Consider the following 57,550-nt stretch of genomic DNA (forward strand, 5'->3'; position numbering starts at 1 on the left):
GTCGCTCGACCTGTTCCTGTGCGGGGACAACCTGCGCAAGGGGGCCGCGCTGAACACCGCCCAGATCGCGGAGGTCCTGGCCGAGGAGTTCACCCGGGGCTGACGTCCAGGGGCGGCTCACCCGGAGCGGCGGTGGCCGGGGCGACCCTCTCGCGGGGGCGCCCCGGCCACCGCCGTTTCGGCATCCCGCCCCCTCGACCCGGGCCGGACTGTGTCCGTGATCTCACCGGTTACCGGGACGCTCCGGGCAACCCGGACAACGGGGTCCGCGTCTACACACACGACACCGCCGCCGGTCGAATCTCCGGCTCGACCACGGTTCACACGGCGCCGCGCGGTGCGGATGCGCGACAACAGAACACGGAGCCAGAAGGTGACAACGAATTCCGGGCTCGCCCTGCGGGTCGGGGGGCTGCTGGGTGTCCTCACACTCGCGGCGGGGTGCAGCCTCGGCGCGGTCGACGGCGGCCGGGAGGACCAGGAGGGCGCGGCGTCGGACGACATCTCCGCCGCGCTGGGCCAGTCGATCTCCTGGAAGCCCTGCCACGACGACGATGAGGTCGACGAACTCCACGACGCGGACCTTGAGGTCGGCTTCGATGAGGACGAGGCCGAGGAGGCCCGCGACTGGCGCGCCGCGCTCGAATGCGGGTCGCTCACGGTACCGGTCGACTACGCCGACCCCGAGGGCAGGTCGCTGAAGATGCGGGTCATCCGCAAGCCGGCCGAGGGCACCGCGGACGACCGCGTCGGTTCGCTCATCGTCAACCCCGGCGGCCCCGGCGTTTCCGGCGTCGAGCACATGGACTCCCCCGCCTTCGGCGACGGCATCCGCTCCCGCTTCGACATCGTCTCCTTCGACCCACGCGGCGTCGGCAAGAGCCGCGCCATCATGTGCGGCGACCCCGAGGCGCTGTACGGCGCGCAGGACGCGATCCACGGCACGGACCCGGCGGAGCTGTCCGAAGCGGAGCTCGGCGAGCTGGAGAAGGCCGCGAAGGCCTACGCCGACGCGTGCGCCGAGGATGTCGGGGAGGACTTCCTGGGCAGCGTCGGCACGGTCGACGTCGTCAACGACGTGGAGGTGCTGCGCGACGCGCTCGGCGACGACGCCCTCACCTACGTGGGGTTCTCCTACGGCACCTACATCGGCGCGCTGTACGCCGAGACCTATCCGGACAACGTGCGCGCCCTGGTGCTCGACGGCGCCGTGGAGACCACCCGGTCCAACGCCGACATCGCGGTCGACCAGGCCAAGGGCTTCCAAACGGCGTGGGAGTCCTTCGTGGAGGACTGCATCGCCACCGGCGACTACTGCCCCTTCTCCTCCACCGATGCGGCCGAGAACGAGCTGGAGCGCATCCTCGGCAAGATCGAGGACGGCGGGTACGAGGTCGCGGGCATGCAGGCCACGCGGTCGGCCATGCTCAACCTGATCAGCCAGATGCTCTACAGCGAGGACAACTGGGAGGGCCTGCGCTACACCCTGGACGCCGCCGACTACGGCGACACACAGGTCGCCCAGGACAACCTGGACGCCATCGCCGAGGACATGTTCGGCGGCGAGGAGTTCACCGCGGGGGACGACGAGGACGGAACGGTGGACACCGAGGCCGCGCTGGTGGCGATCAACTGCGTCGACCGCACCGACCCCACCGACATCGAGGCCTACCGGAAGGCCGCCGAGAAGGCGGCGGAGGCGTCCCCGCTGTTCGGCGCCGACGTGGTCTGGGCACAGCTGCCGTGCGCCTACTGGGCGGCCGACGCGCCGGCGCCTACGGAGTTCTCCGCCGAGGACGCCCCGCCGATCGTCGTCGTGGGCACCCGCAACGACCCCGCCACCCCCTACGCCTGGGCCGAGGAGCTCTCCGAGCAGCTGGCGTCGGCGACGCTGGTGACGTATGAGGGCGACGGCCACACGGTGTACGGCTACAACAAGAGCGCGTGCATCGACGACCCGTTGGACGCCTACCTCATCGACACGTCGGTGCCGGAGGAGGGCCTCAGCTGCCCCTCCGCGCGGTGACCATGGCGCTCGGCGGGACGAAACGGACCGGATCGCCGCCGAGCGCCCTGGTCATCCGGCTCACCGGGTCCTTCTGGGGGTTCGGGAGAGGCTGAGGCGGTACAGCAGGCGGCAGTGGTCGACCGAGCCCACCAGGTCGGAGGTCTCCACCGGGCGCTGGCCGTTGTAATGGGTGCGCTCCACCACCAGGACCGGGAGGCCGGCGGCGAGCTGGAGCATGGAGGCCTCCGGTTCGCGCAGCGGGCGCACCCCCACCTCCTCCACCACCCGGTCGATGATCACCCCGGCGGCACCGAGCCGGTCGAGCACGCTCGTGCCCGGCTCGGCGTCGGCCGGGGTGCGCAGCGTGCCGTGGGTGAGCAGCATCGGCTCCCATGCCGTGTGCAGCGCGACCGGCACGCCGTCGGTCAGACCGAGGCAGCGCGTGCGGTACACGGCGTCGCCGTCGCGGATGGCGAGCCGGCGCGAGACCAGGTCGCACGCCTTCTCGGTGACGGTGTCGAGGTCGCGGCGGCACAGCGGCTCCACGCCCGACCCCGAGGCGCGGTCGGTGCGGGAGAAGCGGTGGATCTGCGGCACCGACCGCACGTAGTATCCGGAGCCGGGCCGGGCCTCCACCAGTCCCTCGCTGACGAGGAGGCGCAGGGCGTGCCGGGACACCTGCTCGCTCACCTCGTACTCCCGGGCCAGGCGGGACCGCGAGGGGAGCCGGGTCCCCGGGGTCAGCTCTCCGTTGAGGATGGGCGTGCGAAGCCGGTCGGCCAGCCACAGATAGCGCGGTTGCCCTGCCATGACTATGCGGTCCTCGGGGACGGTCCTTCCCTGCGGGGGGCGGTGAATCTCTGCGCGAAATCCAGTTCGGCCGACATATGGCGGATCAGCTCCTCCACGACGAACGAGCCGTGCCCGGCGTCGAACCGGTACACCTCGTGCGATTTGCCGAGCTCGGTGAGGCGGGCGATGTAGTTGTCGATCTGCCGGATGGGGCAGCGGGGGTCGTTCTCCCCCGCGAGGATGAGCACGGGAGCGGTCACGTTCTCCACGTAGGTGATGGGCGAGGAGCGGCGGTACAGGTCGGGGACGTCGTCGGGGGAGCCGCCGAACATCGAGCGGTCGAAGGCGCGCAGCGACTCCATCTGGTCCGCGTAGGAGGCGGCGTAGTCGGCCAGCGGCATCGCGGCGATGCCCAGGCTCCAGTCCTCGGGGTACACCCCCAGGCCGAGGAGGGTGAGGTAGCCCCCCCAGGAGCCGCCCTCCAGGATCATCCGCCCCGCGTCGGCCAGCCCGGAGGCGACCGCCCAGTCGCGGACGGCCTTGATGTCCTCCAGCTCGGTCAGGCCGACGCGGCCCTCGATGGCGTCGCGCCAGGCGGCGCCGTAGCCGCTGGAGCCCCGGTAGTTGACCCGGACGACGGCGAAGCCGTGGTCGACCCACGCGGAGACCGCCGCGGAGAACGCGTCGACATCCTGAGCTTGGGGACCGCCGTGGACCATGAACACGGTGGGCAGCGGTTCGGCGGCGCCCGCGGGGACGGACACGAGCGCGTGGATGTCGCCGCCGGGCCCGGGGACGTCGACGTCGCGGACCGGGACGGAGGGCGGCGCGACGGGGCCGGGCGGGGCCAGGAGGGTGGCGCCGGTGGTGTCGCGGACCACGGGCGGGTGTTCGGAGCTGGACCAGGAGTACTCGACCGTCCCGTCGGGGCGGGCCGCGGCGGCGGCCACCAGGCCGTCGGGGATGTCCAGCGGGGTGGTGGCGCCGGTGGCCGGGTCATGCCGGTGGACGCGGCTGCGCGCCCGGTGGTCCTGGGAGATCAGCAGGGAGCGGCCGTCGGGCGTCCACCCCGCGGAGAGCTCGCCGGGCAGATCGATGCGGATCTCCTGCTCGGTGCCGGTGAGGGGGTCCCAGATGAGGGGCTCGACCCGGCCGTGGCGTTCGTGCAGCACCAGCACCCGGTGGCCGCCGGGGGCGAAGCCGACGGGCGTGAGGTCGCGGCCGGGGCCGTCCCACAGGTCGGCGACGGTCGCGGCGGTGCCGTCGGGTAGGAGGCGCAGCACCCGCACGGCCATGTGGCGGCTGTCGCCGTGTTCGCTGTGCCCGATGACGAAGAGCGACTCGTCGTGCGACAGGTCGGCGATCCAGCCTTCCTGGCGGTGGGCGTAGACGGTGCGCGGCTGGGTGCCGGGGCGGCTGAGGTGGACGCTGAAGCCGTCGTCGGTGGAGCGCCCCACGAGGGCCAGCCCGGAGACACCGAGTGCGAGCCCGCCGATGTAGGAGGGGGGAAGGCCGGGGACGGCCGCGGTGTCGGGGCCGCCCTGGAACGGCTGCCGCCGCCAGGTGCCGAACTCGTCGCCGTCGGTGTCGCCGAACCACCACACCCACGTCCCGGTCGGGTCGAGGGTGCCCGATGTCGTGCCGTGGTGGCGCTTGGTCACTTGGCGCTGCTCGCCGGTGGCGCGGTCCCAGGTGTAGATCTCCCAGGTGCCGCTGGCGTTGCCGCGGAACATCGAATGATCAGGGGCTTCCCTGGCCCAGGATGGGAGACTGATCCTGCTCGCACGGAACCGATCTTGCCAACGCTCGCCCATGATCCCAAGTAAAGCAGCGGAGTTCGCCGGAATGGGGGCGAATGGAGGAGCGAAGTTGGCCACTCCCGGACGGAGGAGAGCGAGGGTCGACGCCGACGGGAAGAAGCTGTCACCATCCGGTGAGCCACGGAGTACCCGGCGGCGATTGCGACCGGGGCGCGGAGCCGCTGAGACACACGAGTGTGGGAGCGTGACGGTGGAAACGGTGGACAGGGCGCGGACGATGGGTACGGCGGGACAGGTGACGCTGGCCGAACACGCGCGCAGCGTGATCCGCAAGGAGGCCGAGCGCCGCGAGATCGGCTTGGAGCTCGACGAGGAGGCCCCGGACGACATCCCCGAGCGCGCCCGGTTGTGGGCGTGCAAGGTGACGGGAAAGGGCTGGTGCCTCTTCACCGCGGTCGACGCCGACGACACGGTCACCCTGCCCTCCCAGCGCGAGTTCCTGCCCGCGAGCGGCGTACTCGCGGGCAACTGGCGCGTCACCCCGGGCACCGGCGCCGTCCACCTCTCCACGAGCGGACGCAAGCCCGCGGTGGACGACCCCGGGTCGCCCTTCGGCAGGTGAGTTCCGCCGCCGCATGTGCGGCGGCGGAGACCCGCGGTTCAGGCGCGATCCCCCGCGTCCATCAGCGTGGCCAGGATGCTGAAGGACCGGTCGTGGTATCCGGCGTCCAGGCCGCGCTGGAGGATCGACATGACCGCCGCCGGAAGCGTGTCGTCGACGCCCGCGTCGCGGGCGGTGTGCAGCACGTGGTCGGCGCTGGCGGCGTCCATGGACAGGCGCTCCAGCTCACCGGGGAACTCCCCGGCGGTGATCTCCTCGCCCAGCCCTCGGTAGAAGTCGGCCATGTCGTTGGACTCCACCAGGTAGGGCACGATCGTGCCCACCGCGATCCCCTCGGCCCGCGCCAGGGCCACCGAGTGGACGAACGAGGTCATGCTCGTCCAGAACAGGTTCATCACCACCTGGTAGTAGACCTGCGCGAGGCCCGGGTCGGTCCCCCGGAAGTCGGCCGCGGTGAGGGTCTCCAGCACCGGGCGGACCGCCTCGAAGGCCTCCTTGTCGCCGCTGTAGAACGTGGACATGGAGGGGTCGCCGATTCCGGGCGGCGGGGTCATGACGCCACCGGTGACATAGGCCGCGCCGCGCTCCCTCGCCCAGGACGCGCCGGCACGGGCCCTGGCAGGGGTGTCGGAACTGAGGTTGACCAGGGTCCTGCCGCGCAGCTCGGCGTCGAGGTCGCCCAGGAGCCGGTACATGACGTCGTAGTCGGTGAGGCTGAGCAGGACCAGCTCGTTGGCGGCCACCGCATCGGCGGGGGTGTCCGCGAGCACCGCACCCTGCTCCACCAGTGGTGCGGCCTTCTCCCTGGTCCGGTTCCAGACCGTGAGCGGGTGGCCGGCCTTCAGCAGGGCCCGTCCCATGGCCTGGCCCATCGGACCCAGCCCGATCAGCGTCACCGGTGCCGTGCTCGTGTTGGTGTTCGTGTTCGTCGTGCTCACGTGAGCCTCCTCGCGAGGTGTCCGTTCGTGTTCCCGTCGCGTCCGCGGGCACCGCCGGGGCCGGTTCCCCCACAGGCTCCGGCTCCGGCGGCGGCCGGGACGGGAACGACTCTCGCCGCGACCGCTACGGATCGGCTTGCGATCTCCTACGCGTCCGCCCGCCCGCCCGTCTGCGCCGCCGCCCGGCCCGGATACCTTTGTCGGTATGCGGTTCGGGGTACTGGGCCCACTCACGGTGTGGACGGCGGACGGGCAGCGGTCCGCACTGCCCGGTACCAAGGTCCGCGCCCTACTGGCCGGGCTGCTGCTGCGCCGGGGCCGGGTGGTCGGCGCGGACCGGCTGGTCGACGACCTGTGGGGGGACACCCCACCCGCCGACCCGGCGGGGGTTCTGCAGGCGCGCGTCTCCGAGTTGCGCAAGGCGCTCGAAGAGGCCGGGGAGGGCGGGCGCGCGCTGGTGGAGTACCGGGCACCCGGCTACGTCCTCGACATCCCGGCCGACCACGTCGACGCCGGGCGCTTCGAGGCGCTCACCGAGCAGGCGGCGGCGTCGGCGAACCCCCATGACCGCCGCGGCCTCCTCGCCACCGCCCTCGACCTGTGGCGCGGACCGGCCCTCCCCGAGTTCGCCGACGCCGACTTCGCGCGGGCGGCCGTCGCGCGCTGGGAGGAGCGTCGGCTCACGTCGCTCGAAGACCTGGCCGAAACACGCCTCGACCTCGGTGAACATGGAGCGCTGACGGCTGAGCTCGGTGCCCTCGTCCAGCGCCACCCCTTCCGTGAGCGGCTGCGCCGCGCCCACATGCGCGCGCTGTACCGGTCCGGCCGCCAGCGCGAGGCTCTGGAGAGCTACGCGGAGCTGCGTACCCGCCTCGCCGACGAACTGGGCCTCGATCCCGGCCCTGAGGCGGCCGCCCTGCACGCGGCCATCCTCCGCCAGGACCCCGACCTTGCCCCGCCGCACCGGACGTCACCCGCGGCCTCGCCATCCACACGGACCGCCGCCGGCGCCGGAACCCGCACCGCGCCCCCCGCCACGAACCTGCCCGCGCCCCCCGGGCCCCTGATCGGGCGAAGCGGCGACGTCGCCGGGGTCCGTGCCCTGCTGGAGGCCGGCAGGCTGGTGACGCTGACGGGGCCGGGCGGGGTCGGTAAGACCCGGCTGGCGGTCGAGGCGGCCTCCGACGCCGCGGCGGCAGGCGGCTTCCCGGACGGTGTGTGGCTGGTCGAACTGGCGGTGCTCGATCGCGGTGATGACCCGGTCGAAGCCGTCGCCGCGCTGCTCGGACTGCGCGACGACGCCGAACCCGGCCTTCCGGCCGCGGCAGGTGGCGGTGCTCCACTCGCCGAGCGGCTCGCCGACGCGTTGCGCGGCAAGCGCGCGCTGCTGGTCCTCGACAACTGCGAGCACGTCATCGACGGCGCGGCCCGGATGGCGGCGCGCCTGCTGGCCGCCGCCCCGCACCTGCGCCTGCTGGCGACGAGTAGGGAGCCGATGGGGATTTCCGGCGAGCGGCTGCGGCTCGTGGCCCCGCTGGCGCTGCCGCCGGCGACCGCCCCGCCCGATCCCGGAGCGCTGCGCCGAACCGGAGCGGTCCGCCTGTTCGAGGAGCGGGCCTCGGCCGCCGCGCCCGGTTTCGAGCTGTCGGACGGCAACGCGGCCGCGGTCGCCGCGGTCTGCCGCCGTCTGGACGGCATCCCGCTCGCCCTGGAACTGGCCGCGACGCGCGTGCGCGTGTTGGGCGTCCACGAGTTGGCGCGGCGCCTCGACGACCGGTTCCGTCTGCTGTCCGGCGGGCGCCGCGACGCCCCGGCGCGGCAGCGGACCCTGCGTTCGGTCATCGACTGGAGTTGGGAGTCGCTTGAGGAGGACGAGCGCGCCGTGCTGCGCCGCCTAGCGGTGCACCGGGACGGATGCACACTGGAAGCCGCCGAGGAGGTCTGCTCGGGTGACGGGGTCGCGCGGGCGGGCGTGCTCGACCTCCTCTCCTCCCTGGTCGACCGTTCCCTCGTGGCCGTGTCCGGCGAGGGGGACGGCCATCGCTACCGCCTGCTGGAATCCATAGCCGCCTACGCCCTGGAACGGCTGGCGGACGCGGGCGAGGTGGACGCCGTGCGCGGTCGGCACGCACGCTACTGCGCCGATCTCGCCGAACGGCTGGAGTCGGGGCTGCGCGGATCCGAGCAGTGCCGTGCCATGGCACGATTCGACGCCGAAGCCGCCGACCTGCGCGCGGCGCTCACCCACAGTGCCGGCGCGGCCGATGCGCGCACCGCACTGCGGATCGCCAACGCGATGGCGTGGTACGGCTACCTGCGCGGCCGCCTGGGCGAGGCCGCCTCCGCGCTGGCGGAGGCGCTGTCCGCCCGTCCGACGCCCGAGGACGCCGAGGCGCGGGCCGAGGCGAAGGCGTGGTCGGCCGGGCTGCGGATCGCCACCGACGCCGAGGGGGTCGGCGAGGCGCTGTGGGACTCCGCGGTCGAAGGGCTGAACGCGGTCGCGGACCCCAGGCGGCGAATGTTCCTCGAATGGTTCCTCGAATGCGCGGGATGGGGACGGGGCGATGCGGAGACGTCGATGGACCGCCTGACCGGCTTACTGGAGCGGGCGGGCGCCGAGGGCGACCGGTGGACGGCCGCGGCGGCGCTGGCCCTGCGGGCGCAGTGGGCCCAGATCCTGGGCGATCTCGGGGCGCAGCACCGGGATGGGGCGCAGAGCGCGGCACTGTTCCGCGAGTTCGGCGACCAGTGGGGTGTCCTGCAGGCGTCCGACGTCCTCAGCCAGCACGCGGAGATCGTCGGCGACTACCCGGAGGCGGAGCGGCGGCACCGCGAGGGCCTGCGGATCGCGGAGACCCTGGGGCTGTCGGGTGCGGCCTCGCTGAAGCTGACCGGCCTGGGGCGGATCGCCCTTCTCACCGGCGACCATGGCAGCGCCCGCACCCTGCACGAACGTGCCGCGCACCTGGCCCGGGAGTACTCCTTCCAGATGGGAATCCAGTTCGCGGAGGCCGGGCTGGCGCTCCTCGCCCGCCGTGAGGGCCGGTTCGACGAAGCCGAGGAGTCCCTCACGTCCTCCCTGGCGTGGAACCGCCGTGCCGACGGCCGCATCGGTGTGGCCTTCATCCTGGCCGAACTGGGCTTCGTCGCGGAACAGCGCGGCGATGCGGCAACGGCCCTGGCCCGTCAGCGCGAGGGCTACGACGCGGCCCGGCGCAGCACCGACCCGCGCGCGACCGCGCTCGCCCTCGAAGGCCTGGCGGGTGCCCACTCCCTGGGCGGCGACCCGCACCACGCCGCCCGCCTCCTGGGCGCGGCCGCGGCGGCCCGCGCGTCGGTCGGCGCTCCGCTTCCCCAGGGTGAACGCGCTGACGTCGACCGCATCACCGCCCGGGTCCGAACGGACCTCGGCGAGGAGGAGTTCGATGCGGAGGCGGCCGCGGGGGCGAGGCGGCACCCCGACGACCTGGTCGGGGATCGGCCCGTCAGAGGAGCCGTTCCGGATCGTGGTGGCGGCCGGTTCCCGTGCAGATCCGGCACTCCTCGATGACGTCTTCCCACCCGATGCTGCCCGACTCCTCCCGGGTGGGCCGCTCTGCGCTCCACACCCCGGTTCCCCGGCAGTAGGCGCACGGTTCGAACGGGCCGGTGCAGAACATGCACTCGGTCAGTGCGCACCGGCGGTCGATAGGGGCGGGAGGAGAATCCATGGACCTTTCCCTACCAGAGAGCTTCCAGCGCGGGGAAGGCCCGGCCCCGGGTGCTCCCCTTCCGGACGGGGGATTCCTGGGTTTCGGTACGTCGGCGGTGGCCATCGCGGAGGCGGTGCGCCGCGGGCTCACCGGTCGCGGCGGATGACGGCGACACCGTCGGTCTCCAGCAGGCGCTGGACGAGGACCGGGTCGAAGTCGGCGAGGCCCGCGTCGTTGAGGATCCGCATGTAGGCCGGGTGGGGCAGGATGTCGTGCGGATGGGCCTGGCCGACCTCGGCGACGTCATGGGGGTCGGGGGTGAAGCCGTCGGGGACCGTGCAGGGCTGCAGGGCACGGTAGACGTGCAGGCGGAAGCGGTAGGGGCGGCCGTCGGTGCGGCCGTGGACGTCGTAGATGCCGGTGGGGGCCAGCGGGCCGGGGCGGACGCCGGCGCTGGTCTCGGCCTCGCGGCGGGCGGCCTGTTCGGCGCTCTCGTCCGCGGCGAGGGGGCCGGCGGGAAGCGCCCAGTGCCCCGTGTGCACACCGCTGTTCAGGAGCACGAAGGTCAGGGTCCACTCCGGTCCGGGAACGATGGCCGCGGCGGCCATGATCGGTTCGGACCCGACCGGTTGGTTCGAGGCGGTCGTCATGGGGGGCTCTCTAACTGGTCGGCACACGGGACGGTACCGCCCTGGGGCGAAACCGGCACGTCCCGCGGCCGCTGGGTGATCGGAGGGTCACCACCGGTCGCGGTGGTTCGAGAGCCAGCCTGACGTATCCGTCGGCCTGTCAGCCACCGGGGCGCCGGGACGGGAAGGGAACCGTGATCTTGCGGGCGCCTGCCGACTCCCGCCGGTGGGCGTGGATCTGCGGGCCCATGTTTCACGTGGAACGGCGGCCGTGTCCCCGAGCCGCCGACGCGAAGGGCCCGGGTCGCGCGGCATGGACGCGAAAAAGCTCGTCCCCCGGCGGAACCGGGGGACGAGCGTCGTGGCTGTGGGACCGGACGGATCTACAGGATGATCCGCATCGGGTTCTCCAGCACCTCGGCGAGGTCCTTGAGGAACGCCGCGCCGACCGCGCCGTCGACCGCGCGGTGGTCGACCGACAGCTCCAGCGCGATGGTGTTGCGGGCGACGATCTCGCCGTCGCGCACCACGGCCTCCTGCTTCATCGCGCCCACCGCGAGGATCGCGGCCTCCGGCGGGTTGATGACGGCCGAGAAGCTGTCGATGCCGAACATGCCCAGGTTGCTGACGCTGAACGTGCCGCCGCTCATCTCCTGCGGCTTCAGCTTGCCGTCGCGCGCCTTGCCGGCCAGCTCACGGGTCGTGGTGCTGATCTCCGACAGCGTCGTCTTGTCGGTGTCGTGCAGGACCGGAACGACCAGCCCGGCGTCGACCGCGACCGCGACACCCACGTTGACGCGGTGGTGCTGGAGCAGCTTGTCGTCCACCCAGGAGGTGTTCACCGCCGGGTGCGAGCGCAGCGTGGTGGCCGCGGCCTTGACGATCAGGTCGTTGAAGCTGACCTTCACCCCGGTGTCGGCGAGCTGCGCGTTGATCTGCCCGCGGAACTCCTTGAGCGCCTCGGCGTCGATCGTGCGGCGCAGGTAGAAGTGCGGGACCTCCTGCTTGCTCTGGGTCAGGCGGCGCGCGATGACCTTGCGCACGTTGCTGACCTTGAGCTCTTCGGAGTCACGCCCGTCGTCGAACGCCTGCTGCGGCGCGCCCGCCGCAGCCGCGGCGGCCGGAGCCGGGGCGGCAGCGGCCGCCGGAGCCTGCTCGCCCTGCTGCTTGGCGGCGGCCTCGATGTCGGCGCGCACGATGCGGCCCTTGGGACCCGACCCGGAGATCCTGGTGATGTCCAGGCCGTACTCCTTGGCCAGTCGGCGGGCCAGGGGCGAGGTCCGCGGACGCGCGTCGGCGCCGTTGGCGGACGCGGCGGGCACCGTGGCGGCGGGCTCCGCCGGGCCCTCCCCGGCCGCCGTAGCCTCTGCCTCCGCGGCCTGCTCCTTCTTCTCCGCCGGAGCGGCGGCCGGGGCACCGGAGTCCTGCGGAGCCGCGTCGGGGCTGTCGCCGATGACGCCGATCACGGCGCCGATCGGCACGGTCTCGCCCTCGCTCACCGCCTGTCGGACGAGGTACCCGTCCTCGTAGGCCTCGTACTCCATGACGGCCTTGTCGGTCTCGATCTCGACCAGCACGTCGCCGGACGCGACCTTGTCGCCGACGTTCTTGACCCAGGAGCTGATGACGCCTTCCTCCATGGTGTCGGAGAGGCGCGGCATGTAGATGTCACTCATCGTGTGCTAATCCCCTTTACCCGACCCGCCGGCCCACGGCGTTCAGGGTCTCCTTGACGGCGGTGGTGATCGACTCGACCGACGGGAGAGCAGCGGTCTCCAGCGGCTTGGCGTAGGGCATCGGGACCTCGGCCATGGCGACGCGCCGGACCGGGGCGTCGAGGTAGTCGAACGCGCCCTCCTGGATGGAGGCGGCGATCTCGGCACCGATGCCGTAGGTGAGCCAGTCGTCCTCGGCGATGACGGCGGACCCGGTCTTGCGGACCGACTCCACGATCGTCTCACGGTCGAGGGGCCGCAGGCTGCGCAGGTCGACGACCTCGCAGCTGATGCCCTCCTCTGCGAGCCGTTCGGCGACCTGGCCGGTCACCATGGCCATCCGGGAGTAGCCGATGAGGGTGATGTCGGTGCCCTCGCGGGTCACCGCGGCGCGGCCGATCTCGGCGACGGTGTCATCGTCGTCCGGAACCTCGCCCTTGGTGTTGTACAGGCCGAGGTTCTCCAGGAAGAGGACCGGGTCGTCGTCGCGGATGGCGGCGCGCAGCATGGAGGCCGCCTCGGCCGGGGTGCTGGGGGCGAGCACCTTCAGGCCGGGGATGAAGGAGTAGAACAGCTCGATGTTCTGCGAGTGCGTGGCACCGAGCTGCTGGCCGCCGCCACCGGGGGTGCGGATGACCATGGGCACGCTCGTCTGACCGCCGAACATGCCGTAGATCTTGGCGGCGTGGTTGACGATCTGGTCGATCGCGATGAGGGAGAAGTTGATCGTCATGAGCTCGACGACCGGGCGCAGGCCCAGCATCGCGGCGCCGATGGCGGCGCCGACGAAGCCCTCCTCGGCGATGGGGGTGTCGCGGACCCGGCGCTCGCCGAACTCCTTGAGCAGACCCTCGGTGATCTTGTAGGAGCCCTCGAAGACCCCGATCTCCTCACCCAGGAGGAGCACGTTCTCGTCGCGGTGCATCTCGGCGCGCAGCGTGTCGCGGAGAGCCTGGCGGTAGGTGATCACGGACATGTACCCGCTCCTTATAACTACTCGGCGAAGACCGGGTCGGCGGGCATACGGCGCGACTCGTTCGCCACGGGGGTGGCGTAGGTGTAGTCGAACAGCGTGGACACCTCGGGGTGCGGGCTGTTCTCCGCGAAGTCCGCGGCGTCGGTGACCTCGGCGCGGACCGACTCCGCGATCTCCTTCTTGATCTCCTCGGTGAGGACCCCGGCCTCTTCGAGCTGCGATTCGAAGGCCAGCACCGGGTCGTTGGCCTTGGCCTCCTCGGCCTGCTCCTTGGTGCGGTACTTGGCCGGGTCGACCACGGAGTGGCCCTTCATCCGGTAGCTCGTCGCCTCCAGCAGGAAGGGGCGCTGCTCGGCGCGGGCGCGCTCGACCATGTCGGTGGCGGCGTCGCGGACGGCGAGCACGTCGCGGCCGTCGACCCGGACACCCTCGATGCGGAAGGCGGAGCCTCGCTTGTACAGCTCGGGCTCGGCGGAGGACTTCTCGACGGTGGTGCCCATGCCGGTGAAGTTGTTGATCACCACGAACACGATGGGCAGGTTCCACAGCGCGGCGATGTTCAGCGACTCGTGCCAGGCGCCGATGTTGGTGGTGCCGTCGCCCATCTGGCACATGACGACCTCGTCCCCGCCCCGGTAGGAGACGGCGAGTGCGGCGCCGGTGGCCAGGGGGAGCTGACCGCCGACGATGCCGTACCCGCCGAGCATGCGGGTCTCGGTGTCGTACATGTGCATGGAGCCGCCCCAGCCCTTGGATACGCCGGTGGCGCGCCCGTAGAGCTCGGCCATGACCCGGCGCGGGCTCATGCCCTTGCCGATCGCGTAGCCGTGGTCGCGGTAGTTGGTGAAGAGGTAGTCGCGCTCCTGCAGGGCGGTCATGAGGCCGACGACGGTGGCCTCCTCGCCCAGGTTGAGGTGACAGTAGCCGCCGATGCGGGCCTGCGTGTAGGCCTGGCCGGTGCGCTCCTCGAACCGGCGGATGAGGAGCATCTGCCGGTAGTAGTCGAGCAGCACCTTCGGCTGCTCGTCGGCGATGGTGGAGGCGGCGTCGGTGCTAGCCTTCCGGCTCCGCCGGCGGCCACCTGTCGTCCTGGCGGTGCCGCCGCCCTTCGGCTTGGCCGTGTCAGCCATGGTGTGCCTTTCTACGTGCGGGGACGGCCTCCGGTCGGCCGGTGGGCCCCGGAGACCCGCGCCGTGGCCCACAGTTGGTCGTGGCCAGGGCGGACGCGCCGACGCCGGGCTCATCGGCGGGGGCGCGCGAGTGGCTGTTCGAGCCAGTCGGGCTGGACTCGTCTACTCAGCTCGCTTCCCGGTCGGGGCCCCGCTCATACATCGGCTTCGGGGATGGTCCGGCCGGTCGGCTCGCGTGAGCACGCAAGACTGGTGTTATGTGTGACGTGTGTCGCGCATACTCTACGGATTGATCGATGATCGATCAATACGACTTTAGGGCAGATGGCGGACGCAGGTCGCAAAGGGGCCGGGATCGGTCACTGAGATCTTCGTGACGGTGTCGGTGCGGCTCGCGGCGGGTAGGGCCGACCCGCCCGGTGCCCCGGTTCGGCGGGCTCCTCAGCGCGCGACGTTGTGCGTCTTGAGCGCGGCCTCGACGTAGTTGAGCACATGGTCGCTGAGCATCCGCCCCACGTTGGGGTCGCGGCGGCGGAACGCCTCGGTGATCTGGGCATGGTCGGCGGCCTTCGCGTGCAGCTCCATATTGAGCCACCGGACCGAAAGCGCGGTCCACACCTCGACGCCCAGTGACTCCCAGGTGTGCGACAGCACGCTGTTGTCCGCGGCCCGGACGATGACCCGGTGGAACTCCACACTGTGTCTGACCTGCTCGTCCACGTCGCCGCTGGCGGTCGCGCGGTTCAGGGCCTCGACTTCGCGCTCCAGCGGCCGGGGGTCCTCGGCCAGGCGGGGGGCCGCCAGTTCGGCCGCCACGAGTTCGAGACCGGCCCGGACGGGATAGATCTCAGCCATGTCGGCGACACCGAAGTCGCGTACGCGCGCCCCCTTGTTCGGCACGGACTCGATCAGCCGCAGCGTCTCCAGCTCGCGCAGTGCCTCGCGCACCGGTGCCTGGCTCACGTTGAGCTCGGCGGCGATGCGCCGTTCGACGATGCGTTCCCCCGGCTGCCAGCGCCCGGACAGCAGCCCGTCGACGAGGAAGCGACGGATCTGCTCCCGCAGCGGGTTGCGAGCCAAGCGGGACTCCACGTCCGACCGCTCGGGGAGGTCGACCATCAACGGCCTTTCTGCTTCTGCGCCGGTGCGCGCGGCGCGCTGGTGTGCGGAGGCTCGTTACGAAGAGTGCCACATCGCGGCGCCGAACCTGCCTGTGGCCGACGTCACCTAACGGATAACTCACATTCGGGCGGCATCCCGGTGAACGTCCGCTGTTCAGGCCCTGAGCAGTGGGTGAATCGCCCAATGGGGCGGAGGAGAAGGCATGGGCCGGTCGTGTCGGCTGTTCCGGCAGGGCGCTATGCTCACCTGTCGGAAATGTTCAGCTAAACAGCTGGGTAACGTTAGCCGGTTTCCCCGGCGGACACCCTCGGCGGTTCGCGAGCCTTCGATCGGCAGAGCCGTCCCCAGCGTCAGACGCACAACCTCGACCGACCTCGACAACCTCGACACGGACACCCCCGGCCGTGCGGGCGCCGTGCACCCAGTGCCCCCGCCCCCGCGACTACCGACCCCTGTCCCAGCGGCGAGCCCGTTCCCCTACGCACACCCGTGCCGCAGGCCAGCCCACAATTACGTGAGACAGCACTGAGCACACATGATGCATACATCGCGGATCCGGACGAAGCCGCCGCACAGGGCGGGCCATTCGGTCCCCTCCAAAGATAGAGCCAAACGGGCCCTGCGCGCGGCGCCCCGAATCTCCCTGAGGACGTCGGGGAAGTCCCCGGCACCCCAGGTGACCTGGCCAAGCGTGAGTGAGATCGCGTGGGGTCTGGCCTCGGACAAGACCGCGATCATTCTGGCAGTGGCGTTGATCACCATGACGGTGCTCTCGGCGGGGCCTCTGCACCCCATCGACAACTTCGTCAACACGGCCCCCCGCCCCTACTGGGACGAGCTGCGGCTCTTCCTCATCCTGTGGCCCGACACGGTGGCCTCGCGTGCCGTGGCGCTGCCCGTGCTCACCGCGACCGCACTCCAGCTGGCCTACTGGCACCGCTCCTGGCGTCCGATCGTGCTGGGCGTGGGCGGGGTTTTCGGGATGATCTGCCTGGTCGCCTCCATGAAACTGCTCCTGGCGCGCAACCACCCGCGGACGTACGACCCCTCGTTCTTCGGTGACCAGGGCGGCGTCTCCTTCCCCTCAGGGCACGGTGCCAACGCCATCCTCATCTACGGGCTGGTGCTGTTCCTGATCATCCGCTACCGCGCGGTGCGCCCGCACATCGCGCGTCGCCTGGGCTACTGCATCGTCGGCATCGCGATCCTGCAGTCGGCCGTCTCGGCCTACCTGCACTTCCACTGGTTCACCGACCTGGTCACCGGCATGATCGCCGGCGGCTTCGCACTGGCGCTGACCATCCGCCTGGACCGGATGATCCCCGAGGGGCGCACCGCCACCTGGTGGCCCTGGTACGGCCGCACCCTGTGGACCGGCGAGGAGCGCCCACCCCGCGATCGGGAGGAGTACGCGGCCGGACGGGACTGAGCCGGACGGGACTGAGCCGGGCGGGGCGGGCCGCCATGAGCGCGGCCATGCCGGGCCGCCCGCCGCGTCTCCGGCTACAGTGCGTCCCAGGGGGGACGCCCGCGCAGCGCGGTTGCACGCCGAGCAGGCGGGCCGACCCCGCCCGTCGACCATGCGGACAGCGAAGGACCGCCGGTGAACCACCCAGACCAGCAGCAGGAGCAGGCGCGCCCCGCGGAAGGGGCGGCACAGCGCCCGCCCGCCGACGAGCGTCCGCTGCCGCCGGGGCCGCCGACCACGCGCGTGGACCGCTGGCTGTGGGCGGTGCGGCTGCTCAAGACGCGTGCGGAGGCCGCGCAGGCGTGCCGGGGCGGCCACGTCCGGGTCAACGACAAGCCGGCCAAGCCCGCCGCGGGCGTGCGCGTCGGTGACACCATCCGGCTGCGCGCGCACGGCATGACCCGGATCGTCGAGGTCACCCACATCCTGGAGAAGCGCGTCGGTGCGCCGGTCGCGGTGCGCTGCTACACCGACCACACCCCGCCACCACCCCCGGAGGCCTCGGTGCCGGTCGCCCGCCGCGACCGCGGAGCCGGCCGGCCGACCAAGCGCGACCGCCGCATGCTCACCCGCCTGCGCGGCGAGGAGAAGTAGTCGGCTCCCGCCGTACGCGCCAATTCATGGGATGAAAAATAGTCCCCCCAGGGTTACCGATTCCCTACGCGGGGTGATTTTTCGGGGCGTTTCAGGGTCTTCGATGCATGAATGCGCAGAACAGCTCTGGTTAGCGGCTGCCATTCGCGGTGAATGTAATATAAGCCGCGAATCCTAAATTCGGCATTTGCGGCGGGGGCTCGTGGACAGGGGCGTCGCCGTGCTGCGGTGAACGGGGATGTGCGGGGCGGCGTCCCCGACCGGCGATGAAAGGTCTGCGAATGATCCGTGTGATCCTCGCCGAGGACATGCACATGGTGCGCGGTGCCCTCGTCTCGCTTCTCGGACTGGAGGACGACATCGAGGTGGTCGCGGACATCGTCTCCGGCGACGAGATCCTGCCGACCGTGCTCCGCCACCGGCCGGATGTCGCCATCATCGACATCGACCTGCCTGGCAAGGACGGTCTGACCGCCGCCGCCGAAGTGCACGCCGAGGCCCCCGAGACCCGCACCCTCATCCTGACCAGTCTGGGGCGGCCGGGCACCCTGCGCCGGGCGTTGGCCGCGAAGGCCGGGGGGTTCATCCTCAAGGACGCCCCGCCCAACGAGCTCGCCGAGGCCGTCCGCGGGGTCGCCGCCGGCCGCCGCGTCGTCGACGGCCAGCTGGCCCTCGCCGCCTTCGACAGCGAGGACTGCCCGCTCACCGCCCGCGAGATCGAGGTGCTGCGGCTGGCCGCCGGCGGGGCCGACGTCGTCGACATCGCCGGGCGGCTCTTCCTCACCGCGGGGACCGTCCGCAACTACCTGACGGCCGCGACCACCAAGCTCAACGCGCGCAACCGCGTCGACGCCGTCCGGATCGCCACCGAGGCCGGCTGGCTCTGACGCCCGTGGTGGTGTTCAGCCACCCGCGCCGAACTCGCCGACGCTGACCTCGGCCAGCCCGTCGATCCCCAGCGCGCGGGCTGCGACCTCGATGTCTCCGGTGACGGGGGTCGAGGCGACCAGCCCCAGCGACGCCGCGGCCTGCCGCAGCCGCTCCTGCATCGCCCCGGTCACCAGCAGTACCGCCGCGTATCCGGACCCGTCGAGGGTGCGCGCCAGCTCGGAAACCTCGGCGGTGATCGTGATCAGCACCGACACGCTCCGGTCCGCCCCCGCCGCGATCCGCGCGCCGTCCAGCAGTTCCCGGAGGTCGGCCTCCTTCGCGCCGAGGGGGACCAGCGTGTGCTTCTCGGGTGCGTACCGGTAGACCCCGCACGGCACGTCCGGGCTGTCGGCGACGGTGACGTAGAGACGGATGCCCGGAACGGGGCCGGAGCCTGCGGGGCCCACCCGGTGGGGCGCGCAGGTCGCCCGCGACAGCAGTTCACCCAGTTCACCGGCGCTGACGGGTCGGTGGCCGCGCGCGGCCACCGACCGGTCCCGAGCCGTGCCCGGCTCGCGGGGCAGTGGCAGCGGCGGCCCGGCGCCGCGGGGAGCCGCCGTCGCCCCCGCGCGCAGCGTGCCCAATGCAGCCCCGTTGCGGCCGAACCGGCTGCGGGTGTGGAACAGCAGGTCGTGGTGGGTCCAGGCGGCCAGCCGGGGGTCGAGGTCCTCCTGTGCCCTCCCCAACCCGGACACCGGGTCATGCTCGACGCCCACCGCCATTCCGGCCCCCGCCAGGTAGGCGGTGATCTCGGCGACCAGGCAGGGCGGGAGGTCGTTCAGGGCTGCGGCCATGTCGGTGACGGTGGTGGTGCCGCCCAGCTCGCCGAGCACCCGCACGGCCGGGGCCCGGTGCAGCACGACCAAGTGGAGCGAGAGCGGCGACTCCACGACCAGGCGCCCGTCGTGCGCGCGGACGGCGGCGAAGCGGGACAGCCGCACCGGCCGGTCTCGCCGCGCCGCGGACGGCGCGTAGGCGAACTCCGCCCGGCGCGCCACCGGCTCGGCCGACAGCACCGGCCCGGACTCGGAGTCGACGCCGAGGGAGTGCACCACACACCCGCCGAGCCGGTCCAGGACGCGCCTCAGCTCGGCGCGGTCGGCCGTCTCCGCCCCGCACAGCACGTTGTCGGCGTCGACCGGGCCCAGGGTCATCCGGCGCAGCAGCTCCCGCACCGCCGCCCCGGGATGTCCCAGCCCGACCTCCCCCCACCGCGTTACCGCCGTGACGGATCCCCCCGCACCGTCCTCGATCAGGGTGTCCTCCAGCAGCGCGCGCAGCCGGCGCACGCGGATGGGGCGGTCGGGATGGGGGGTGTCGGCCCTGGGGCACATCATCATCGCCACGCGTTCTCGTCCACGGGTCGTCACAGGTAGCGGGGGTCGTCGCGGGAGACAGGAGTCATCACAGGAAGAGCGGGTAGGGGTTGAGATCCGCGTAGGGGGTGGGGGACGGTACACGGCCCAGGGCGACCGGGACGTCGAAGAGTCTCCCCGGTGCGAACCGCGCCCAGAAGCCGCGCAGGCCGGGGACCACGACCTTCACCACCGGAAGGCCGACGTCGGGCCGCGTCTGGTCCAGCACCAGCATCTCCAGGTCGCGTTCGGCCAACAGGTCGCGCAGCGCGGCGACGTCGTCGGCCAGGTCGGGCCGGTCGGCGTAACGGTAGTCGCCCGGCCCCAGCGGCCGGTGGGTGGGGTCCGGCAGTAGATAGGGCTGGCCGGCGACGTCGGCCTCGTTCCACCAGCGTGCGGCGTCGGGGTCGTCCCAGCGGTGGGTGCCGTCGAGGACGGCCGGCATGAGCTGGTTCAACTCCGCGACGGCCCGGTGTACGGCCACCCGTGGGTCGAAGTGCGCCCCGAAGCCGAGCATGACGTCCTCGCGCGGGTGGCCGGTGCGGCGCGAGACCGCCACCATTACAGGGACCCCGAGGTCGGAGGTGATGTCCAGGACCCACATCTCGCGGCCGATCCCGGCGTGGACGCCGTACATCCGGTCGAGCCAGGGGTCGCCGAACGCCGCCGTGTCCACGCCCGGCCGGCGGGTGCGGTTGTACCACCAGATCGCCGCCGCGTCCCGCTCGATCAGTTCCAGGGTGCCCTGGACGATCGCGTCCTCCAGGCTGCTCCCGGCGGCGTTGCCGTTGGAGTCCGCGAGCACCGGGACCCGGTCGGGCTCGCCGGGGGCGTTGAAGTACAGCATCGCGGTCGGCATCAGCCGGTGCCGCTTCTCGGTCAGTGACCACACCGGTGTCCAGTCCATGACGGCGTCGTCGTCGAACGGGTCGCAGACCTGCTGGAACGCCGAGTGCTCGGCGTTCCACCGCTTCCGGTCGGCGTACTGGCGGGGGTCGAACAGCTGGCAGGTGTCGGGGTGCACCGCGGTGTCGGACAGTTCCGTGTAGCTGCCGTGGACGCGCTCCTCGTCACCCTGGAAGAAGCCGCTGTGCCGCTCCAGCGCCTCGCACAGCGCGCTCACCCGGGCGTACAGCGGGGTGGTGCCCTTGCCGCCGTTCTCTGCGCGCAGCATGGCGCGCAGGCCGACCAGATCGGTGCGCCCGGCGGCGAGGTTGGGCCCGCTGCGGAAGGAGTTGAACTCCGCCGGTCCCCGCGGGTCCTGCCGGATCGCCTTGACGATACCGGTGACCGGGCTGATGAGGTGCCCGAAGTCGTCGAGGACCTGCTGGGGTGTGCGGGCGCGGTGCCCGCCGCCGGTGTCGGGGGTCTTGCGGCGCGGCGCGACCACGACCGGGCGCCGCGCCTGCTCCCGTATCAGGGTCGGGTCGCCGCACGAGGGGCATTGAGGGCGGGCGCGCAGCTCATGGCTCCGGCTGTCCAGGGTGAGGCTGTCGAGCGTCCACACCGCCCGCTGCTCCGCACCGCGGTACCCCGCCAGCCACTTGGCGGCCTCCAAGCCGACCGTGCCCATGGCGGTGGCCGTGAGGGCGGGGACGGTGACGGCGGGACGTGGCGCCGGGCCGGAGCGGCCCAGCGCGGTCTGGGCGTGCAGCTCGCCCTGGCGCTGGCCCCACAACCGGTGGGCCAGGCAGTGCCAGCAGGCGCCCGCGGCCTGCGGGTCGAACACCGGCCCGACCCACACCTGGGTGCCCTGCGGCTTGGCCAGCAGCCAGGGGCGCTGCGCTGCGCGGTGCGCGGCGTCGATCTCGGCCAGCCCGGAGGCGAGGTAGTCGGGGCACAGCACGATGGACATGGCCGCGGCCGGGGCCAGGTCGGGGTAGTCGCCGGGGGCGTGCACGGTGTGGGCGGCCACCGTCAGCCCGGCCTGGCGCAGCGCGGCCAGAGCGGCGTCCCCTTCGATGTCGCCGATGGTCAGCAGGTGCAGGCCGGGCGCGGCCCCGCTGTCGAGGGACGTGGCCGGATCGAGCCCCGCGGCCTCCCAATAGGCGGCCGCGGGGGTGGGGGTCGCGGGTGCGCCGGGGGCGCGCACGGTGAGCAGGCCGACCGCGGCCAGGCGGGAGACCATGGCGGCGACCCGCTCGGGGGCCAGCCCGGCGGGGGCCTCCTCGACCAGGCCGGCCAGGTCGCGGGTGCCGTCCAGCAGCGGCGCCAGCGCCTCCATGTAGGGGCCCTGGAGCGCGGTGACCCCGCGCTCGGAGAAGACGTAGACGGCGTCGTCCTCGACGACGTCGACGCGCAGCCCCGCCTTGAATCCGATGAGTCCGCGGTCGGTGCCGGTGGAGGTCGCGTCCACTAGGCCACCGCCCCTGCGCTCGCGAAGGCGCTGTGGGACGGGCGGTGCGGTCCTGTTCGGGCGCGGCGGGGCGCGGGGAGCGCGGTCGGAGTCGAGAGCCGACGCCAGCACATGGTCGTGGGAGAGACGGTCGCGTTCTCCGGGTTGGTCCAGCCGTCGAACTCGTCGATGGTCAGATCGGTCTCGAAGTCAGCCCGGACGGCGCCAGCCTCCGGCACGGCGTGGGGCGGCCGCACTGCGTCCTCAGTCAAGGTGATCATGGAAATCTCCTTTTCCCGACTGCTCGGCGTCGAAGTCGCCGCCATTCTTCTGCAGCGGGGGTGATCATTTGCAGTGCAGCCCTCACACATCGCCGTATGTGTTCCTCATATGCGGACCCCGTGAATTCCACTGGTCGCTCATGACCTGCCCACTTCCCCGCGTGCTGCGCTGTTTGGGAGAGTTGGTCGACCGTGGACAAGGCCCGGCTGGGCCGTTCCCTTACGACCCGGATCGGAATTCGAAATCGTCCCATGACCAGATTCTGGAGTAGCCATGTACTTTCGCATGCTCGGGCCCTTGGAGGTGTCGCTCGATGGGAGAGGACCCGTTCCGCTGGGCAGAACGCAGCGGCGTATCGTGCTCGCGAAGCTGCTCGCCGAGGTGAACCGCACGGTCCCCGTCGGCCTGCTGGTCGAGGCGGTCTGGGGCGGCTGCCCGCCGCGCTCGGCCGAGCAGCAGATCCAGACGGCGGTGTGGCGGCTGCGCCGCGCGTTCGCCGCGGCCGGGTGCGGGGCCGGGGACGGGGGTGACACTGCCGCGGCCCGCATCGAGACCACCGCCTCCGGCTACGCTCTGCACGCCGTCGAGGAGCAGGTGGACGCGAGCGTCTTCCGTCGGCTCACCCGCGAGGCGCGGGCGCACGCGGCCGATGACCCGCGGCAGGCGATCGCCCGATACCGGGAGGCACTGGCGCTGTTCCGCGGCCCGGCACTGGGCGACGTCCCCGCCGCGTTCGCCGAGTCGGTGGCCGCTCGGTGGGAGGAGCGGCGGGTGGCGGCCCTGGAGGAGTGCGTCGAATTGGAGTTGCGCTGCGGGCGCGGCCACGGCCTCATCGACGAACTCGGCGACCTCGTGCGGCGCTACCCTCTGCGCGAGCGCCTGCGCGGGCACCTGATGTCGGCGCTGTACGGGGCCGACCGTCGCGCCGAGGCGCTGGCCGCCTACCAGGAGGGCCGCCGGGCCGTGGTCGCGGAGCTGGGGCTGGAACCCAGTCCGCACCTGAGCGAGCTGCACCGCCGGATCCTGCGGGGGGAGCCGGCGGCGGGTGGTGCCGCACCGTCGACGGGCAGAGCGCCGGGTGAGGAGCCCGCGATACCCCCCGCCTGGCTGCCGTCGGACATCCCCGACTTCGTGGGCCGCTCCGAGCAGGTGGAACGGATCTCCCGGACGCTCGCCGGGGAGGCGGGGCCGTCGGGCCGACTGCGCGTGGAGTCTCTGACCGGGCCGCCGGGTGCCGGGGTGTCCACCCTGGTGGTGCACGCCGCCCACCTGGTGCGCGCCGACTTTCCCGACGGGCAGCTCTACGCCGACTTCGCCGCGCCCGGCACCGAGACCGCCGACGATGTACTGCGCTGCTTCCTACGCGGGTTGGGCGTGTCCGAACCGGCGGTTCCCACGGCGCCGCGCCAACGGGTCGGGCTGTACCGCACCCTGCTGTCGGACCGCCGAGTGCTGGTGGTGCTGGACAACGTGGTCTCGGCCGGGCAGGTCCGGCCGCTGCTGCCGGGCGGGCCGAGTTCGGCGGTGCTCGTCGCCGCTCGGGCGCCGCTGACCGAGATCCCCGGCTGCCGCACAGTGGAAGTGGACGCGCTGTCCACCGACGAGGCCGTGGAGCTGCTGACGAGTATCGCCGGGCTGGAGCGCGTCCTGCGCGCCCCGGCCGCCGTCCACGGCATCGTGCAGGCGGCGGGGCACCTGCCCATGACGGTCCGGGCGGCTGGCGCGCATCTCGCTGCGCGCGCCGACACCGACCTGTCGGCGTTCCTGCGCCGGCTGTCGGACCCGGGGCGCCGACTGGACGCGCTCACCCTCGGCACGCTGGACCTGCGGGAAGGGCTGGCCCGCCGCCTCGTGGGTCTGCCGCAGGAGGCGGTGGACCTCTGGTACGCGCTCGGCCTGCTCGGCACCGGGGAGGTCAGCCTGCAGGCGGCGGCGCTCACCGGGGGTGTCACCCCCGCACGTGCCGAGGGGCTGCTCGGCCTCCTGGTCGACCGGCGGGTGCTGGACCCGGCTCCGGCCCCGCCGGGTGCGCCTCCCCGATACCGGTTGCGTGAGCTGTTCGGCCTCTACGCGCGGGAGCGTGGGCTGCTCACCCTCCCCGAACCGGTCCGCCGCCGGGCCCTGCCGGGCGCGGGCGACCGCCGGGCAATGCGGGTGACGACTGCGGGGTAGCCACCCCCCTCCCGTGGGGCGGGTCAGGCGGCGGCGGAGTGTTCGGGGGGTGCGATGTGCTCCTCCTGGCGGAGGGGGAGCCGGACGCCGAGCCGGAACCGACCCTCGCCGTCGGCTCCAGCGGTCAGCAGGCCGCCCAGGGCCTGCACCCGCTCCGACAGGTTGTGCAACCCGCTGCCGCTGCGCGGCCCACTCTGCCGAAGGGTGCCGTCGATCCCGTCGTTGACGATCTCGACGGCCACCTCGCCGTCTTCCTCGACGACGGTGATCTCGCAGTTCTCGGCCTTGCTGTGGCGCAGCAGGTTGGTGACGCCCTCGCGCAGCACCGTCGCCGCAACGGTGGAGACCCGGGCGGGGAGATCACCGTAGTCGGTGCGCATCCGCAGCTCCACCTCGGCGGCGACGAGCACCGAGCGGACCGACCGGCACTCCTGGTCCAGCGAGAGCTCCCGGTAGCCGTGCGCGACCGTACGGACGTCGGCGAGCGCCTGCCGGCTGGTGCGCAGTGTCTCCTCGAGCTCGTCGCGCGCCCGCTGCGGCTGGCGCAGCACCAGCTTGTGTGCGAGCTCGGTGCGCAGGGTGATCGAGGACAGGCTGTAGCCGAGGAGGTCGTGCAGGTCGCGGGCGAAGCGCAGGCGCTCGCGGGTGACCGCGGTCTCGGCGAGTTGCCGCTGCGCGTCGTGCAGCTGGCGGACCAGCTCCTGCAGGCGTGACAGGCCGTACACGATCAATCCGGTGATCAGCGTCGACACCGTGGTGTAGGCGATATCGACGTAGTCGCCGCTGAAGTGCGCCTGGGCTACGGCCATGCTGGCGACGATCGCCGCGTAGGCGGCCCAGGCGGCCTTCTGGGGCAGGACCAGCAGTGCGCTTCCGGCCAGGAAGCCGGGCATGCCCACCCACGCCTGGCCGAAGACGAGCAGCGGCGGGTAGACCAGGCACACCTGGAGGCCCAGTACCAGGTAGACGCCGCGTCGGCGCTCGGGTGCCCGGGGCCGGGACGGGAAGTACCAGAGCTGGATCAGCAGCAGGGCGCCCATGAGCATGCAGGACACCGCGATCAGCAGCGGGTTGAGCGTGCGCATGAGGACGTGGATCTGGGCGATCAGGAAGAATCCGCCGAAGACCACGACGATGATGGTCCGGGCGAATCTCGGAGCCATGCCGACCGTCGCGCACAGGCCGTCGTCCTCGTGTCCGGCAGCCGCAGCTCCCACTGGCGCCTCCTGCGCTCGCGATGTCACCCCCCGCCGACACCCGGTCAGCGGTGGTGTGCTGTCGCGGAGCGCGGCGCCCCTCCACAAATTACCCTAAAACCCCCGATGAGTGAAGGTGGAAGCGCCCCGTGGAAACGATCATGGAATGGGGTGCGGCACCCCTCCGCGCGTTCGACTGGTATTCACACCATGCCATTTTCATGAAGTGGAAGTGATTTCGTCACCGGGATTGGGTGTCGGGCGCACTACCGGGTGCCGACCGGGCTCTGTGACGATTCTGCCGTGCACGGAAATTCCTACGACGCAGGGCAGGCCGCCCCGGCCGCCGCACCGCACCCCGACGAGGAGTGATCCGCTCATGCGCGATCAGGCACACCGCACCCCCACACTCGCCGCCCCACTGCTACCGGGCATCGACCCCGCGGAGTTCCGCCGCGTCCTGGGCAGGTTCGCCACCGGGGTGGTCGCCGTGACGGCGATCGACGCCGCCGGGCGCCCGGCCGGGATGGCCGTCAACTCCTTCACCTCCGTCTCCCTCGCACCGCCGCTCGTCGCGTTCTGTGTGGCCCACACCAGCACCAGCTGGCCGTCGATCAGGAACGCCGGCCGGTGCTGCCTGAACATCCTCGGCGGGGGGCAGCGCCCGGTCTCCGCTCAGTTCGCCGCCCGCGGCACCGACAAGTTCGCCGGGCTCTCCTGGTCGCCGGCGCCCTCCGGGTCGCCCCTACTCGCCGACGCCCTGGCCTGGCTCGACTGCGCCATCGACGACGAACACACCGCCGGGGACCACGACATCGTCGTCGCTCGCGTGGATGCGGCCGGGCTCGGCGCCGACCGCGACCCCCTCGTCTTCTTCGGCAGCCGCTACGGCACGTTCGACGCCGGGTGAGGCGTGGGAGCGCCGTGTGCGGCGGGCGAAGTCGGCTCCACGCCCGCCGCACACGGCGCTCAGACGCTCATTTCACCCCGCTGATCACGCCGTGCGGGGTCCAACCCTCTCCCGGGCTGCGCATCACCCGGGAGAAGCCGGCCTCGGCCAGCCACCGCTCGTAGGTGCCCCAGTCGTAGAGGGTGCTCTGCGCCGCCGGAATGGTGGCGAAGTAGAGGTTGTCCAGCGCCGCGTACAGCGGCCCGTCCTTGGTGGCGTCCGCCATGGCGTTGAACACCAGCACCCGGCCGCCGTCCGCCAGCGCTCGGTGCGCCTTGCCCAGCAGCCGCAGGTTCTGCTCGGCCGACCAGATCACCAGCTGGTTGGCGAAGAGCACGCAGTCGTGCCCGCGGGGGTAGTCGTCGTCGAAGATGTCGCCGGCGGCGACGGTGATGCGGTCGGCGAGCCCCGCCTCGGCGATCTTCCGCTCGGCGATGGCCACGGCGCCGGGCAGGTCCAGGACGGTGAACTCGACTCCCGGATTGGCCCGTGCCAGGGCGATCGCGTTCACCCCGTCGCCGCCGCCGACGTCGAGCACCCGGCGCACGCCGGTCAGGTCGGCCTTGTCCACCAGGATCGGGTTGGACAGCCGGGACCAGGAACGCATGCACCGGTAGAAGAGTCGCTCCAGGTCGGGCCGGGCGGCCAGCCGGTGGTAGAGGTCCTCGCCCTCGCCCTCGAACCGGCGCAGACCCACGTTGGTGTCGGCGCGCAGTGCCTCGGTGAAGTCGGCCTGTGCGGCGTACACGATGTGCGCTTCGAACGCCGTCATATCGGTGATGATCTCCCACGTGCCGTCGGCGAAGTGGGCGTCGATCAGCTCGGCGTTGCGGTAGCGGCCCCCGTCCAGCTCGGTCAGGCGCAGCGCCGTGGTCGCCAGCAGCAGGATCCGCGTCGGGCGCGGGCGCAGGCCGAGCCCGGCCGCGACCTCGTCCTCGCTCAGTCCCGGCCGCTCGTTGAGCAGGGTGAACAGGCCCAGTTCGCACCCGGCGCTCAGCGCCTGGAAGGCGGCGGCCCCGAACAGTGTGCCGACCAGGTCCTGCCGGCTCAGCGGGGTGCGGGGTGGGGTAGCGGCCGCGGTGGCGGTCTCGGTGATCGTCACGTCGGTTCTCCTCCGTTCGGCGGGCGCGGCCCCGGCGGTCCGGGCGCGCGGTCGTTTCGGCCGCCGGCGCGCGTCCGGCGGGGCGGAGCCGCCGGACCACGCGAAGCGGACCGGGGCACCGCCGACATTCGCCGACGATTCCATGCCGTGCTCTACAACGGCTCTGCAAAAGCGCGGACATGTGGAAATCCCGGCCTGTTCATGAATTTCTCATATTGTCCGGGGGTGGTCGCGCGCCCTACGCTCGATTCGGAATTGAAACCCCCAACCGATCGAGATGGGTGGAATGAGCGCTCGAATTTCTGTGATCTACTATTCGTCGACGGGAAACGTCCACGCCACGGCCGAGGCCATCGCCGAAGGCGCCGCGGACGCCGGTGCGAAGGTCCGGCTCCGACGCGTCGCCGAGCACGCCCCGGACAAGGCCGTCGAGAGTAACCCCGAGTGGCGGGACCACCTGGCCGCCACGGCGCACATCGAGACCGCGACGCTGGACGACCTCACCTGGGCGGACGGATACGCGTTCGGCACACCCACCCGCTTCGGCAACGTCAGCTCACAGCTCAAGCAGTTCATCGACAGCGCCGGCGGGGTGTGGGAGGCCGGGGAACTGGCCAACAAGCCGGTCACCGGGTTCACCAGCAGCTATGAGCTGCACGGCGGCCAGGAGTCCACACTGCTGTCGCTGTACAACGTGATGCACCACTGGGGTGCGCTGATCGTCCCCACCGGCTACGTCGACTACGACATCATGCACGAGGCCGGAGGCAACCCGTACGGCCTGGCCAACCCCTCCAGCCAGGGAGCGCCCTCCAAGGCGCTGCTGAAGGCCGCCCGCTTCCAGGGCGGTCGGCTGGCCAGAATCGCCGAACTGGTCGCACCGCTGCGCGCCGGGTGACCGCGCGGCCCCGTCCGCACACAGCAGGGTGGGTGGTCCGGATCCGGACCACCCACCCTCGCGTGTGTCGCCCTCAGGCCGCGGTCACCCGCTCGGCCTCCGGGGCACCTTCGTCTCGCGCCTTCCGGTCGTCCGGGTCCGCCGGACCGCCGCGGCCGGAGACGGCCGCGGCCGTGAGCACGACCGCCAGACCCAGGAGCGCCGCACCGGCGCCGAGCCACGCGGGCGCGGTGTAGCCCAGCCCGGCGCTGATGGTCAGGCCGCCGAGGGCGGCGCCCAGCGCCATGCCCAGGTTCGTGGCCGAGCCGCCGACCGCGGCGGACAGCGGGGACCGGCCTCGCGCCTGGCCGATGAGTTCGGAGAGCACCGCGGGGACGGCGGCGAAGCCCGCGGCGCCCACAGCGGCCAGAGCAACGGCGGCCGGGAGCGGGTAGGGCGCGAGCAGGGCCAGGGCCGCCAGCGCCACCACCAGCATCCCCATGGCCACCAGCAGGGTGCGCAGCCGGTCCCGGTCGGCGAAGCGGCCGCCGAGCAGGTTTCCGGCGACCATGCCCAGCCCGAAGAGGACGAGGACCGGGGTGATCGCCGTGCTCGGGAGCCCGCTGACCTCGGTCAGCAGCGGCGCGATGTAACTGAAGGCGGCGAACACGGCGCCCATGGCGAGCATGCCGACGGCGACCGCGAACCACACCCGGCCACGGGTGAACAGCGCCAGCTCGCCCCGCACACTCGTGGCTTCGGGGGCCGGCTGCCGGGGCACCGCCGCGGCGATCCCGGCCAGGGCCACCACGGCGGCGGCCGCGATCAGCCAGAACGTGGTGCGCCACCCCAGGTGCTGGCCGACGAGCGTGCCCAGCGGGGAGCCGATGACGTTGGCGACGGTGATGCCGGTGAACACCACGGCGATCGCCTGGGCGCGCCGCTGCGGCGGCACCAGGTTCGCCGCGACCACCGCTCCCACCCCCAGGAACGCCGCCTGGCCCAGGGCGGCGAGTACACGGCCCGCCATCAGCATGCCGTAGACCGGTGCGAGGGCGCAGATGAGGTTGCCGAGCGCGAAGAGCGCGACGGCGCCGGTGAGCAGCGCCTTGCGCGGCACCCGGGACCCGGCCAGGACCACGGCCGGACCGCCGACGACGATCGCCAGCGCGTAGCCGGAGATCAGCGCGCCGGCGGCGGGGATCGAGACGCCGAGCCCGGCGGCGACCTCGGGTAGCAGGCCGGTGATGACGAACTCGGCGGTACCCATGACGAACGCGGCCAGGGCGAGCACGAGCAGCCGTAGGGACATCGTCGTTCCTCCAGGTTGTCGGGGAGGGGATGCAGGGCCCCGGCGGGGCGGGGACGGGTGCCGCTCCGCCGGGGAGGTCAGGAGATGTCGAAGAGCAGGGACGGGTCGGGACCCACGTGGTAGCCGTCGCCGACACCGGTGATCAGGTCCATCTCCGTTGCGTCGAGCTCGAAGCCGAAGACGTCGAGGTTGCCGCGGATCCGCTCGGGCGTGACCGACTTGGGCAGGGGGACGACGCCCATCTGCAGGTGCCAGCGGAGCACCACCTGTGCCGGGGTACGGCCGTGCGCCTCGGCGACGGCGGCGACCGCGCGGTGGGACAGGAAGCCCTGGCCGCGGCCGAGCGGGCTCCACGCCTGGGTGGCGATGCCCCGAGAGGCGTGGTACGCGCGCAGCCCCCCCTGGTGCAGCCCCGGGTGCAGCTCGATCTGGTTGACGGCGGGGGCGGTGCCGGACTCGGCGATGAGCCGGTCGATGTGCTCGGGCGCGAAGTTGGACACCCCGATCGAGCGCACCCGCCCCTCCGCGCGCAGCCGGCACAGCGCCCGCCACGTCTCCGGGTAGAGGTCCAGGCGCGGCCGCGGCCAGTGGATGAGGTACTGGTCGACGTGGTCGAGGCCCAGCCGCGCGGCGCTGGCGTCGAAGGCGCGCAGCGTCGCGTCGTACCCCTGGTCGTCGTTCCACACCTTGGTGACGACGAAGACGTCCTCGCGCGGCACCCCGCTGTCGGCGATGCCGCGGCCGACGCCCGCCTCGTTGCCGTAGACCGCGGCCGTGTCGACCATCCGGTACCCGGCCAGCAGCGCCGTCCGAACGGCCGCGGCCGCCTCGTCCACCCCGGCCTGGAACACCCCCAGACCCAGCCGGGGCATGGCCGTTCCGTCGTTCAGTTCCACCCGCTCCACCGCCGGGGACACGGATGTGGGCACCGCCGTGCCGTCCGTGCTCTCCATAGCGCCCATGGCGTCCACACCGTCCACACCGCCCACACCGCCCACGCTCCCCTCCACCGTTCGTGCCGCCTGCCGCCGGGCCGTCACGAGTACCAGCCCGGCTCGGGCACCTCGTCGAACAGCCGGTAGCGGCCGAGCTCGCGGCGCTGGTAGGCGACGGGGTCGTGCAGGGTGTGCGTGCGCACGTTGCGCCAGAACCGGTCGAACCCGTACTTGGAGGCGGTGGACCGGGCGCGGGTGACCTCGAAGATGCGCGAGGTGACCTCCAGCGCGACCTCGTCGGCCCGCACCTTCACGGCCGCCGCGCGGATCTTGTGCTCGCCGCGGCGCCGCTCGGTCAGCGCGTCGGGGGCGCGGTGGATCTCCACGTTCTCCAGCGCCACCTCGTCCATCAGCGCTTCGGCCGCCCACAGCTTGGCGGTCAGGTCGCCGATGGTGTCGGCTACCGAGGGCTCGTCGACCGTCCGCTCGTAGCCGCCCCACGCCTTGCCATGGGTGTGGGTGTAGGCGACGGCGGCGTCCAGTGCGCCGCGGGCCATCCCGAGCCAGAACGCGCCCATGAGCAGCTGCCCGGTGGGGATCTGCACGGTGCCGTAGGGCCGGGGCGTGAACGTCTTGTCGGTGAAGCCCAGCGCGTCGCTCCAGGGGGCGCGCACGTTCTCGAACGCGATGCCGCCGCTCTCGGTGAGCCGCTGGCCCATGTTGTCCCAGCCGCCCAGAGGGACGACGCCGGGGTCGGTGGAGGGCACCATGGCGAAGACGTGGGTGTCGGTGCCCTCCAGAACGCCCTCGATACAGGTGACGTCGGAGACGCGCGAGCCGGTCGCGAAGTTCTTCCGGCCGTTGAACACCAGGGTGTCGCCCTCGTCGCGCACCACCACGTCGGCGTCACGGGCGTTGACGGCTCCGGCGAGGAACCACCCGTTGCGGGCGCAGTCGGCCTCGAACCGTTCGCTCTGCTCGGGGGTGCCGATGAAGCGCGGCACGTAGTTCCAGGTGTAGTGGTAACCCAGCAGGTGGCCGATCGACCCGTCGGCCGCCGACACCTCCCGGACCACCTTCAGCGCCGTGGGCCACTCCTGGCCGCCACCGCCGTGCTCCACCGGGCCCATCATGGTGACCAGCCCGGACTCCTTGAGCAGGGCGACCTCCGTGTAGGGGGTCGCATTGGCCCGGTCGCGTTCGGCGGCGTCGGCGGCGAGTACCGCCCGCACCTCCGACGCCCGCCGCAGCCACCCCTCGGGGGTGGTGGGCCGGGTCGTCCAGCGGGCCGGGGCCGCAGCTCCGGGCTGCTCGTCGGTGATGATGGTCATGGCCGCTCCCTACTCAGAATGGCTGTCGGAGGGGGTCGTCTGAAGCGTCGACGCGCACCGGGAACGCTAATCGGGGCGGCTCTCGCGCCGCTCTTCATCCGCTCTTCGGTGCGGAATTCCTCGAAGCCGACACGAATCGCCTTGCGGGGATTGCGAGGAGAATGCGCATAATGTCGCCATGCCTTTTCCTCCCAGCGCGAGAATCACGTCCGACGGGACGTCCCCCTGGCCGGTGGAGCCCGGCCGCTACCGGCTCGTGGTGAACCGGGCCTGCCCGTTCTCCGGTCGTGTCCTGGTGGTGCGTCGGCTCGTCGGCCTGGAGGCCGCGCTCCCCGTCGCCGTCACCGACCCCCTGCACGACGATCGCGGCTGGCGCTTCACCCTCGACCCCGAGGGGCATGACCCGGTCCTCGGCATCCGGTACCTGGCCGAGGCCTATGAGGCCGCCGCCCCCGGCTACGACGGCGGCGTCAGCGTCCCGGCCGTCGTGGACGTTCCCGGCGGCCGCGTGGTGACCAACGACCACGACACGCTCACCCGCGACCTCGCGACGCAGTGGCGACACCTGCACCGCCCGGGTGCCCCGGACCTGTACCCCGCCGAGTTGCGAGCGGATATCGACGCGCTGAACTCGGAGTTGGCGGACGACGTCTTTTTCGGCGTTTACACCTGCGGATTCGCCAAAACGCAGGAGGAATACTCCGCGGCCTTCCGCCGGCTGTTCGACCGGTTGGACGTGCTGGAGGAAAGACTGCGGACCCGGCGCTACCTCCACGGCGACACCATCACCGAGAGCGACATCCGGCTGTTCACCACGCTGGTCCGGTTCGACGCCGCCTACCACGGCCTGTTCCGGTGCAATCGGAACAAGCTCACCGAGATGCCCGTGCTGTGGGCCTACATGCGCGACCTGTTCCAGACACCGGGCTTCGGCGACACCGTCCACTTCGCCGACATCAAGCTGCACTACCACGCGGTCCTCACCGAGCTGAACCCGCGCGGTATCGTCCCAGAGGGGCCCGACCTCTCCGTCTGGCACACCCCGCACAACCGGGAGCGCCTCGGCGGGCGCCCCTTCGGGGACGGCACCCCGCCGCCCGCCGCGACGTGACCGCCGCGAACCGAACGGGCGGGGCGCCCCTCCCCGGACGCCCCGCACCACCCCGAGCCGCGGTCCTTGCGGGGGTGGCCTTCGGTCACCCCCGCAGTCCGGAGCGCAGCTCCTCGGCGATCGCGAAGACCAGCTCCACCGTCTGCGCCCCGTTCAGCCGCGGGTCGCACGCCGTCTCGTAGCGCTCGGCCAGGCGCTCGTCGCACAGCTCCCGCACACCGCCCAGGCACTCGGTCACGTCCTCCCCGGTCATCTCCAGGTGCACTCCGGCGGGGTGGGTCCCCTCGGCGCGGTGCACCGCGAAGAACCCCTCGACCTCAGTGGCGATGTCGGTGAACCGGCGCGTCTTGTACCCGCTGTGCGAGCGCACGGTGTTGCCGTGCATGGGGTCACACACCCACACCACCGGGTGCCCGGCGGAGCGGACCGCCCGCACCAGCGGAGGCAGGGCGTCGCGCACGTGGCGTGCCCCCATGCGCGGCACCAGGACCAGGCGGCCGGGTGAGCGTGCGGGATCCAACCGCGCGCACAGCTCCACCACCTCCTCGATGTCGGCTCCCGGCCCCAGCTTCACCCCCACCGGGTTGGCGATCCCCGAAACGAACTCGATGTGCGCCCCGTCGAGGGCGCGGGTCCGCTCGCCCACCCAGACCATGTGGGCGCTGGTGTCGAACCAGCGGTCGGTCGCCGGGTCGAGGCGGGTCAGCGCCTCCTCGTAGTCCAGCAGCAGCGCCTCGTGCGAGGTGTACAGCGGCCCCTGCTCCAGCACCCAGGCGAACTCACCGGGGTCGGCACCGCCGGCTTCGCACCCGCCCAGCGTACGCAGTGCGGCGCGGGTGTGCCCGTAGGCGTGCAGCATCCGCTCGGGGTCGGGGCGGCGCGCCTCAGGGGTCGGCTCGGGGCCGTTGACGATGTCGCCGCGGTAGACCGGCAGCTCGACACCGTCCACGACCTCGGTGTCCGCACTGCGCGGCTTGCCGAACTGCCCGGCGATGCGGCCGATCTTGACCACAGGCAGTCCCGAACCCAGGGAGAGCATCATCGCCGACTGCAGGAGGGTGCGGAGCTTCGCGGCGACGGTGTCCGAGACGCACGACGCGAAGCGCTCTGCGCAGTCCCCGCCCTGGAACACCACCGCCGAACCGTCCGCCGCCCGCGCCAGATCGCGGCGGAGCCGCAGGATCGAGGCGGGGGCGACCGGCGGGGGCAGCATGGACACGCTGCGCGCCGCCTCGCAGGCCCGGTCCGGGTCGGGCCACAGCGGCTGCTGGTGCGCCGGGCGGTGGCGCCAGGAGGCGCGGTGCCAGGCGGCGGGGGTCTCTGGCAGGCGGTCGGCGGCCGGTGCGGCCACCAGCGCGCGGGTGTCGGTCGGGATCATCGGCATGACGACAACAGCTCCTTCACCATCGGGTACGGGTCGCGGCCCGCGTCGATCTCGGCCACCAGCGAGCTGCCGACGATCGCGGCGTCGGCATGCCCGCGCAGCCTGCGCAGGTGCTCCGGGCGGGAGATCCCGAACCCGGCGGCCACGGGCAGGTGGGTGCGTGCCCGAACCCGCGCCAGGGTTCGCTCGACACAGTCGGGGAGGTCGCCCCGGCTGCCGGTGATCCCGGCGACGGTCACCGTGTAGACGAACCCGGTGGCCGCCGCGCAGGCCGCGGCGACACGATCGTCGGTGCTGGTCGGGGCGACCAGACGGACGGAGGCGACGCCGCGCTCGGCCAGCGCGCCGTCCAGGTCGGGCGCCTCCTCCATGGGCAGGTCGGGGACGATCACGGCGGCCACCCCGGCTTCGGCGGCGTCCCGGACGAACCGCCGCACGCCATAGGCCAGCACGGGGTTCACGTAGGTCATCAGGACGACGGGCGCCGCATCCTCGGCGGCGATGTCGGCGGCCAGCCGCAGGCACCCCTCGGTGGTGGTGCCGGCGTCCAGTGCGCGTTGCCCGGCCCGCTGGATCACCGGCCCGTCGGCGAGCGGATCGCTGTGCGGGATCCCCAGCTCCAGCGCTGCGATCCCGGAGTGCGCCAGTCTGCGCCCGATGTCCCGCGTTGCGTCCGGCCCGGTGTGCCCGGCCATCAGGTACGGAACCAGGGACACTCCGCCGTCGTCCCGCCGCAGCCGCGCGGCCAGGTCGTGCCCCGGTGCGGGCCGCTCCGCACCGCGGAGCATCCGCTCCTCGGTCGGTGCCGCCGTCATCGCGCACCGCCTGACGCGTTCGCCACCGGTTCCCGCTCCGCCACGTCGGCCTCCTCGTCGATCCGCCCCTGTTCGGCGACGGTGTGCAGGTCCTTGTCACCGCGCCCGGAGAAGCAGACCAGGATCCGGCCGCCCGGGCCGAGGCGCTCGGCCAGATCACCGGCGTAGGCCAGGGCGTGCGCGGTCTCCAGGGCGGGGATGATGCCCTCCAGCGCGGTGCACCGGCGGAACGCGTCCAGCGCCCGGCGGTCCTCCACGGCGGTGTAGACGGCCCGTCCCTGTTCGGCGAGCATGGCGTGCTCGGGTCCGACACCGGGGTAGTCCAGCCCTGCCGCCACCGAGTGGGTGGGCAGCACACGGCCGCCGGTGTCCTGCAGGATCAGGCTGCGGCTGCCGTGTAGGACACCCGGGGTCCCGGCAGCGGCGCCCGCGGCGTGCCTGCCGGAGGCCAGGCCTTTCCCGGCTGCCTCCACCCCCACCAGGTCGACCCACGCGTCCGGAACGAAGGCGGTGAACATGCCGATCGCGTTCGACCCGCCGCCCACGCTGGCGAGCACCGCGTCGGGCAGGCGCCCCTCGGCCGCGAGGTACTGGTCGCGCGCCTCGTCGCCGATGACGCGCTGCAGGTCGCGCACCATCCGCGGGTAGGGTGCGGGCCCCACCGCCGAGCCGATGATGTAGTGGGTGTCGGCGACGTTGGTCACCCAGTCGCGGATGGCCTCCGAGGTCGCGTCCTTGAGCGTGGCCGTGCCCGCCTCGACCCCGCGGACCTCCGCGCCCAGCATCCGCATCCGGCCGACGTTGACCGCCTGGCGGCGCATGTCCTCGGCACCCATGTACACCACGCACGCCAGGCCGAAGCGGGCGCACACGGTGGCCGTCGCGACCCCGTGCTGCCCGGCCCCGGTCTCGGCGATGATCCTGCGCTTGCCCATGCGCAGGGCCAGCACCACCTGGCCGAGCGCGTTGTTGAGCTTGTGCGCTCCGGTGTGGCACAGGTCCTCGCGCTTGAGGTGGATCGTCGCGCCGCCGTGGTGGTCGGTCAGACGCTCGGCGGGGTACAGCGGTGTCGGCCGCCCGACGAAGTCCCGTTGGTGGCGGCGGAGCTCGGCCAGGAATCCGGGGTCCGCGCGGACGTGGTCCCACACCTCGGCCAGCTCCGTCAGCGCAGCCATCAGCGTCTCGGGTACGTAGCGGCCGCCGAAGCCGCCGAACATGTCATCGTCGGTCGTCATCGCGGTTCGCCTCCTCTCCTCACGTGTTCGGTCCAGGGAAAGTGCATCGGGATCACGGGGTGCCCGCCAGGGTCCGGTCCCACGACGCCGCCGCCAGCCGGTCGAGGACGCCGGCCGCCGCACCGGAGTCGACGGCGTGCGCCGCCGCGCCCAGGCCGTCGGCCAGAGAGGTGGCCAGGCCGCGGATCCACAACCCGGCCGCTGCGTTCAGCAGCACCACGTCGCGCGCCGGACCGCGCCGACCGGCCAGGACACCGGTGATCACCGCGGCACTGGCCGCTCGGCCGCCCCCGGCCAGGTCGGCCGGGCGGGACGGGGCCAACCCCAGCTCCGCCGGGTCGATCCGCAGCGGGCGTACCCCGCCGCCCTCCACAAGCGCGGCCGTGGACGGCGCGCCGGTGCTCAATTCGTCCATGCCGTCCTCGGCGTGGAACACCAGACCCCGTTCCACCCCCAGCCGCGACAGGACCGCGGCCATGGGGGCCACCAGCGCGGGCGCGGGAACACCCAGCACCACGTAGCGGGCGCGCGCCGGGTTGCACAGCGGCCCCAGCAGGTTGAAGACCGTCCGCACGCCCAGCTCGCGGCGGACCGGGGCGATGTGCCCGAACGCCGGGTGGAACGACGGCGCGTACAGGAACGCGATACCGGCCTCGGACAGGCAGCGCGGCGCGTCGTCCGGGCCGCCCTCCACCCGCACACCCAGCTCCTCCAGGACGTCGGCGCTGCCGCACCCCGAAGAGGAGGCGCGGTTGCCGTGCTTGGCCACGCGCGCCCCGCCGGCCGCCGCCACGATCGCGGCGGCCGTGGAGATGTTGAAGGTGTCCAGCCCGTCGCCGCCGGTCCCGCAGGTGTCCAGGACGTCGGGGCCGAAGGGGACCGGCACCGCGTGGTCGCGCGCGGCCCGCGCCGCCCCGGTCAGCTCGTCGACGCTCGCTCCGCGCGCCGCCAGCGCCGCCGCGAAGGCCGCGATGTGCGCCGGGGCCGCCGCGCCGCTCATCATCGTGCGCATCGCCGCGTACGCCTGCTCCTCGGAGAGCACCTCTCCCCGGGTGATCCGGCCGATCTGTTCACGCATCGGAGTCCTCCTGAAGGAAGTTGGCGACGATCCGCCGGCCGTCGGGCGACAGCACCGACTCCGGGTGGAACTGCACCCCGTAGGTGGGGTGGTCACGGTGGCGGACCGCCATCACCGTGCCGTCGTCCGCAGAGGCGGTGACGCGCAATTCGGCCGGGATCGCCGCGGGGTCGGCCGCCAGCGAGTGGTACCGCGTGGCGGTGAAGGGGCGCGGCAGCCCGGCCAGGACCCCGCTGTCATCGTGGTGGATGGCCGAGGTCTTGCCGTGCAGCGGCCGGGTCCGCACCACGCGCCCGCCGAACGCGGCGACGACGCACTGGTGGCCCAGGCACACGCCGAGGATGGGCAGGCGGCCGCTGAGCGCGCGCACGGCGTCCAGCGACACCCCGGCCTCCGCCGGGCTGCAGGGCCCGGGGGAGACCACGAGCCGGTCGTATCCGGCCAGGTCGCCGGGGGTCACCGCGTCGTTTCGGTGCACCTCGGGGCGGGCGCCCAGCTCGGCCAGGTAGTGGACGAGGTTGTAGGTGAAGGAGTCGTAGTTGTCGACGACGGCGACGCACGGGCCGCGCCGCGCCACCCGGTGGGTCATGACAGCGCCTCCGCGTTGTGGACGGCGGTGAACATCGCCCCGGCCTTGTGCAGGGTCTCGGCGTACTCGGCGTCCGGGTCGGAGTCGGCCACCACCCCCGCCCCCGACTGCGCGTACACCTGCCCGTCGGCGATGACCAGCGTGCGCAGGGCGATCGCCAGGTCGGCGTCGCCGCCGAAGCCGATGTGGCCGAGCGCGCCCCCGTAGACGCCGCGCCGCTCCGCTTCCAGCTCGGCGATGATCTCCATGGCGCGGATCTTCGGCGCACCGCTCAGCGTCCCGGCGGGGAAGGTCGACCGCAGCGCGTCGAGGCTGTCGGTGCCGGGCGCCAGGTCGCCGACGACGGTGGAGGACAGGTGCATGACGTGGGAGAAGCGCTCCACGTCCATGAACCTCTCCGGGTGCACCGTGCCGGGCACGGCCACCCGCCCGATGTCGTTGCGGCCGAGGTCGACCAGCATCACGTGCTCGGCGCACTCCTTGCCGTCGGCGCGCAGCTCGCGCTCCAGCTCCAGGTCGGCGGCGGAGTCCGCGCCGCGCGGGCGGGTTCCGGCCAGCGGCCGGGTCCGCACCCGTCGCCCCTGGGTCTGCACCAGCAGCTCGGGGGAGGCACCGATGACGTGGCGGCCGCCGCCGAGGTTGAGCTGGTACATGTACGGGGAGGGGTTGACCGCCCGCAGGTGGCGGTAGACGTCGATCGGCCGGGCGCGCAGTGGCTTGGCGAACCGCTGCGACAGCACGATCTGGAAAGCGTCCCCGGCCAGGATGTACTCGCGGGCGCGGCGCACCCGGTCGGTGAACTCGGCGCGCGTGGTGGTCGACCGCCAGCCCGTCGGCGGCGCGCCGCGCGGCGGAGGCGGCGGGAGGGGACGCGGCGCCTCGGGCCCGGGTTCGCCGGGCGCGGGGGTGAGCACACGCTCGTGCATCCGGTCGATCCGGCGCAGCGCCGCGTCGTACTCCTCGTTCTCGGGCCGGTGCACCGTGACCAGCAGCAGCCTCCGGGCGGCGTGGTCCACCACCGCCAGGTCGCCGACGTGGAAGAACGCCGACTCCGGCAGCCCCGGTGCCGCTCCCGAGGGTGCGGGCAGCCGCTCGAAGTGGCGGGCGCCCTCATAGCCCAGGTAGCCGAACACCCCGCCGTGGAACGGCGGCAGGCCGGGCACCGGGGCGGCGGGGCGGCCGACGAGCGCGCGCAGGGCGCGCAGCGGGTCGGTGTCGGCCGCGGGGACGTGCTCGGGCCGGTGGCCGATGTAGGAGTAGCGGGCCGCGCCGCCGCCGACCGACGCCCCCTCCAGCAGGAAGCCCGGTTCGTCGGCGCGGCACAGCCGCGCGAACAGGGTGAGGGGGCTGAGCGTGTCGGCGAGGTACTCGCGGTAGACGGGGATGAGGGCGTGGTCGCGGGCGAGGTCGGCCGCCTCGGCGCGGTTCGGTCGGGCGTCGAGCGCCGGGAGCGCCCGTGGCGCAGTGGTGGCGGGTTCGAGGTCGACGGTCATGGCGTCCGGCCTCCCTTGGGGTCGGCGGGGGCGTGCGGGCACCGTGGGGCGGTGCCCGTCCTGCGGGTGGTGGTGACGCGGGCGCCGTCGGCGGGCGCCATGAAGATGCCCTGCTGCCGCGCCTCGGGGAACGGCCCGATGGGGTGCAGGCGGCGGGCGGACAGCAGCACGGCGGCCAGGACCCGCATCTCTTCCTGGGCGTAGTTGCGTCCGACGCACATCCGGTTGCCGCCGCCGAAGGCCGCCCAGGAGTACGGGCAGGCGGTGCCCTCCAGAAAGCGCTCCGGGCGGAACTCCAGCGGGTCGGCGTACACCTCGGGGCTGCGCTGCAGGAGGTAGGCGCAGTGCACCAGGATCGTCCCGGCCGGAAGCAGGTGCCCGTCGATCTCGTAGGGGGCGGTGAGCATCCGCACCCCGTTGAGGCCCGAGACGGGGTGCAGCCGCAGCGTCTCGGTGATGACGGCCTCCAGGTAGGGCAGGTCGGCGTACGCCTTCCGCGGGGCCGGGAGCAGGGTGAACCGCTCTCCCAGCTCGGCCATGACCCGGCGGTACACCCCGGGGTGCCGGGCGATCCGTGCGAACACCCACGACAGGGTGTTGGCCGTGGTGGAGAACCCGGTGTAGAGCAGGCTGAACACCTCGTCGCGGATGACCTCGGGTGTCAGTGAGGCGTCGCCATGGGCCGCATGCCGCTGCAGTGCGGCGAGCAGGTCGTCGCGGCCCAACTCGTCCGAGCGGCGCAGGTGGGACCCCATGCGGGCGGCGACGAACGCGCGGATCTCGGCGTCGGCGGCGAGCACGTCCTCCAGAGCTTGGGCGGCGTTCTCGGTGCGCGGCAGCAGCGCGGCCAGCTCGGCGCGGTCGGCCGCGGGCAGGTTGCCGCACACGACCTCCACGATGATCTCCGCGGTGATCGCCTGCAGTTCGAGGAAGAGGGAGACCTCCCCGCCCTCGGGCCAGTGGGCGGCCCGCCCTTCGGCGACCGCGGAGATCAGGGCGGTGTAGTCGCGGGCGCCGCTCAGCTCGGGCCGGATCCGGGCGCGGCGCCTGCGGTGCTCGGGGCCGTCGATGTAGGCCACCGACTCCTCTGGAGTGCCGAAGAAGACGGCGTTGGCGTGCGCCCCGCTCACCGTCTCCCCGCCTGCGGTGTACATCCGCTTGATCTGGTGCGGCCGGGTGAGGAACACCCACTTGCCGTTGTTGCGGGCCTCGACGAACCGCTCGTTGCCCAGCGCGCCGAGATCCAGGGTGAACATGGTGCCGTGTTCGCGGTGCAGCTCCTCCAGGTAGCCGAAGGGGTCGCGGGCGAACCGGTCACGCTGCGCGGCCGGGTCCGCGGCGGGTCCGGGCGGCAGGCTTGTCGACAGCAGGGTCGGCGACATGGGCAACGTCCTCCTCGGGGGTCTCCTCGGTCATGTCCGCGGCGGCCCACCGGACGGCGTCGACCAGCCGGGCGACGACCGCCCGCGAGGTCCGGTGGTGCATGATGCAGGCCCGGACGACCAGGCCTTCGCCGGGCAGCTCGGTGGTGGCGACGTACACGTCGCCGGTGGCGCAGATGCGGCGGCACAACCGCTCGGTGAGGCGGGCGCCGCGCGGGCCGTCGGCGGCGGCGCGGAACGCCACCACCGGCAGGTGGGCGGGGCCGCGCGGCAGCACCTCGATGCCGGGTAGCGAGCGCAGCCGGGCGGTCAGCTCGTCGGCGAGGTCGAGCTTGTGGTCCAGGCTGCGCTCGAAGGCGTCCACACCGTGCAGCTTGATCGGCAGCCACGCGGTCAGCCCGCGCATCTCGCGGGTCAGCTCGGGGCCGTAGTTGCAGAAGTCGACGTGGTCGTCGTCGGAGGTGAGCTCGGGGATGTAGGCGGCGCCCGGTACCGCGAACGCCTCCCGCAGCCGCGCCTGCTCGCGGACGAGCAGCGCGGAGGTGCCGTGCGGCAGGAACAGCGACTTGTGGGCGTCGACGGCGATGGAGTCGGCCTCCTCGATGCCGTGCAGCAGTTCGCGGCCGCGGGAGGTGAGCCGGAAGAACCCGCCGAAGCAGGCGTCGGCGTGCATCCATATTTGCTCGGCCGCGCACAGCCGGGCGATGGCGGCGAGGTCGTCGACGGCGCCGGTTCCGGTGGTCCCGGCGGTGGCGACGACGCACGCCGGGGCCAGTCCGCGGTGCCGGTCGTGCTCCACGAGGCGGCGCAGCTCTCCCAGGTCCATCGTGTAGTCGGGGCGGGTGGCCACTGCGCGCACCCGGTCCTCGGGAATCCCCGCCATGCGGGCGGCCTTCTTCACCGAGAAGTGGCCCTGCGCGGAGACGTACACCGTCGCGCGGGAGCGCCCGTCCTCGGTCATCGCCTCCAGGGCGCAGCGCACCCCCATGAAGTTGGCGATCGACCCACCGGTGGTGAGGTAGCCGAAGGACCCCTCGCCGTAGCCCAGCATCGAGCAGAACCAGCGGATCACGTTGGTCTCGATCTGGGTGAGGCCGGGGGTGGCCGCCCACACTCCGATGAAGCGGTTGAGCAGCCGCGACACGAACTCGCCGACCGCGCCCTGGAACAGCCCGCCGGAGGGGACGTGCGACATGAAGCCGGGGTGCGGGTGGACCATGCCGCTGGTGGCCGCCTCGTCGAAGACCTCGGCGAGCAGCGGCTCCAGGTCGGTGCCTCGTGCGGGCGCGGTGTCCTCGCGCAGGGCGTCGGCCGCCGTACGGCCGTCCTGGTAGTCGGCGGCGGTGCTCTCCTGCAGGTAGGAGGCGGGGTACTCGCCTCGGTTGAGGGCGTCGCGGTAGCGCAGCACGCGCAGGGCGACGGTGTCGAGGAGGCGGCGCACCTCCTCGGGGCGGAGTTCGAGCTCGGAGTCCTCGGAGCCGTCGGGCAGCACGGGGATGTCGGCCCCGGCGGCGCCCGGGTAGGCGCCCACGATCCGGTCGGCCTCGGTGTCGATGTCGAAGTGCCGGCACAGGTCGTCGACCACGGCGCTCTGCCGTTCGTGGCGCCGTACCACCTCGTCGTAGGGCAGGTCGGTGAAGGCGACCATGTGGTAGAGCGGCATGAAGTCGTCCGGCCGCTCCGTGAACAGGCGCTTGTCCAGCCGGTCGCGGGCATGGTAGGCGTGCTCGCCGGTCTGGTCGGTGAGTTCGCGCAGGTTGCGCAGGGACAGGTCGGCGATGGCGTCGCCGGGGGCCTTGCGCAGCTCGGTGAACGACGCCAGGGCGGGGGCGACGCCGGCTGCCCCGCCGATGCGCATGCGCTGTTCGAGGATGCGGAGGAACTCGCGGACGTCCTCGAAGCTGCAGTTGATGCCCTGGCCGTAGAAGGGGACCATCGCGTGGGCGGCGTCGCCGATGAGAACGGTGCGGCCGTAGTGGTAGGGGTGGCACTTCACCGTCTTGAGGGACGCCGGCGTGGTGGTCAGGAAGTCGTCGGCCAGGGACGGCAGGAACTGCACAGCGTCGGCGAAGTTCTCGCCGAACAGCGCCTCGACGCCGACGGTGTCGTGCACCGAGGAGAACGCGGGGGCGCCGTCGGCGCTCTGCAGCGGCATGAACAGGCTGGCCGTGTAGCTGAGGTCGACGTTGGGCTGGGCGAGCAGCATGAACTCCCCGCGCGGCCACACGTGCAGGCCGTGCTCGCCGCTCTCCGGGCGGGTGGGGTCGCGGAAGGCCTGGAGCAGCGCGTGCCCTCCGCCGCGCGGCGGCATCTGCAGCTCGATGTAGCCGTGGTCGATGTACTCCTGCGAGATGCGCATCCGCGCGCCGCGTCGCGACATCTCGGCCCGCACCACGCTGTTGGCGCCGTCGCAGCCGATGAGCAGGTCGGCGGCGACCTCCTCGATCGCCGACCCGCGCACGGCGAAGGTGGCGGTGGCGTTCTTGGGATCGGCCCCGATGCACTCGTGCCCGAAGTGGAAGTGCGCCCCGGCCCTGGCCGCCTCCTCCAGCAGCGCCCGGTGCAGCACCCCGCGCGGGATGGACAGCAGGTGGTGCTCGGGCGCGGTGCCGTAGCGCTGGTAGATGAGCCCGCCGTCGCGGTGGTGCACCACCCGCTGCGGCAGCGGCACGCCCCGCCGGTAGAGGAGGTCCACGATGCCGGTGTCCAGCGACCGCAGGCCGCGCGCTGTGAGCGTCAGGTTGAAGGAATGCCCTTTCGCCGGCGGGATCCGGCGGATGTCCTCCCCTTTCTCATAGATGTCGACGTGGAACGAGTACTTCCGGAGCCCGATCGCCACCAGACAGGCGACCGGCCCCGCTCCGACTATCGCGACTCTGAGGGAACTGCGTGGTCTCCCCAAAACAACCCCTAGTGCGCTCCGTCTTCTTGCATGTCTTCAGGAACGCTAGGGAGGAGGACTCTCGAAGGCCTCTGCCACCGTTCTCGCCGCGGTAGCCCCGCACTCTTCGGGAGCGTTCTCGTCACAGTGCGCACGCACTCGACACGATCAGGGGAACGTGGCACCTCTTCATGTGCCGAGGCCGGCGATGACCTCACCTATGGCGCGATCCAGGCGGCGCGTCGAGGGGCGTAGCTCCGCTGTGCGGGTGACCGCCTCTCCCAGCCATTCCGGGTCCCCTAGGCGGTGGGCCGCCTTCGCCGCGGTCGTCTGCTTGAGCAACGCATCCAGAAGGAAGATGTGGCGGAACCGGTAGCGGTGCTCGTGGTGGGCGTAGTTCATCAACACGTCCTCGTACGGATGGCGCAGATATGCGTAAACGGAGCAGGCGTGAGGACCGGCGATCGTCCTGCGACTTGCGAAAGAGTCGATCAGTATTCCCGCGGTGCGAGTGGCCGCCCACGCTCGTGCGGTGGCGTGCACCCCCGGGCCGTCCACGAACCTGGACCACGGAATGACGGCGAGCGGTTCCGATGCCGCGAGCTTGCGATACTCCATGCCGTCAGAGGTGAGGACGAGGCACAACCCCTACTTCCGGTAGGGATCGCCGATGACCCACCGATCCCCGACCAGCTCCAACGGCCCGAATGCCTCTGCCATGATCCCCCTTCGGCCGTCCTCGCGGTGAACCCGCAAACCCTACTCCCGTGTCACCACCCGACCGCAGCAGCCGGTCGCCCCGCCTCGGCGGGGGTGCCTCGATGCTTCTCGTCAAGCAAAGTACAGATCGACGACCAGAGCACCGGGCCGGAGAGATAGATGGACGACTGAGGTATATTCGCTGGCACAATGCGCATTGCCACAGGGGGAACGTCAGTGGAGCGGCTTGAGATCCAGGTATTCCTAACGCTCGCAAAGGAATTGCACTTCGGCCGTACCGCTGAGCGCCTTTTCATCTCCCGGGCCCGGGTCAGCCAGAGTGTCCAGAAGCTGGAGCGGGCTATCGGCGCCCCGCTGTTCGAACGGACCAGCCGCAGGGTCCGGCTCACCCCTCTCGGGCAGCAGCTGTATGAGGATATCGAGCCCGGCTACCGGCTCATCAAGGCCGGTGTCGCCAGGGCGGAGGCCGCCGCGCGCGGCGTCGACGGAGTCCTGAGAATCGGGTTCCTCGGCGCCGCGGCAGGCGAGTTCGTCCTCGATGCGATCGGCGCGTTCACTGCGCGTTACCCCGGAACAGACGCCCAGATCAAGGAAACTCAGATCAACAGCATCATCACTCCGCTGCGCGCGGGGGACGTGGATGTGTTGGTCACCCAGTTCCCCATTGACGAGCAGGATCTCACGTCTGGCCCGGTGGTTTTCTCCGTGCCTCGGATGATTGCCGTGCCAAGGCGGCATCCGCTGGCAGAGCGGACGTCCGCCTCTCTTGAGGACTTGGCCTACAACAAGGTATTCGCATGTATCGGTGAAGTGCCGATGTACTGGCAGGAGCACAATACGCCGTTGCGCACCCCCAGCGGTCGACCGATCGAGCGCGGAGAATCAGCGTCCACTCTGCAGGAGACACTCGCTCTCGTCGGTGCCGGCAAGGGCATATCCCCGGTAGGGGCCGATGTCGCCCAGCACTATACACCTCGGGGTGTGATATATGTCCCGTTGGAAGATGTCGAACCCCTGGAATACGGACTCGTGTGGCGAACAGCAGGGGAGAACGCCAGGGTTCGCGGGTTCGTTCGGGCATGCATGGACACTGCCACCGCAAAGCAGGCCTGATCGGTAAGCCTGGCTTACCGATCGTCGTATTTTTCGGCATTGTTCCAGGTCAACGGATCGTCGACAGTGGCTTCATGTCCAATGGTCGTTTGAAGTCGACGCCCCCGTCGCGTGGGGAGTCCCGCTGGCCTGCGGCGCTGATCGCCCTCGCGCTCGGCGCGTTCGCCATAGGCACCACCGAAGTCGTTATCGCCGGTCTCCTTCCCGAGATTTCCGTCGAATTCGGTATCTCCATCCCGACCGCGGGTTCCCTGGTCTCCGGATACGCACTGGGCATGGTCGTGGGCGCACCGCTGCTGGCCGCGCTGGGTACGCGAGTGCCCCGCAAGTCCATGCTTGTGGGGCTGATGGTCGTCTTCGTCGTTTCGAGCGTGATCAGTGCCCTGGCACCCGACTACACCGTGCTGATGGTGGGCCGGGTCCTGTCCGCCCTGGTCGGGGGCGCCTATGTGGGTATCGGTGCCGTCGCCGCCGCCGATGTGGTGACCGAAGACCGCAAAGCCAGGGCGGTCGCCATCATGTTCATGGGGTTGAGTATCGCCAACGTTGTCGGTGTTCCCGGGGGTACGGCTCTCGGGCAGACACTGGGCTGGCGCTCCACCTTCTGGGCTGTCGGCATCCTCGGAGTGATCGTCCTCCTCGGTGTCCTCAAGCTCGTCCCCTTCTCACCCGTGGCGGAAGGCGCGAACCTGCGGAGCGAACTGGCCGTGTTCAAGCGGGGCCGCCTGTGGCTGGCCTACGGTGCGACGGCCCTTGGCTGGGCACCCGCTCTCGCGGTCGTCACCTACATCGCTCCGATGCTCACCGACGTCTCCGGCTTCTCTGACAGCGCAGTCCCGATGGTGCTGGTCCTGTTCGGTGTGGGCATGGTCATCGGCACTCCCATCGCCGGCCGACTCGCCGATCGGGCGCTCATGCCGACGCTGTACGGCGTTCTCATCACGGTCAGCGCCTCCTCGGTGCTGCTGCTTTTCGCTGTGCACAACAAGTTCACGGCCGTGGCCGTGTTCATCGTCTTCGGTGCCGCGGTGGCGGCGGTCATTCCGCCGGTACAGGCCAAGGTGATGGCTACGGCCGAAGGGGCTCCGAATCTGGCCTCCGCCTCCAACATCTCCGCCTTCAACATCGGCAACGCCGTCGGCCCGTTCCTCGGCGGGATGACGATCAGCGCCGGATTCGGCTACACCTCGCCCATCGGGGTCGCCGCTCTGCTCGGCGGGGGAGCACTGATCTTCGCCCTGCTGTGTGGCGTGGCCGACGCTCGGCACCGCAGCCGTGTGACGGCCGTTGCCGCAACCTCGCAGCCTGCGGCGGACCAGCAGATCGAAGTGCGGCACTGAGGCCCGGCCCTGACCCCGCCGGGTACCGGGACCCCGCACCGACCCGCAGGTCCATCATGGCCACCGAAACGCATACGGGCGCCCTTCCCGGAGGAAGGGCGCCCGTATGGCGATTCATCTCAGTGCGCACTCGGGAGGATTCGAACCCCCAACCTTCTGATCCGTAGTCAGATGCTCTATCCATTGAGCTACGAGTGCAGATTCTGTTGTGTGTCCCCCTGGGGCGCTGCGGCTCCCTGAGGACGAGTAAGACTCTACCAGAGTGTTCGGGACGCTTTTGACGGATTATCCGCGGGTGGGGCCCGGGTGTGAGGCAGGTGACAGAGAGTGGGCTCCGCCCGCGGGAGGCGCGGTGCGGTGGGTCAGCCCGCGGTCTGCTTCAGGACGTCGGCCCAGATGGAGGCGGCGGTGTCGATCTGGTCCTCGGTGACGATCAGCGGGGGGATCATCCGCACGACGTTGCCGTAGGGGCCGCACGTCAGCAGGAGGAGGCCGTTGTCGGCCGCGATCCGGTGGGCGCGGGTGGCGGTGTCGGTGTCCGGGCTGCCGTCGGGGGCGGTGAACTCGTTGCCGATCATCAGGCCCAGGCCGCGCACGTCGCCGATGACCGGGTGGGCCTCGGCGACCTGGGCGAGGCTGCGGTGCAGCCGCTCGCCCATGCGGGCCGCGTTGTCCACCAGGCCCTCGTCCTCGATGACGTCGAGGGTGGCCAGGGCCGCCGCGCACGCGACCGCGTTGCCGCCGTACGTGCCGCCCTGGGAGCCCGGCCAGGCCTGTTCCATCAGTGCGGCCGGGGCGGCGATCGCCGACAGCGGGAAGCCGCTGGCCAGGCCCTTGGCCGTGATCACGATGTCGGGGCGCACGTCGGCGTGGTCGTGCCCCCAGAACCGCCCGGTGCGTCCGAAACCCGTCTGCACCTCGTCCATCACGAGGAGGACGCCGTGCCGGTCGGCGCGCTCGCGCAGGCCGCGCAGGAACGCCGGAGGCACGGGCACGTAGCCGCCCTCGCCGAGCACCGGCTCGATGAAGATCGCGGCGGTGTCCTTCGGCGCGGTGACCGTCGCGAACTGGTAGTCCAGCTCCCGCAGCGCGTGGGCGACGGCCTCGTCCTCGCTCATCCCCCACCGGTAGGCATACGGGAACGGCGCCACCACCACCCCCGGCATGAGCGGGCCGTGCCCCGCCCGGATCTTGACCCCTGACGTCGTGAGCGAGGCCGCACCCATGGTCCGCCCGTGGAAGGAGCCCTGGAACACGATGGCGTTCTGCCGACCGGTGGCGTGCCGGGCGAGTCGCAGCGCCGCCTCCACGGCCTCGCTGCCGGAGTTGACGTAGAAGAGGCGGTCGATCCCCTCCGGCAGGACCGTGCCCAGCCGCTCGGTCAGGTCGAGCAGCGGCCGGTGCATCACGGTCGTGTACTGGCCGTGGACGAGCGTGCCGACCTGGCGCCGCGCCGCCTCCACCACCCGGGGGTGGCAGTGGCCGGTGCTGGTGACGCCGATCCCGGCCGTGAAGTCGAGATAGCGGCGGTCGTCCTCGTCGTAGATGTAGACGCCCTCGCCGCGGGCGGCGAGGACCGGGGTCGCCTGCTTCAGGACGGGGGAGAGCCGGGCCGGCTGGTCAGCCATTGACGAACCTCTGTCTGTAGTCGTCGTGCGTCTTCGTCGTGGTCGTCTTCGGGGGTCGCGGACTTCGTAGGATTGTTGACAATCAGCGGCACTATGGAATCATCCGCCCTGAAGCGGTGTCCAGAGCGCGCCTAGCCCTACCCCGTCAGGCGCCGGGTATCCGCTTCACCGCGGGAAACACGCGACACGTCGGCGGTGGGTTGGCGGGCGCCCCCGCGGGAAGGGTCGTCCACGCAGGCGGACATGCCCGGACCGCGAGCGCACGCCCGGATCGGAAGGGAATGCACAGGCGATGACCGTTGCAGACGCGGAGACGCGGGTCGTTGAGCAGGTCTCCAAGCGGCTCCTCATCGGCGGACGCTGGCAGGACGCCAAGAACGGGGCGACCTTCAAAGTCGAGGACCCCTCCACCGGATCGGTGCTGTGCGAGGTCGCCGACGCCGCGCCCGAGGACGCCATGCTGGCGCTGGACGCCGCGGCCGAGGCGCAGCCCTCGTGGGCCCGCCACGCGCCGCGCGACCGCGGGGAGATCCTGCGGCGCGGCTACGAGCTGCTCATGGAGCGCCAGGACGACCTCGCCCTCCTCATGACACTCGAAATGGGCAAGCCGGTCGCCGAGGCCAAGGGCGAGATCGCCTACGCCGCGGAGTTCTTCCGCTGGTTCTCCGAGGAGGCCGTCCGCATCGAGGGCGGCTACTCGCTGTCGCCCAACGGCCAGGCCCGCTTCCTCATCATGCGCCAGCCCGTCGGCCCGTCCATGCTCATCACGCCGTGGAACTTCCCCATGGCCATGGGCACCCGCAAGATCGGCCCGGCCATCGCGGCCGGGTGCACCATGGTGCTCAAGCCGGCGCAGCAGACGCCGCTCTCGGCGCTCGCCCTGGCCGACATCCTGCGCGAGGCCGGCCTGCCCGACGGAGTCCTCAGCGTGGTCCCCACGACCGACGCCGGCGGGGTCACCGAGCCGCTGCTGCGCGACGGCCGCATCCGCAAGCTGTCCTTCACCGGGTCCACGCAGGTCGGCCGCACGCTGCTGGAGCAGAGCGCCGCCCAGGTCCTGCGCACCTCCATGGAGCTCGGCGGCAACGCCCCCTTCCTGGTGTTCGACGACGCCGACCTGGACGCCGCCGTCGACGGCGCCATGCAGGCCAAGATGCGCAACATCGGGGAGGCGTGCACCGCCGCCAACCGCTTCTACGTCCAGGCGGACATCGCCCCCGAGTTCGCCCGCCGCCTCGGGGAGCGCATGTCCGAGCTGCGGCTCGGCCGCGGCACCGAGCAGGGGGTGCAGGTCGGCCCGCTGATCGACGCCAAGGCGCGGGAGAAGGTGCAGTCCCTGGTGGACGACGCGGTCGGCCGCGGCGCCAGCGTCCTGGTGGGCGGCGGCCCCGGCGAGGGCGACGGCTACTTCTACCGGCCGACCGTCCTGTCCGATGTCCCCAAGGAGAGCGAGCTCTCCTCGACCGAGATCTTCGGCCCGGTCGCCCCGGTCATTTCCTTCGAGACCGAGGAGGAGGCCCTGGCCGCCGCCAACGACACCGAGTACGGGCTGGTCAGCTACGTGTTCACGGAGAACCTGAAGCGGGCGCTGCGTGTCTCGGAGGAGCTGGAGACCGGCATGGTCGGGCTGAACCAGGGCATCGTGTCCAACCCGGCGGCCCCGTTCGGCGGCATCAAGCACTCCGGCCTGGGCCGCGAGGGCGGCCGCGTCGGCATCGAGGAATTCCTCGAAACGAAGTACGTCGGGATCGGCGGGGTGTAGCGCGGTTCCGGAGGCCTGTGGGCGGGGTGCTGCCGTCCACAGGCTGTTGACGGGCGTGGCGGTGCGGCGGAGCGCCCGGAGATCACCGGCCGCTCGGCGCCGCCGACTCCGGGTCCGCCAGTCCGCCCGCGGCATCGTCGCCGTTCGCCGGGTCGTTGATCCGCTCCACCGTGTCGAGCATGTGCGCGGTGATCAGCCGCAGCAGCGCCTCCTCGTCGCCGTCGGCGATGGCGTCGAGCACCTTGCGGTGCTCCTGCACCAGCTCCTCGGGCTCGGGGTAGGCCGCCTGCATCACGGTCAGGCACATGCGCGTCTCCACCAGCAGCGTCTGGGCCATCCGCTCCAGCCGGGAGTTGCCGGAGCAGCTCACCAGTGTCCGGTGGAACGCCTGGTCGGCGTCGCTCATGGCGACCCGGTCGCGGGTCGCGGCGGCGTCGACCAGCCGCTGCAGCGCGGCCGTCAGCCGGGCGGTGGCCTCGCCCCGGTTGCCCCGCATGATGAGCTCGCAGGCGGTGCGCTCGATCGCGAGCCGGGCGACGTAGACGTCGCGCACGTCCTGGGCCGTGAGCTCCCGGACGAACAGCCCGCGGTGGCGCTCGCTGCGCAGCAGCCCCTCCTGGACGAGCCGCTGCATGGCCTCCCGCAGCGGGCCGCGGCTCACCCCCAGCCGTCCGGCGAGGTCGGTCTCGCCGAGCTGGTCCCCGGGGGCCAGCTCGCCGTACATGATGGCGGATCGGAGCTGGTCGGCGATGAGGGCGGCGGTGGACCTCCGGGGAACGGGTCGAAGTCGGCCTGGGGAGTTCATGACATCCGCACACCTATCTATGGCGTCTGCTCGGGTGAATCGGTCGGGTGGTCGGGCGGTCGACCCACCGCGCTCGGGGCGATCGAATCGGGTGGTCCGGGCCGATTCCGACCTTAACCTCCCGAACATCGCCGACCGCCACCGTCGCGCGGTGCGCACTACCTTCTCCTACCCGCGCCCTCGCCGCGTATGGCGGCCTCATCCGTCGACCACCACCCGGTCCGCCTCGGCTCCGGGCGCGGGGGCGCCCGCGGCGAACAGCGCTCCCAGGCCGTCGCGGGGCGCCGTCGCCCCCGCCAGTCGCAGCCCTTCCCACACGCTGACCTGGTTGGCGGTCAGGACGGTCTTGCCGAGCCGCGCCTCCAGGTCCGCCAGGATCGCGGCGGTGTGCAGCGCGGTGTCGGGGACGAGGACCGCCTCGGCGTCGGGGTGGTCGTCGGCGGCGACGAAGTCCAGCACCTCGGCGGCGGCCAGCGTGCCCACCTCCGCCGCCGTGACGATGCCGCGCCCGGCCCGCGCCACGACCTCGACGCCGCCCTCGCCCAGGAAGTCGGCGAAGAGCAGCGCCACGTCCGCCGGGTAGGTGGCGGCGATCGCCACCCGCCCGACGCCCAGGTGGCGCAGGGCGTTGACGAACGCGAACGACGTGCTCGACGCGGGCACGCCCGCCGCATCCCGCACGTCGGCGACCTGCCGCCGCGCGCCCTCCCAGCCGAACACGAAGCTGCCGCTGGTGCACGCCCACACCGCCGAGTCGACGCCCAGCGCCCGCAGCTCGCGCGCGCCGTCACCGAGCACGTCGGAGCCGCCGATGTCGAGCAGGGCGTCCACCCGGTGCGCGTCCTCCCGCATCAGGGTGTGTACGAGGCGCAGCGTGACATCGCCGCCGATCAGATCCTGCAGGATCGGGTAGTCGTCCTGGGCGCTGTACCCGGGGTACAAGAAGCCGACAGTGGGCATGCGCGGGTCCCCTCTCTCCCTCTTCTTCTCCATGGCGGTTCCTTCGAGGCGGTTCCTTCGAGCCGGTCGTGTCGCCGGTGGTGCCGACCGGGTCGGACCCCCGCGCCCGCCGAACGCACGCTCTTCCGGCGGCGGGCGGAGGGCGCGGGGACGGTCCTCAGGCGGCGGTCGTCCGGTCGGTGGCGTCGACCAGGTGCTGCCCGTGCGCGACCGGGCGGCGGCCGATGGCCTGCAGGGCGGCCCACATGGTCACCTGGTTGGCGGCCAGGACGGGCTTGCCCAGCATGCGCTCCAGCGGCGCGATGATGTCGTAGGTGAGCACGTTGGTGCAGCTGATGAAGACGGCCTCGGCCTCCGGCCGGTCGGCGTCGCGCACCGCCTGCACCACCTCCGAGTAGGCGACCTTCCAGATGTGGTTGAGCAGGCCCAGTCCCACGCCGGACACGGTCTCCACCCGGTGGTCGCCCAGGTAGCCGGTGAGCCGCTCGGTGACGCTGTCGACGTACGGCGTCACCACGGCCAGTCGGCGCACGCCCAGGGCGTCGAGCGCGCGGATGAGCGCGCCGGAGGTGGTGACCGCGGCGGGCGCTCCCGCGTCGACGATGCTCTTCCACAGCAGCCGCTCACCGTCGGCGCCGTTCACGAAGCTGCCGGACGCGCAAGCGTAGGCGACCACCAGCGGCTCGGGCGCGAGCAGGTCGCGGGTGGCCCGCGCGACGTTGGTGCCGTCGCTCAGCGCGGCCGCCTGGTCCACGGTCACCGGGACCGGGACGAACGGCAGCCGGGTGACGTACAGCGAGACGTCGTCGGGCGCCCACCGCCACAGCTCGCGGTCGAGCGCGAAGTCGTAGGGGGCCACCACCCCCACGCCGGACTGCCGCGGAGTGTCCGCGACGGCGGAGAGCTCGACGACGTTGGGCTGCGTATCGGGCGCGGGCGGCGTTCGGCCGAGCAGGGGCGCGGGGTCCCCCGCGTGGTCGAGGAGGACCCGCTCTTCGCGATCGTCACCGCGCGCCGGGTCTCCGGCATGCCGATCGATGCGCATCGGTCACTCACCTCCATTCTTCTCGTAGGGAGCAACGGACGGATCCGGGGTGGTCTCGGTTCCGCGGGGCAGGACGCCGCGGTGCTACTGCAGGCGCCGGTAGACGAGGCGTTCGCCCACGCTTCCGGAGCGCCAGACGTCGTTGCACGCCTCGGCCATGGGGGCGAGGCCGTCGACGATGGTGGCGTAGACGTTGCCGGGTACCCACCCGACATCGCCGTTGAGCAGCAGGTTGTTGCGGCCGTAGAAGATGGCCAGGTCGATCACGCCGGGCAGGTCGCCGATCCCCCTCTCCTCCTTGAAGCGGCGGTCGAGCATGCCGCCGTGGAAGGAGAAGTACACGACATCCCCGGGGATCGGGGTGACGGTGGGGTTCTCCTGGCCGGGTTCCTCGGCGGCGAACCGGGGCACCATGGCGTACACCTCGTTGCGGGCGTACTTGGCGTGGTAGACGTCGCCGCCCTGGGGAAGCGCCGTCCAGACCGCCTCGCAGGTGCGCGGGGCGTCCTTGTCCAGGAGTTCGGCGACGCAGGAGACGCCGCGCTTCTCCAGGGCGATGGTCATGTACCGGGGCATCGTCGGGCCGGCCCTTTCGTCGTCGGGCTAACGGGGTCCGCGCCCGGCCGCACGGACGGCGGTCCACCGGGGCGGCCGGAGTGCGGTCTCTCCCCTGCACGGCAGGGGAACGCAGCGCAGGAGCAGGGATGCGGTTCGGCGGCGAACGGTGATGCGGGAAGATGAGCGCACACCGTCGACTTCGACCGCGGCGGTCACGGCCGCCGCGGATTGTCGACAATCATACGATCGCATCGGCCGACGCGGCAATGCTCGGCCCCCGCGCCGTGCCACGTGCCCGTGGAAACCCGGCCTTCGCCGCCCGGACCAGGGTCGAAGGGATCATTGTTGACAATCCTACGGGCGCTCCCTAGCGTGGCAGTGGTCTTGAGGAACGCCGTACCGACCACCCACGACGTGCACCAGGGAGTCGCCCTCGTGTCCGCTGCCCCCCGGCCAGCACCGCACCTCGTCATCCTGCACGGCGACACCCTGCCGCCCGGCCACGAGCGGATCGACGCCGACCCCCGGCTCGCCTCCGTCCGCTACGCCACGGCCGACCGCCTCGCCGAGGTCCTCCCCGGCGCCCATGCCCTCTTCGTCTGGGACCTCTTCTCCACCGCCGTCGTCGCCGCCTGGCCGAAGGCCGACGCGCTGCGCTGGGTGCACGCCGCCACTGCCGGCGTCGACAACCTCATGTTCCCCGCGCTCGTCGACAGCGACGTCGTCGTCACCAACTCCCGCGGCGTGTTCGACCGGCCCATGGCCGAGTACGTCCTCGGGCTGGTGCTGAGCTTCGCCAAGGACCTGCACGGCACCCGCGACCTGCAGCGCGACCGGGTGTGGCGGCACCGCGAGACCGAGCCCATCGCCGGTCGCCGCGCCCTGGTCATCGGCACCGGCCCCATCGGCCGCGCCATCGCCGCCCAGCTCGCCGCCGCCGGGATGACCGTCGAGGCCGCCGGCCGCACCGCCCGCACCGGCGACCCCGACCTCGGCGACATCGTCGCCGCCACCCTCGGCTCCGGCGGCCCCGACCTCGGCGACGCCCTGCCCCGCGCCGACTACGTCGTCGTCGCCGCACCCCTCACCGACGCCACCCGCGGGCTCATCGGTGCCCGCGCCCTGTCCCTGATGAAGCCCGCGGCCCGGCTGATCAACGTCGCCCGCGGCCCCATCGTCGACGAGGGCGCGCTGGTCCGCGCGCTGCGCGACGGCGCGATCGCCGGGGCCGCGCTCGACGTCTTCGACACCGAGCCGCTGCCGGAGGCCTCCCCGCTGTGGGACCTGCCCGGGGTGATCGTGTCCCCGCACATGTCCGGCGACATCGCCGGCTGGCGCACCGAACTCGTGCGCCTGTTCACCGACAACCTCGACCGGTTCCTGCGCGGCGAGGAGCCCCGCAACATCGTCGACAAGCGCAGGGGGTACGTCTCCGGCCCCTGACCGCCGGCGCCCGCCCCCGCACCGCCCCACCTCACCTCCATCGACACGTCGATCCGTTGGCCCATCGGCCAACCCGCCGAAACGGAAACGAGGACGCTGACATGAGTACCGGGTTCGAGGGGCTGGACCGTTCGGCCGGGCAGGCGGTGCCCGAACAGGGGGCGCCCGGCCGGTTCGCGACACGCGGGGAGGCGGAGCAGCTCACCGCGCTGTCGGCCACCGACCTGGTGGCCGGATACGAGAAGAGGAGCCTTTCACCGGTCGAGGTCACCGACGCCGTGCTCGGCCTGATCGAGCGGGAGAACCCCGCCCTCAACGCCTTCTGCCTGGTCCGGCCCGACGAAGCACGCGAGGCCGCCCGCGCCTCGGAGGAGCGGTGGCGGCGCGGCGAACCCCAGGGACGGCTCGACGGCGTGCCGACCTCGATCAAGGACATCCACCTCACCCGGGGCTGGCCCACCCTGCGCGGTTCCCGAACGGTCGACCCCGACCAGGACTGGCCCGAGGACTCGCCGGTGGTCGCGCGGCTCCGCGAGAGCGGCGCGGTCTTCGTCGGCAAGACCACCACCCCCGAACTGGCCTGGAAGGGCACCACCGACAGTCCCCTCACCGGCATCACCCGCAACCCGTGGGACCTGTCCGTGACACCCGGCGGGTCCAGCGGCGGCTCCGCCGCCGCGGTCGCCTCCGGCATGGGGCCGCTGGCGACCGGCACCGACGGCGGCGGCTCGGTGCGCATCCCGGCGAGCTTCACCGGCACCTTCGCCCTCAAGCCGACCTACGGCGTGGTCCCGCACTACCCCGCCAGCGCGTTCGGGACGTTGGCCCACACCGGGCCGATGACACGCACCGTCGCCGACGCCGCGCTCATGCTCGACGTCATCGGCGTCCCCGACCACCGCGACTGGCTGGCCTCACCCGCCCCGGCCACGCCGTTCTCCGCGGCCCTGGAAAACCCGGTGCGCGGCCTGCGTATCGCCTACAGCCCGACTCTCGGCCACCTGGAGGTCGAACCCGAGGTCGCCCGCGTGGTCGACGACGCCGTCACCGCCTTCGCCGAACTGGGCGCCCACGTGGAGCAGGTGGACCCGCAGCTGGGCGACTGCCGGCGCGATTTCCAGATCCTCTGGTACACCGGCGCGGCCAAGGCCACCGAGCGCCTCGGCGAGCAGCAGCGCACGCTGCTCGACCCCGGCCTGCGCGAGATCATCGAGGAGGGGCTGGCCTACAGCGCGCAGGACTACCTCACCGCCATGGACACCCGCATGCGCATGGGGCGGATCATGGGCAGGTTCCACGCCGCCTACGACCTGCTGCTCACCCCGACGATGCCGATCACCGCGTTCGAGGCCGGTCGGGAGGTCCCGCCGGGGTCCGCCGACCGCCGTTGGACGTCCTGGGCCGGGTTCAGCTACCCGTTCAACATGACCCAGCAGCCGGCCGCCAGCGTGCCCTGCGGCCTCACCGCCGCCGGACTGCCGGTGGGGCTGCAGGTCGTCGGCCCCCGGCACGCCGACGGTCTGGTCCTGGCCGCGTGCCGCGCCTTCGAGGAGGCCCGCCCCTGGGCGCATCTCTGACCCCGGCGGGCGGAGCGGGATTCGGGACCTTCGGCCTTCCCCTTTCGAGTCCTTCGGCGTGGACCCCGCGCCGCGGCGGCCCGATAACGTCGGTCCTATAGCGGTCACATGACACCTGGAGAGGGGCGGGCCGAATGACGCCCGTGGCGCCGGAGAAGGTCGCGGAGATCAAGGTCTTCCTGGTGGACGACCACGAGGTGGTGCGGCGCGGCGTCGCCGTCCTGCTCGAAAGCGAGCCGGACATGCGCGTCGTGGGCGAGGCCGGAACGGCCGAGCAGGCGCTCTCCCGACTCCCCGTCGCCGCACCCGACGTCGCCGTCCTCGACGTCCGGCTGCCCGGCGGGTCGGGCGTCACCGTCTGCCGGGAGATCCGATCGCTGCGGCCGGAGACGGCCTGCCTGATGCTGAC

At 72.3% G+C, this 57,550-nt stretch carries 47 protein-coding genes and 1 tRNA gene (2 of these 48 cut by a window edge); 17 read left to right on the forward strand and 31 right to left on the reverse strand.

What is annotated here, in order from left to right:
- Window positions 1-103: the final stretch of an aspartate-semialdehyde dehydrogenase gene (locus tag HNR23_RS22875; protein WP_184078597.1), read on the forward strand. The gene continues 959 nt to the left of window position 1, outside the view; only the last 103 of its 1,062 coding nucleotides appear in the window; the start codon falls outside the window, past its left edge; its stop codon occupies window positions 101-103.
- 270 nt (window positions 104-373) lie between these two features.
- Window positions 374-2,026, forward strand: coding sequence for an alpha/beta hydrolase (locus HNR23_RS22880; protein ID WP_343070677.1), 1,653 nt, complete (start codon window positions 374-376; stop codon window positions 2,024-2,026).
- Window positions 2,027-2,086: 60 nt separating this feature from the next.
- Here HNR23_RS22880 and HNR23_RS22885 read toward each other — a convergent pair whose 3' ends face one another.
- Complete coding sequence (locus HNR23_RS22885; RefSeq protein WP_184078599.1) at window positions 2,087-2,818, reverse strand: GntR family transcriptional regulator; 732 nt, start codon at window positions 2,816-2,818, stop codon at window positions 2,087-2,089.
- A gap of 2 nt (window positions 2,819-2,820) precedes the next feature.
- Window positions 2,821-4,614 carry a S9 family peptidase gene (locus HNR23_RS22890; RefSeq protein ID WP_184078601.1) on the reverse strand — a complete coding sequence of 598 codons (1,794 nt, stop codon included), beginning with the start codon at window positions 4,612-4,614 and terminating at the stop codon, window positions 2,821-2,823.
- A 190-nt stretch (window positions 4,615-4,804) separates the two neighbouring features.
- On the opposite strand from HNR23_RS22890, the gene HNR23_RS22895 reads away from it, so the two are divergent.
- The gene (locus tag HNR23_RS22895; protein WP_184078603.1) at window positions 4,805-5,182 is read left to right on the forward strand and encodes a hypothetical protein; all 378 of its coding nucleotides are present in this window, start codon (window positions 4,805-4,807) and stop codon (window positions 5,180-5,182) included.
- A gap of 38 nt (window positions 5,183-5,220) precedes the next feature.
- On the opposite strand, the gene HNR23_RS22900 is transcribed toward HNR23_RS22895, so the two are convergent.
- Window positions 5,221-6,120 (reverse strand): NAD(P)-dependent oxidoreductase, encoded by a 900-nt coding sequence (locus HNR23_RS22900; protein WP_343070678.1) that lies wholly within the window; start codon window positions 6,118-6,120, stop codon window positions 5,221-5,223.
- A gap of 205 nt (window positions 6,121-6,325) precedes the next feature.
- On the opposite strand from HNR23_RS22900, the gene HNR23_RS22905 reads away from it, so the two are divergent.
- On the forward strand, window positions 6,326-9,670 hold the full coding sequence (locus HNR23_RS22905; protein WP_184078605.1) for a BTAD domain-containing putative transcriptional regulator: 3,345 nt from the start codon (window positions 6,326-6,328) through the stop codon (window positions 9,668-9,670).
- A 288-nt stretch (window positions 9,671-9,958) separates the two neighbouring features.
- Here the strand turns inward: HNR23_RS22905 and HNR23_RS22910 are convergent, their stop codons facing one another.
- The 5 genes from HNR23_RS22910 to HNR23_RS22930 form a co-directional block, all read right to left on the reverse strand.
- Entirely contained in the window at window positions 9,959-10,462 is a 504-nt protein-coding gene (locus HNR23_RS22910) for an NUDIX hydrolase (protein ID WP_184078607.1), read from the reverse strand.
- A gap of 362 nt (window positions 10,463-10,824) precedes the next feature.
- Window positions 10,825-12,117, reverse strand: a complete 1,293-nt coding sequence (locus HNR23_RS22915) for a dihydrolipoamide acetyltransferase family protein (protein WP_184078609.1) — start codon at window positions 12,115-12,117, stop codon at window positions 10,825-10,827.
- Between the two features lie 16 nt (window positions 12,118-12,133).
- Window positions 12,134-13,132: an alpha-ketoacid dehydrogenase subunit beta gene (locus tag HNR23_RS22920; RefSeq protein WP_184078611.1), complete on the reverse strand. Its 999-nt coding sequence runs from the start codon at window positions 13,130-13,132 to the stop codon at window positions 12,134-12,136.
- Between the two features lie 17 nt (window positions 13,133-13,149).
- Entirely contained in the window at window positions 13,150-14,262 is a 1,113-nt protein-coding gene (gene pdhA, locus HNR23_RS22925) for a pyruvate dehydrogenase (acetyl-transferring) E1 component subunit alpha (protein WP_184078613.1), read from the reverse strand.
- Window positions 14,263-14,703: 441 nt separating this feature from the next.
- On the reverse strand, window positions 14,704-15,381 hold the full coding sequence (locus HNR23_RS22930; protein ID WP_184078615.1) for a GntR family transcriptional regulator: 678 nt from the start codon (window positions 15,379-15,381) through the stop codon (window positions 14,704-14,706).
- A gap of 694 nt (window positions 15,382-16,075) precedes the next feature.
- Here HNR23_RS22930 and HNR23_RS22935 point away from each other — a divergent pair.
- From HNR23_RS22935 to HNR23_RS22945, 3 genes are all read left to right on the forward strand, one after another.
- On the forward strand, window positions 16,076-16,813 hold the full coding sequence (locus HNR23_RS22935) for a phosphatase PAP2 family protein (protein ID WP_343070679.1): 738 nt from the start codon (window positions 16,076-16,078) through the stop codon (window positions 16,811-16,813).
- Between the two features lie 255 nt (window positions 16,814-17,068).
- Window positions 17,069-17,446: an RNA-binding S4 domain-containing protein gene (locus HNR23_RS22940; RefSeq protein WP_221308905.1), complete on the forward strand. Its 378-nt coding sequence runs from the start codon at window positions 17,069-17,071 to the stop codon at window positions 17,444-17,446.
- A gap of 281 nt (window positions 17,447-17,727) precedes the next feature.
- Window positions 17,728-18,333, forward strand: coding sequence for a response regulator transcription factor (locus HNR23_RS22945; RefSeq protein ID WP_184078619.1), 606 nt, complete (start codon window positions 17,728-17,730; stop codon window positions 18,331-18,333).
- A 15-nt stretch (window positions 18,334-18,348) separates the two neighbouring features.
- Here HNR23_RS22945 and HNR23_RS22950 read toward each other — a convergent pair whose 3' ends face one another.
- The 3 genes from HNR23_RS22950 to HNR23_RS22960 all read right to left on the reverse strand — a co-directional run bounded on the left by HNR23_RS22950 (window position 18,349) and on the right by HNR23_RS22960 (window position 22,347).
- Window positions 18,349-19,716 (reverse strand): hypothetical protein, encoded by a 1,368-nt coding sequence (locus HNR23_RS22950; protein WP_394353832.1) that lies wholly within the window; start codon window positions 19,714-19,716, stop codon window positions 18,349-18,351.
- 64 nt (window positions 19,717-19,780) lie between these two features.
- Window positions 19,781-22,087 (reverse strand): TOMM precursor leader peptide-binding protein, encoded by a 2,307-nt coding sequence (locus HNR23_RS22955; RefSeq protein ID WP_184078623.1) that lies wholly within the window; start codon window positions 22,085-22,087, stop codon window positions 19,781-19,783.
- The gene (locus HNR23_RS22960) at window positions 22,087-22,347 is read right to left on the reverse strand and encodes a hypothetical protein (RefSeq protein WP_184078624.1); all 261 of its coding nucleotides are present in this window, start codon (window positions 22,345-22,347) and stop codon (window positions 22,087-22,089) included. The genes HNR23_RS22955 and HNR23_RS22960 overlap by 1 nt, the downstream gene beginning before the upstream one ends.
- A gap of 274 nt (window positions 22,348-22,621) precedes the next feature.
- Here HNR23_RS22960 and HNR23_RS22965 point away from each other — a divergent pair, with 274 nt between their 5' ends.
- On the forward strand, window positions 22,622-24,520 hold the full coding sequence (locus tag HNR23_RS22965; protein ID WP_184078626.1) for an AfsR/SARP family transcriptional regulator: 1,899 nt from the start codon (window positions 22,622-22,624) through the stop codon (window positions 24,518-24,520).
- A 23-nt stretch (window positions 24,521-24,543) separates the two neighbouring features.
- Here HNR23_RS22965 and HNR23_RS22970 read toward each other — a convergent pair whose 3' ends face one another.
- The gene (locus HNR23_RS22970; RefSeq protein ID WP_184078628.1) at window positions 24,544-25,737 is read right to left on the reverse strand and encodes a histidine kinase; all 1,194 of its coding nucleotides are present in this window, start codon (window positions 25,735-25,737) and stop codon (window positions 24,544-24,546) included.
- Window positions 25,738-26,095: 358 nt separating this feature from the next.
- Here HNR23_RS22970 and HNR23_RS22975 point away from each other — a divergent pair, with 358 nt between their 5' ends.
- Window positions 26,096-26,626: a flavin reductase family protein gene (locus HNR23_RS22975; RefSeq protein ID WP_184078630.1), complete on the forward strand. Its 531-nt coding sequence runs from the start codon at window positions 26,096-26,098 to the stop codon at window positions 26,624-26,626.
- Window positions 26,627-26,693: 67 nt separating this feature from the next.
- On the opposite strand, the gene HNR23_RS22980 is transcribed toward HNR23_RS22975, so the two are convergent.
- Window positions 26,694-27,767, reverse strand: coding sequence for a methyltransferase (locus HNR23_RS22980; protein ID WP_343070680.1), 1,074 nt, complete (start codon window positions 27,765-27,767; stop codon window positions 26,694-26,696).
- 304 nt (window positions 27,768-28,071) lie between these two features.
- Between HNR23_RS22980 and wrbA the strand changes: the two genes are divergently transcribed.
- Entirely contained in the window at window positions 28,072-28,665 is a 594-nt protein-coding gene (wrbA, locus tag HNR23_RS22985) for an NAD(P)H:quinone oxidoreductase (protein ID WP_343070681.1), read from the forward strand.
- A gap of 73 nt (window positions 28,666-28,738) precedes the next feature.
- Here the strand turns inward: wrbA and HNR23_RS22990 are convergent, their stop codons facing one another.
- The 3 genes from HNR23_RS22990 to HNR23_RS23000 form a co-directional block, all read right to left on the reverse strand.
- The gene (locus tag HNR23_RS22990) at window positions 28,739-29,956 is read right to left on the reverse strand and encodes an MFS transporter (RefSeq protein ID WP_184078635.1); all 1,218 of its coding nucleotides are present in this window, start codon (window positions 29,954-29,956) and stop codon (window positions 28,739-28,741) included.
- Between the two features lie 77 nt (window positions 29,957-30,033).
- On the reverse strand, window positions 30,034-30,861 hold the full coding sequence (locus tag HNR23_RS22995; protein ID WP_343070779.1) for an aldo/keto reductase: 828 nt from the start codon (window positions 30,859-30,861) through the stop codon (window positions 30,034-30,036).
- A 131-nt stretch (window positions 30,862-30,992) separates the two neighbouring features.
- Window positions 30,993-32,222 carry an acyl-CoA dehydrogenase family protein gene (locus tag HNR23_RS23000; protein WP_184078636.1) on the reverse strand — a complete coding sequence of 410 codons (1,230 nt, stop codon included), beginning with the start codon at window positions 32,220-32,222 and terminating at the stop codon, window positions 30,993-30,995.
- Window positions 32,223-32,400: 178 nt separating this feature from the next.
- On the opposite strand from HNR23_RS23000, the gene HNR23_RS23005 reads away from it, so the two are divergent.
- A complete protein-coding gene (locus HNR23_RS23005) occupies window positions 32,401-33,333 on the forward strand; it encodes a glutathione S-transferase C-terminal domain-containing protein (RefSeq protein WP_184078637.1) in 933 nt (310 codons plus the stop codon).
- A gap of 85 nt (window positions 33,334-33,418) precedes the next feature.
- On the opposite strand, the gene HNR23_RS23010 is transcribed toward HNR23_RS23005, so the two are convergent.
- From HNR23_RS23010 to HNR23_RS23050, 9 genes are all read right to left on the reverse strand, one after another.
- Window positions 33,419-34,717 carry a 3-deoxy-7-phosphoheptulonate synthase gene (locus HNR23_RS23010; RefSeq protein WP_246421836.1) on the reverse strand — a complete coding sequence of 433 codons (1,299 nt, stop codon included), beginning with the start codon at window positions 34,715-34,717 and terminating at the stop codon, window positions 33,419-33,421.
- Window positions 34,708-35,532, reverse strand: coding sequence for a tryptophan synthase subunit alpha (trpA, locus tag HNR23_RS23015; RefSeq protein ID WP_184078639.1), 825 nt, complete (start codon window positions 35,530-35,532; stop codon window positions 34,708-34,710). Before trpA ends, HNR23_RS23010 begins: the two co-directional genes overlap by 10 nt.
- Window positions 35,529-36,767 (reverse strand): tryptophan synthase subunit beta, encoded by a 1,239-nt coding sequence (gene trpB, locus HNR23_RS23020; protein WP_184078641.1) that lies wholly within the window; start codon window positions 36,765-36,767, stop codon window positions 35,529-35,531. Before trpB ends, trpA begins: the two co-directional genes overlap by 4 nt.
- Window positions 36,768-36,819: 52 nt before the next feature.
- On the reverse strand, window positions 36,820-37,845 hold the full coding sequence (gene trpD, locus HNR23_RS23025; RefSeq protein WP_184078642.1) for an anthranilate phosphoribosyltransferase: 1,026 nt from the start codon (window positions 37,843-37,845) through the stop codon (window positions 36,820-36,822).
- On the reverse strand, window positions 37,838-38,434 hold the full coding sequence (locus tag HNR23_RS23030) for an anthranilate synthase component II (RefSeq protein ID WP_184078644.1): 597 nt from the start codon (window positions 38,432-38,434) through the stop codon (window positions 37,838-37,840). Before HNR23_RS23030 ends, trpD begins: the two co-directional genes overlap by 8 nt.
- Window positions 38,431-39,927, reverse strand: a complete 1,497-nt coding sequence (locus HNR23_RS23035; protein ID WP_184078646.1) for an anthranilate synthase component I family protein — start codon at window positions 39,925-39,927, stop codon at window positions 38,431-38,433. The genes HNR23_RS23030 and HNR23_RS23035 overlap by 4 nt, the downstream gene beginning before the upstream one ends.
- On the reverse strand, window positions 39,924-41,309 hold the full coding sequence (locus HNR23_RS23040) for a cytochrome P450 (RefSeq protein ID WP_184078648.1): 1,386 nt from the start codon (window positions 41,307-41,309) through the stop codon (window positions 39,924-39,926). Before HNR23_RS23040 ends, HNR23_RS23035 begins: the two co-directional genes overlap by 4 nt.
- On the reverse strand, window positions 41,242-44,211 hold the full coding sequence (locus tag HNR23_RS23045) for a pyridoxal-dependent decarboxylase (protein ID WP_246421837.1): 2,970 nt from the start codon (window positions 44,209-44,211) through the stop codon (window positions 41,242-41,244). Before HNR23_RS23045 ends, HNR23_RS23040 begins: the two co-directional genes overlap by 68 nt.
- A 168-nt stretch (window positions 44,212-44,379) precedes the next feature.
- Window positions 44,380-44,808, reverse strand: a complete 429-nt coding sequence (locus tag HNR23_RS23050; RefSeq protein ID WP_184078654.1) for a hypothetical protein — start codon at window positions 44,806-44,808, stop codon at window positions 44,380-44,382.
- A 318-nt stretch (window positions 44,809-45,126) separates the two neighbouring features.
- On the opposite strand from HNR23_RS23050, the gene HNR23_RS23055 reads away from it, so the two are divergent.
- Together HNR23_RS23055 and HNR23_RS23060 are read left to right on the forward strand one after the other, a co-directional pair.
- A complete protein-coding gene (locus tag HNR23_RS23055; protein ID WP_184078657.1) occupies window positions 45,127-46,023 on the forward strand; it encodes a LysR substrate-binding domain-containing protein in 897 nt (298 codons plus the stop codon).
- Window positions 45,942-47,363, forward strand: a complete 1,422-nt coding sequence (locus HNR23_RS23060) for an MFS transporter (protein ID WP_343070682.1) — start codon at window positions 45,942-45,944, stop codon at window positions 47,361-47,363. Before HNR23_RS23055 ends, HNR23_RS23060 begins: the two co-directional genes overlap by 82 nt.
- Window positions 47,364-47,488: 125 nt before the next feature.
- Here HNR23_RS23060 and HNR23_RS23065 read toward each other — a convergent pair.
- Window positions 47,489-47,561: transfer RNA gene (locus tag HNR23_RS23065), tRNA-Arg, on the reverse strand.
- Window positions 47,562-47,725: 164 nt separating this feature from the next.
- A complete protein-coding gene (locus HNR23_RS23070; protein ID WP_184078659.1) occupies window positions 47,726-48,991 on the reverse strand; it encodes an aspartate aminotransferase family protein in 1,266 nt (421 codons plus the stop codon).
- 292 nt (window positions 48,992-49,283) lie between these two features.
- Here HNR23_RS23070 and HNR23_RS23075 point away from each other — a divergent pair, with 292 nt between their 5' ends.
- Window positions 49,284-50,753 carry an NAD-dependent succinate-semialdehyde dehydrogenase gene (locus HNR23_RS23075; protein ID WP_184078661.1) on the forward strand — a complete coding sequence of 490 codons (1,470 nt, stop codon included), beginning with the start codon at window positions 49,284-49,286 and terminating at the stop codon, window positions 50,751-50,753.
- An 82-nt stretch (window positions 50,754-50,835) separates the two neighbouring features.
- On the opposite strand, the gene HNR23_RS23080 is transcribed toward HNR23_RS23075, so the two are convergent.
- The 4 genes from HNR23_RS23080 to HNR23_RS23095 all read right to left on the reverse strand — a co-directional run bounded on the left by HNR23_RS23080 (window position 50,836) and on the right by HNR23_RS23095 (window position 54,127).
- Window positions 50,836-51,558 carry a GntR family transcriptional regulator gene (locus HNR23_RS23080; RefSeq protein WP_184078663.1) on the reverse strand — a complete coding sequence of 241 codons (723 nt, stop codon included), beginning with the start codon at window positions 51,556-51,558 and terminating at the stop codon, window positions 50,836-50,838.
- Between the two features lie 198 nt (window positions 51,559-51,756).
- Window positions 51,757-52,518: a maleate cis-trans isomerase family protein gene (locus tag HNR23_RS23085; protein WP_184080771.1), complete on the reverse strand. Its 762-nt coding sequence runs from the start codon at window positions 52,516-52,518 to the stop codon at window positions 51,757-51,759.
- A 157-nt stretch (window positions 52,519-52,675) separates the two neighbouring features.
- Complete coding sequence (locus HNR23_RS23090) at window positions 52,676-53,563, reverse strand: maleate cis-trans isomerase family protein (RefSeq protein ID WP_184078665.1); 888 nt, start codon at window positions 53,561-53,563, stop codon at window positions 52,676-52,678.
- A gap of 84 nt (window positions 53,564-53,647) precedes the next feature.
- Window positions 53,648-54,127 carry a DUF3830 family protein gene (locus HNR23_RS23095; RefSeq protein WP_221308225.1) on the reverse strand — a complete coding sequence of 160 codons (480 nt, stop codon included), beginning with the start codon at window positions 54,125-54,127 and terminating at the stop codon, window positions 53,648-53,650.
- 408 nt (window positions 54,128-54,535) lie between these two features.
- On the opposite strand from HNR23_RS23095, the gene HNR23_RS23100 reads away from it, so the two are divergent.
- The 3 genes from HNR23_RS23100 to HNR23_RS23110 form a co-directional block, all read left to right on the forward strand.
- On the forward strand, window positions 54,536-55,564 hold the full coding sequence (locus tag HNR23_RS23100) for a D-2-hydroxyacid dehydrogenase (RefSeq protein WP_394353833.1): 1,029 nt from the start codon (window positions 54,536-54,538) through the stop codon (window positions 55,562-55,564).
- 101 nt (window positions 55,565-55,665) lie between these two features.
- Complete coding sequence (locus HNR23_RS23105) at window positions 55,666-57,141, forward strand: amidase (RefSeq protein WP_184078671.1); 1,476 nt, start codon at window positions 55,666-55,668, stop codon at window positions 57,139-57,141.
- Between the two features lie 134 nt (window positions 57,142-57,275).
- Window positions 57,276-57,550, forward strand: partial view of a response regulator gene (locus HNR23_RS23110; RefSeq protein WP_184078673.1) — the 5' end (the start) only. It continues 394 nt past the right edge of the window; 275 of the gene's 669 nt are visible here — the first part of the coding sequence; it begins with the start codon at window positions 57,276-57,278; its stop codon lies off the right edge, out of view.

Origin of the sequence: Nocardiopsis mwathae, from assembly GCF_014201195.1 — a bacterium.
Lineage (GTDB): Bacteria > Actinomycetota > Actinomycetes > Streptosporangiales > Streptosporangiaceae > Nocardiopsis_C > Nocardiopsis_C mwathae.

Bases quoted from the DNA above. Each gene is read 5' to 3' on its own strand.
- HNR23_RS22950 (WP_394353832.1), bottom strand. From the start codon at position 19,716: ATGATGATGTGCCCCAGGGCCGACACCCCCCATCCCGACCGCCCCATC.
- HNR23_RS23075 (WP_184078661.1), top strand. From the start codon at position 49,284: ATGACCGTTGCAGACGCGGAGACGCGGGTCGTTGAGCAGGTCTCCAAG.
- HNR23_RS22920 (WP_184078611.1), bottom strand. From the start codon at position 13,132: ATGTCCGTGATCACCTACCGCCAGGCTCTCCGCGACACGCTGCGCGCC.
- HNR23_RS23080 (WP_184078663.1), bottom strand. From the start codon at position 51,558: ATGAACTCCCCAGGCCGACTTCGACCCGTTCCCCGGAGGTCCACCGCC.
- trpD (WP_184078642.1), bottom strand. From the start codon at position 37,845: ATGCGTGAACAGATCGGCCGGATCACCCGGGGAGAGGTGCTCTCCGAG.
- HNR23_RS23105 (WP_184078671.1), top strand. From the start codon at position 55,666: ATGAGTACCGGGTTCGAGGGGCTGGACCGTTCGGCCGGGCAGGCGGTG.
- trpB (WP_184078641.1), bottom strand. From the start codon at position 36,767: ATGACGACCGACGATGACATGTTCGGCGGCTTCGGCGGCCGCTACGTA.
- HNR23_RS22905 (WP_184078605.1), top strand. From the start codon at position 6,326: ATGCGGTTCGGGGTACTGGGCCCACTCACGGTGTGGACGGCGGACGGG.
- HNR23_RS23010 (WP_246421836.1), bottom strand. From the start codon at position 34,717: ATGCCGATGATCCCGACCGACACCCGCGCGCTGGTGGCCGCACCGGCC.
- HNR23_RS23005 (WP_184078637.1), top strand. From the start codon at position 32,401: ATGCCTTTTCCTCCCAGCGCGAGAATCACGTCCGACGGGACGTCCCCC.
- HNR23_RS22990 (WP_184078635.1), bottom strand. From the start codon at position 29,956: ATGTCCCTACGGCTGCTCGTGCTCGCCCTGGCCGCGTTCGTCATGGGT.
- HNR23_RS23070 (WP_184078659.1), bottom strand. From the start codon at position 48,991: ATGGCTGACCAGCCGGCCCGGCTCTCCCCCGTCCTGAAGCAGGCGACC.
- HNR23_RS22975 (WP_184078630.1), top strand. From the start codon at position 26,096: ATGCGCGATCAGGCACACCGCACCCCCACACTCGCCGCCCCACTGCTA.
- HNR23_RS22890 (WP_184078601.1), bottom strand. From the start codon at position 4,614: ATGGGCGAGCGTTGGCAAGATCGGTTCCGTGCGAGCAGGATCAGTCTC.
- HNR23_RS23030 (WP_184078644.1), bottom strand. From the start codon at position 38,434: ATGACCCACCGGGTGGCGCGGCGCGGCCCGTGCGTCGCCGTCGTCGAC.
- HNR23_RS23035 (WP_184078646.1), bottom strand. From the start codon at position 39,927: ATGACCGTCGACCTCGAACCCGCCACCACTGCGCCACGGGCGCTCCCG.
- HNR23_RS22945 (WP_184078619.1), top strand. From the start codon at position 17,728: ATGATCCGTGTGATCCTCGCCGAGGACATGCACATGGTGCGCGGTGCC.
- HNR23_RS22915 (WP_184078609.1), bottom strand. From the start codon at position 12,117: ATGAGTGACATCTACATGCCGCGCCTCTCCGACACCATGGAGGAAGGC.
- HNR23_RS23090 (WP_184078665.1), bottom strand. From the start codon at position 53,563: ATGCGCATCGATCGGCATGCCGGAGACCCGGCGCGCGGTGACGATCGC.
- HNR23_RS22960 (WP_184078624.1), bottom strand. From the start codon at position 22,347: ATGATCACCTTGACTGAGGACGCAGTGCGGCCGCCCCACGCCGTGCCG.
- HNR23_RS22885 (WP_184078599.1), bottom strand. From the start codon at position 2,818: ATGGCAGGGCAACCGCGCTATCTGTGGCTGGCCGACCGGCTTCGCACG.
- HNR23_RS23095 (WP_221308225.1), bottom strand. From the start codon at position 54,127: ATGACCATCGCCCTGGAGAAGCGCGGCGTCTCCTGCGTCGCCGAACTC.
- HNR23_RS23085 (WP_184080771.1), bottom strand. From the start codon at position 52,518: ATGCCCACTGTCGGCTTCTTGTACCCCGGGTACAGCGCCCAGGACGAC.
- HNR23_RS22965 (WP_184078626.1), top strand. From the start codon at position 22,622: ATGTACTTTCGCATGCTCGGGCCCTTGGAGGTGTCGCTCGATGGGAGA.
- pdhA (WP_184078613.1), bottom strand. From the start codon at position 14,262: ATGGCTGACACGGCCAAGCCGAAGGGCGGCGGCACCGCCAGGACGACA.
- HNR23_RS22910 (WP_184078607.1), bottom strand. From the start codon at position 10,462: ATGACGACCGCCTCGAACCAACCGGTCGGGTCCGAACCGATCATGGCC.
- trpA (WP_184078639.1), bottom strand. From the start codon at position 35,532: ATGACGGCGGCACCGACCGAGGAGCGGATGCTCCGCGGTGCGGAGCGG.
- HNR23_RS23000 (WP_184078636.1), bottom strand. From the start codon at position 32,222: ATGACCATCATCACCGACGAGCAGCCCGGAGCTGCGGCCCCGGCCCGC.
- HNR23_RS23040 (WP_184078648.1), bottom strand. From the start codon at position 41,309: ATGTCGCCGACCCTGCTGTCGACAAGCCTGCCGCCCGGACCCGCCGCG.
- HNR23_RS23050 (WP_184078654.1), bottom strand. From the start codon at position 44,808: ATGGAGTATCGCAAGCTCGCGGCATCGGAACCGCTCGCCGTCATTCCG.
- HNR23_RS22930 (WP_184078615.1), bottom strand. From the start codon at position 15,381: ATGGTCGACCTCCCCGAGCGGTCGGACGTGGAGTCCCGCTTGGCTCGC.